Genomic DNA, 57172 nt, shown 5'->3' with positions numbered 1-57172 from the left:
GTCGGTAATGGGGTCATTGCCGAGGAACATGGTTTTATCCGCCTTCACCGACAGATAGATCGGCTTTTCCGGACGCGGCTGCGGCTGGCTGGAGGAAGCAGGCAGATTCACCTTCACGTCGACGGTAGCCAGCGGCGCCGCCACCATAAAGATGATTAACAGCACCAGCATGACGTCGATAAACGGCGTCACGTTGATGTCGTGCATTTCGCCGTTATCATCGAGGTTTTCGTTAAAATGCATTGCCATAAAGCATTAACCTACGCGTAGTTTCTGGGCGGTACGTACCGGCTTAACGCCGCTGGCGCTCAGGTCCAGGTCGCGGCTTTGCAGCAGCAGAACCTGGGCGGCGACATCGCCAAGGGACGCTTTGTAGCTGGCGATCATGCGGGCAAAAATGTTGTAGATGACCACCGCCGGAATCGCAGCGAACAGGCCAATTGCCGTGGCCAGCAGCGCTTCCGCGATACCCGGTGCAACCACCGCCAGGTTAGTAGTCTGGGTCTGGGCAATCCCGATAAAGCTGTTCATGATGCCCCAGACGGTACCAAACAGACCAACGAACGGAGAAATCGCGCCGATGGTCGCCAGATAACCGTTGCCGCGCCCCATGTAACGACCCACCGCCGCCACGCGACGCTCCAGTCGGAAACCGGTACGTTCTTTAATGCCTTCGTTATCTTCAGAACCTGCGGAAAGCTCCAGCTCGTTCTGCGCTTCGTTAATCAACCGCGAGGTCAGGCTTTTCGCATCGAAACCGTTAGCGATATCGCTGGCCTGGTCGAGAGAGCGTGCTTCAGCAACCAGCAGCTGTTCGCGCTTGAGGCGACGCTTGCTGGCCAGGATCTCTGCGCCTTTGCCGAAAAAGATAGCCCATGTGACTACCGACGCCAGAATCAGGCCGATCATCACTACCTTAACGACAATATCGGCATGATGATACATACCCCAAACGGAGAGATCCGCCTGCATCAAATTATTACCCACACTGTATCTCCAGGACGTAAATCACAAAATCTGCGCACAATAATATCAAAACGACATCGAATTGATAGTGGTTCTCATTAGTATTTACACTGTGCAGCAAATCACGTTTATTTTCCTTGCGCTTACGCAGTAAAAAAGTTGCTGACCGCGCCGTTGATAAAATTTTTACCTGTATCCGCCGCGACCCGGTACATCAACGGGTATTCATGTTAGTTTAGACGTCCAGACGTATAAAAACAGGTTATCTGAACATGGCTGATAAACATCTTGATACTGCGCTGGTTCACGCCGGGCGCAGCAAAAAATACACCCTGGGCTCGGTAAACAGCGTCATTCAGCGCGCCTCATCGCTGGTTTTCGACACCGTCGAAGCGAAAAAGCACGCGACGCGCAACCGCGCCAAAGGCGAGCTGTTCTACGGGCGTCGCGGGACGCTAACCCATTTCTCCCTGCAGGAAGCGATGTGCGAGCTGGAAGGCGGCGCCGGCTGCGCCCTCTTCCCCTGCGGCGCGGCGGCGGTCGCGAATACCATTCTGGCGTTCGTCGAGCAGGGCGACCATATTCTGGTGACCAACACCGCCTATGAGCCTACCCAGGATTTCTGTACGAAAATTCTCGCCAAACTCGGCGTTACCACCGGCTGGTTCGACCCGCTCATCGGCGGCGATATCGCCCGTCTGGTGCAGCCGAACACCCGCGTGGTGTTCCTCGAATCCCCCGGCTCCATCACCATGGAAGTCCATGATGTTCCGGCGATCGTCGCGGCGGTACGTCGCGTCGCTCCCGAAGCCATCATTATGATCGACAACACCTGGGCGGCGGGCGTGCTGTTTAAAGCGCTGGAGTTTGGTATCGATATCTCCATTCAGGCCGGCACCAAATATCTGATCGGCCATTCCGACGCGATGGTGGGTACCGCCGTGTCCAATGAGCGCTGCTGGGCGCAGCTGCGCGAAAACGCCTATCTGATGGGGCAAATGGTGGATGCCGATACCGCCTATATGACCAGCCGCGGCCTGCGCACCTTAGCGGTACGCCTGCGTCAGCACCATGAAAGCAGCCTGCAGATTGCCGAATGGCTGGCGCAGCATCCGCAGGTGGCGCGCGTGAATCATCCCGCCCTGCCCGGCAGCAAAGGCCATGAGTACTGGAAGCGCGACTTCACCGGCAGCAGCGGTCTGTTCTCTTTCGTGCTCAATAAACGCCTGACCGACGCCGAACTGTCCGCTTATCTGGACCACTTCAGCTTGTTCAGCATGGCCTACTCCTGGGGCGGCTTTGAATCGCTGATTTTAGCCAACCAGCCGGAACACATTGCCGCAATCCGTCCTGATGCTGAAGTTGATTTCAGCGGCACGCTGATCCGCCTTCATATCGGGTTAGAAAATGTTACCGATCTGCTGGATGATTTAGCGGCGGGCTTCGCGCGTATCGTGTAAAGTGACAGTCAGTGGCAACAATAGCGGACGTTTTTTAGAAAAACGGCCGCTTTAGTTGCGCCCGGGATCAAGGTGCCCGAGCCTCTTCAGGAGTACACTAGACAAAAAACACGGTACCACTTAGGAAAGTCCATGGTTGTCATTCAAGAAATTGTCGCCGCGCTGTGGCAGCATGATTTTGCCGCGTTGGCAAACCCCCACGTTGTGGGCGTTGTATATCTGGTCATGTTCGCAACCCTGTTTCTGGAAAACGGTCTGCTGCCCGCCTCATTTTTACCGGGCGATAGCCTGCTGCTGCTCGCCGGGGCGCTCATCGCCAAAGGCGTAATGGACTTTGTACCTACGGTCGCCATTTTAACCGCCGCTGCCAGCCTCGGCTGCTGGCTGAGCTATATCCAGGGGCGCTGGCTGGGTAACACCGTTACGGTTAAGCGCTGGCTTGGGCATCTGCCGCATAAGTACCATCAGCGGGCAACCTGCATGTTTGACAAACACGGCCTGCTGGCGCTGCTGGCCGGGCGTTTCCTGGCGTTTGTTCGCACCCTGCTGCCCACCATGGCGGGCATTTCCGGGCTGCCAAACCGCCGCTTCCAGTTCTTCAACTGGCTGAGCGCGCTGCTGTGGGTTGGCGTAGTCACCGGTCTGGGCTATGCGCTGAGCATGATTCCCTTCGTTAAGCGCCATGAAGATCAGGTTATGACCTGCCTGATGATTCTACCTATCGCGCTGCTGATCGCCGGGCTGCTCGGTACGGTTATCGTGGTGATTAAAAAGAAATACTGTAACGCCTGATCGTTTACCGGGGCGGCGCGGATTCGCCGCCCTTACATCGTTCGTCACATCCCCTGAATCGTTCTGATACGCGCCGCATCCTCCCCCGGCGTCATGCCGAAATAACGCTTAAACTCGCGGCTGAACTGCGACGCGCTTTCATACCCCACCCGCATCGCCGCCGCGCTGGCCTTCATACCATCGTGGATCATCAGCATGCGCGCTTTATGCAGGCGATAGGTTTTCAGGTACTGCAGCGGGGAGGTGCTGGTGACTGATTTAAAGTTATGGTGGAACGCCGAGACGCTCATATTCGCTTCTGCCGCCAGCTGATCGACGCTGAGGTTCTCTGTGTACTGGCTTTCAATACGCTTCAATACGCGGCTAATCAGGCTGAAGTGGGTCTGACGACTGACCAGCGCCAGCAGCGCACCCCCGCACGGCCCGGTCAGCACGTGATAGAGAATTTCGCGGATAATCTGTTTGCCAAGAATGCGCGCGTCCAGCGGGCGCTCCATGACATCCAGCAGGCGCTCCGCCGCGCACAATATCTCTTCGGACAGTACCGCAGAGTTGATTCCGCTCGACGCCATGGACGGCTGAAACTGCTCATCTTCCCCGATATCCATCAGCAGTTCTTGCAACTGAAGAATATCGACGTTCAGCCGAATCCCCGCCAGCGGGACTTCCGGAGTGGCGAAGGTTTCGCATTCAAACGGCAGCGGTACCGTCAGCAGCAGATACTCATTGGTGTCATAGCGAAAGGTGCGCTCGTTAATGTAGCCAATTTTATGCCCGGAAAAGAGAAAAACGATCCCCGGCTGATACATAACCGGCGTGCGCGTCCCCGGCTGGGTACCGTACAGCAGGCGAATATCCGGCAGCAGAGCATTAAGCATTTCTTCTTTATCTTTCAGCTGATTAACCTTATGCGTTAATAGCTGGCATATCTCAGCGCGGTTCATTTATCGTGCTTCTCCGAACGTTTTTATACCTTCGCATTGTGCGCACTTCCGGCGAATTTCTCCAGCCCCAAGGAGAAATGGGCAAGACAACGGCAGGAATGTGCATTGAGGGGAACGGCCCGCGGGAACACAATGTCCGTCATCTGGCAGAGGTATTGTCTCTGTTGGCGGTTTTATCTATTTGAGGGCACCAGCCATGAATAATTTCGACCTACATACCCCAACCCGCATTCTGTTCGGTAAAGGCGCGATTGAAAATCTGCGCGATCAAATCCCGGCGGATGCACGCGTGCTTGTCACCTACGGCGGCGGTAGCGTGAAGAAAACCGGCGTGCTTGATCAGGTTCTGAGCGCGCTGAACGACATTGACGTTCGGGAATTTGGCGGCATCGAGCCAAACCCGTCCTACGAAACGCTGATGAACGCGGTGAAAATCGCGCGTGATGAAAAGATCACTTTCCTGTTGGCGGTGGGCGGCGGCTCCGTTCTCGACGGCACCAAATTCATCGCCGCGGCGGCCCACTACGATGCCAGTATCGATCCGTGGGAAATTCTCGAAACCTACGGCAGCAAAGTGGCCAGCGCTATCCCGATGGGCTCCGTGCTGACGCTGCCGGCGACCGGTTCCGAATCCAATAAAGGCGCGGTGATCTCGCGTAAAACCACCGGCGACAAACGCGCGTTTATGTCCACCCACGTCCAGCCGGTGTTCGCTATTCTGGATCCGGTTTACACCTACACCCTGCCGCCGCGCCAGGTGGCTAACGGCGTCGTTGACGCATTCGTCCATACCGTTGAGCAGTACGTCACCTATCCGGTCGACGGCAAAATCCAGGACCGCTTTGCCGAAGGTATTCTGCTGACCCTGGTGGAAGACGGCCCGAAAGCGCTGAAAGAGCCGGAAAACTACGACGTTCGCGCCAATATTATGTGGGCGGCCACCCAGGCGCTGAACGGCCTGATTGGCGCAGGCGTGCCGCAGGACTGGGCGACCCATATGCTCGGCCACGAGCTGACCGCCATGCACGGTCTCGATCACGCCCAGACGCTGGCTATCGTTCTGCCGGCCCTGTGGAATGAAAAACGCGATGCTAAACGCGCCAAGCTGCTGCAGTACGGCGCCCGCGTCTGGAACATCACCGAAGGTTCCGAGGAAGAGCGCATTGACGCCGCCATCGCCGCAACGCGTGATTTCTTCGAACAGATGGGCGTCCCGACGCGCCTTTCCGCCTACGGTCTGGATGGCAGCTCCATCCCGGCGCTGCTGGCGAAACTGGAAGAGCACGGCATGACCCAGCTCGGTGAAAATCAGGATATTACGCTGGACGTCAGCCGCCGTATTTACGAGGCTGCGCGCTAATCAACGCCCTCTCCGACGCGTAAACTCGCGCAAAGGAGAGGAGTTTAACTACCGTTTTTAGCTATTTCGTCCAGACTTAATGCTACCCCTCGGCGGAATTTATTCCGCTGAGTTCATTAACAGGAGGAAGGCATGACACATCCAACCGTTATAAAACTACACGACGGCAACCTGATGCCGCAGCTGGGGCTCGGCGTGTGGAAAGCAGGCAACGAGGAAGTCGTCTCCGCCATTCATAAGGCGCTGGAAGTCGGTTATCGCTCGTTTGACACCGCCGCCGTGTACCAGAATGAAACCGGCGTCGGCAATGCGTTAAGCAGCGCAGGCGTCGCCCGCGATGAGCTGTTCGTCACCACGAAACTGTGGAATGACGATCAAAAGCAGCCCAAAGAAGCGCTGCAGGAAAGCCTTAAAAAACTGAAGCTCGACTACGTCGACTTATACCTCATTCACTGGCCGGTTCCGGCAACTAACCATTACGTCGACGCCTGGAAAAGCTTAATTGAGCTGCAGCGGCAGGGGCTGGTAAAAAGCATCGGCGTCTGTAATTTCCAGGTTCATCATCTGCAAAAAATCATCGATGAAACCGGCGTCGCTCCGGTGATAAACCAGATTGAACTTCACCCGCTGATGCAGCAGCGCCAGCTTCACGCCTGGAATGCGACGCATAAGATCCAGACCGAGTCCTGGAGCCCGCTTGCGCAGGGCGGCGAAGGGGTATTCGATCAGAAAATTATTCGTCAACTGGCGGATAAATACGGTAAAACCCCGGCGCAGATCGTTATCCGCTGGCATCTCGACAGCGGCCTGGTGGTGATCCCGAAATCGGTGACGCCATCGCGCATTGCCGAGAATTTTAACGTCTGGGACTTCCGTCTTGATAAAGATGAATTGAGTGAAATCACTAAACTGGACCAGAACAAACGCCTGGGGCCAGACCCGGATCAGTTCGGCGGTTAACCTTTCCCGCTCCGTCGGCTTCCGGCGGAGCATCGCTTTGCTATCTGGCTAAAACCACGTACATTCAGAGTTTATTGCAATCAAATGGATGCGTGCTGATGAGCTGTATTTTCTGCCAAATTGTTGAGGGGAAAGCCCCCTGCCATAAGGTGTGGGAAGATGAACACCACCTCGCCTTTCTCTCTATTTTCCCTAATACCGACGGTTTTACGGTCGTGATCCCGAAGAAGCACTACCCCAGCTATGCGTTTGATATGCCGCCGCAGGCATTGGCCGATCTGGTGCTGGCGACGCAGAAGGTGGCGAAGCTTTTGGATAAAGCCTTTGATGACGTGGGCCGTACGGGGATGTTTTTTGAAGGCTATGGCGTTGATCATGTCCACAGCAAACTCAGCCCGATGCACGGCACCGGGGATATGACCCAATGGCGGCCTATCGAGTCGCGTCAGTCTAAGTTTTTTGCGCAATATGAAGGCTATCTCTCCTCCCACGATCATGAGCGGGCGGATGATGAAAAGCTGGCGGCGCTGGCGGCCAGAATCAGAGAGGCATAGCCATAGAATTTGCTTTGCCGTTTGGCAAGCGGCTGCCCGGGCCCGAAATTATCAGGCCCGGTCAGCGAAGCGCCAGCGGGCAATGCAGTCAAATTAACGACCGGCGACCTTACCGCGTTTTACGGGCTTCTTCGCCGTTTCCCCGCCGTTCGAGCGCTGGTGCACAATCGGCGTATGCTTGGTCAGCGCCGGACGGGTATGGCGGTTCTGGCGACGCGCTTCGCGCATTTCGTCGATCGTCGGCGCCGGTACCAGGCAATCGCGACGGCTGCCGATCAGGTGCTTTTTACCCATGGTTTCCAGCGCCTGGCGGATCAGCGGCCAGTTGGCCGGATCGTGATAGCGCAGCAGCGCCTTGTGCAGGCGGCGCTGTTTGTCACCCTTCGGCACCACCACATCCTCACTCTTATAGCCAATCTTACCCAGCGGGTTCTTGCCGGTGTAATACATGGTGGTCGAGTTCGCCAGCGGCGACGGATAGAAGTTTTGCACCTGATCCAGGCGGAAACGATGCTGTTTAAGCCACAGCGCCAGATTCACCATATCTTCATCCCGCGTGCCGGGGTGGGCGGAAATAAAGTATGGGATCAGATACTGCTCTTTACCGGCCTGCTTCGAATAGGTATCAAACAGCTGCTTAAAGCGATCGTAGCTGCCCATACCCGGCTTCATCATTTTCGACAGCGGTCCCTCTTCCGTATGCTCCGGGGCAATCTTCAGATAGCCGCCAACGTGGTGGGTAGCCAGCTCTTTGATATAGCGCGGGTCTTCAACGGCGATGTCGTAACGTACGCCGGAAGCGATGAGGATCTTTTTGATGCCTTTCAGGTCACGGGCGCGGCGATAGAGATTAATCGTCGGCTCGTGGTTGGTGTCCATATGCGGGCAGATATCCGGATAAACGCATGACAGGCGGCGGCAGGTCTGCTCGGCGCGCGGCGACTTGCAGCGCAGCATATACATGTTGGCCGTCGGGCCGCCAAGATCGGAAATAATGCCGGTAAAGCCGGGAACCGTGTCGCGAATCGCTTCGATTTCATTGATGATCGAATCTTCGGAACGGCTCTGAATAATACGCCCCTCATGCTCGGTAATTGAGCAGAAGGAACAGCCGCCAAAACAGCCGCGCATAATGTTAATCGAGAAGCGGATCATCTCGTAGGCCGGAATGCGGGCATCGCCGTATGAGGGATGCGGAACGCGCTTATACGGCAGGGCAAACACGCTATCCATCTCTTCGGTGGAGAGCGGGATGGCGGGCGGGTTAACCCAGATATAGCGCTCGCCGTGCTTCTGCATCAGCGCGCGGGCGCAGCCGGGGTTGGTTTCATGGTGCAGAATACGCGACGCGTGCGCGTAGAGAACCTTGTCGCCTTTCACCTTCTCAAAGGAAGGCAGCAGGACGTAGGTCTTCTCCCACGGCTTCGGACGCGGGGGCTGCACGGTAACGCGCTTCGCTTCCTGTTTTGGCGGTGCGACGGTTTTGTTATCCGCGCACGGCAAATCTTCACCGTACGGATGCGGAATCGGGTCGATTTTCCCCGGCGTATCCAGACGCGTGGAATCCACTCCGCTCCAGCCCGGCAGCGCCTCTTTCACCATGATGGCGGTGTTGCGTACGTCACGAATTTGCCCGATGGGCTCGCCGGCGGCCAGACGGTGCGCCACTTCCACCAGAGGACGCTCGCCGTTGCCGAACATCAGCATATCGGCTTTGGAGTCCACCAGAACCGAGCGACGCACGGTATCAGACCAGTAGTCGTAGTGCGCGGTACGGCGCAGGCTGGCTTCGATACCGCCGAGGATCACCGGGACATCTTTCCACGCCTCTTTACAGCGCTGGGTATAGACCAGCGTGGCGCGATCCGGGCGTTTACCGGCAACGTTACCCGCCGTATAGGCATCGTCATGACGCAGCTTGCGGTCGGCGGTGTAGCGGTTGATCATCGAATCCATGTTGCCGGCGGTGACGCCGAAGAACAGATTCGGTTTACCCAGGCGCATAAAATCGTTTTTATTATTCCAGTCCGGCTGGGAAATAATCCCCACGCGAAATCCCTGCGCTTCCAGCATGCGTCCGCAAATCGCCATGCCGAAGCTCGGGTGATCGACATAGGCATCGCCGGTAACCAGAATGATGTCGCAGCTATCCCAGCCAAGTTGATCCATCTCTTCTCGCGACATCGGCAAGAACGGCGCGGGGCCAAAGCAGGCGGCCCAGTACTGCGGCCAGGAGAAAAGGTCACGATCCGGTTGGATCAGGGATATTGCGCTCATATTGCTTCCGGGGAAATGATAAAAAAATAATCAAAAAGGGCGGCGATTATAAGCCGGAACGATGGAAGAAATGAAGGAGGTTTTTCCGATCCCGGCCGGCAGGGGCCGGGACAGAATACATTACGGCGCCGGATTCACCAGAATCTGGCCAATGGAGCCCCGGTCGGCAAGCTCCAGCGTCTGGCTTAAATACTGGAACGGGAAGTGCGGCCAGGAGGGCTGATTGTAATAGACCAACAGCTCAACCTGGCCGTCGATCCAAACGGTATCCTTCCAGCCACGATCTTCCGGGAACGGCGCGGAGCCGTTGACGTTACGCACCTGGAACATGACGCCTTCAATATGGAACGACTGCGGCCGGTCGGCGCGCACAATCCAGCGCTCCCAGGTGCCCTGCTGCGCCGTAATATCGATACGCTGCGGATCCCACAGCTGACCGTTGATCCCCGGATCGTCGCCAAGGGTGATCTCACGGCTGCGAATCGCCGCGCCGGCCAGAATTTCCGTCGGCAGCAAACGCACGGGCAGACTATCGGTCACCAGCGGCAGCAGGCCCGTCGGGCGCAATGTCAGAATCAGCGTGGAGATCAGAATGCTCGACGGCTCGAAGAAGCCGCGAATACGATCGACGATGCTTGCCGCTTCCCCGCAGGTGATAGACACTTCATCGCCGTTGGTCATATCGACCAGAATTTCTCGACGCTCGCCCGGCGCCAGCGACAGCTGTTTCAGCGAAACCGGCGCGGGCAGGAGCCCCTGGTCACCGGAAATCACGTGCAGCAATCGGCCATCGCTCATCTGCAGCTGATAGCGACGGGAGTTGGACGCATTCAGCAGGCGCAGGCGCACCCAGCCGCGCGACACCTCAACGAAAGGCCCCTGTACGCCGTTCACCAGCAGCGTATCGCCCACGAAACCACCGCTACCGGGCTCGCTGTATTCAGGCGTACCGAAGTTATCCAGACGCTTGTCCTGAATAATCACCGGAAAATCATCCACGCCGTAGTGATTGGGGATCGGCAGATTCTTACTGACATCATCTTCCACCAGCCACATTCCCGCCAGGCCGTTATAGACCTGTTTTGCCATATGGTTTGGGGTGTTAGCCTGATACCACAGGGTCGCCGCGCTTTGGCGGATTGGCAGTACCGGCGCCCAGTCGGCGTTAGCGGACATCATGCGCGCGGCGCCGCCGATCAGCGGACCGGGGACCTGCAGACCACGGATGGTCATCGCCACGTTTTCCGTCAGGCGGTTGCTGTAGATCAGCTTGACATCGTCGCCGTTCCAGACGCGAATGGTTGGCCCCATATAGCGACCGTTAATCCCCCACACCGAGGCGCGGGTACCGGGCGTAAACGACCAGTGCGCGCGCTGTAGCGTCAAGAATAGCGGCTGCCCGCGGCGGGACTCCAGCAGAGGGGGGATCGGCAGCGCAGGCTGCTGGCCAGCGGCCTGTGCCTTCAGCGGCGCGGCGCCCGCGCACAGCGCTACGCCTGAAGCCTTAATGAACTGACGCCGACTGAGTGACATATTAACTCCATGAAATACTGACTAATTAATAAGGGAATTCGTTTCCCGCCAGCAATCCGCGCGCTGTTTGCGGCGTTTCCTGTGTTATTTCTTTGCGGCCGCTTCGCGTTCGGCAACTTCTTTATCCAGCTCAGCGATTTTCGCGGACATCAGCTCGCGGCAGTGCGTGGCCAGCGCGCGAACGCCCTCTTTTCCATACTGGCTGGTATCTACCGGCGGCAGCATTTCTACAATCACCAGACCGTTATTCAGGCGATTGAGATTAATTTTATTCGATGTATTAGACACGCACACCGGAATAATGGGCACGCCAGCCGCGACAGCAGCATGAAAAGCGCCGGTTTTAAAAGGCAGCAAACCGCGGCCGCGGCTGCGAGTCCCTTCCGGAAACATCCAAAAAGAGATATTGCGCTTTTTAAATGCGTTCACGACTTCGGCAATAGTGCCATGCGCCTTTGCCCGGTTATTGCGATCGATCAGCAGGTTCCCCGTGAGCCAGTAGAGCTGGCCGAAAAAGGGGATCCACGCCAGGCTCTTTTTACCCACGGTCACGGTCGGCGGCTGCACGATATTTGATGCCGTCACCATATCATAGTTATTCTGGTGGTTAGCGATATAGATAGCGTTGCCGTAGCTTTCCGCGTCGGCTGGCTTGCGCAGCTCGACTTTCAGGCCGAAGACCGGCGACAGTTTGCCAAACAGGTGGCCGAAGGTGGCGACGTGCTTAGGGTTACGCGGGCTGAACAGACAATAAATACAGCCGAAGATGCAGACCAGAATACAATAGATGACAACGATAATTAGTCGAAAAATAAATAGCATAGCTACCTCTGAAACCCAAACCGCTTAGAATTATACTCGCTGTTTCGCAGATTGCAGGCATCGGGCATCATTGCAAAGCGCGTTGCGCATCTCGAATGACGCTGGCGGATATTGTTCATCGCAATGCCTGAATAAACAACGATTTTGCGGTAAATATTAACCTCCCCCGCCAAACCGCGGGGGAGGATGCTCCTACTCTTCGCTATCGCCCGCGGAGGCGCGACGCGGTGAATCAATCTCCACCCGGTCAATTTTCTGTAATCCGCGCATCAGAGAGCCGCGGCGGCCGCGCTCGCCGGTGACTTTTTGCAGCTCTTCCGGGCGTAGTTTGATTTTCCGTTTGCCGACGTGAATCGTCAGCGTACTTTGCGGCGGCAGAACGAACAGGTGCGCCAGGCCATCCTGGCCCGCAGCCGCTTCCGCCGACGGAATACTGATGATCTTGTTGCCTTTGCCTTTCGACAGCTGCGGCAGGTCGCTCACCGGGAACATCAGCATGCGGCCGGCTGCGGTAATGGCCAGCAGCATATCGGACTCATCCTCAATCACCAGCGGCGGCATTACGTGCGCGTTATCCGGAAGGCTAATCAACGTCTTACCGGCACGATTGCGCGCGACCAGATCGTTGAAAGTACAAATAAACCCGTATCCTGCGTCGGAAGCCAGCAGCAGTTTTTGGTCATCGGCCTCCATCAGCATATGTTCTACCGTCGCCCCCGGCGGCAGCGTCAGCTTACCGGTGAGCGGCTCGCCCTGTCCGCGTGCGGACGGCAGGGTGATTGGGTCAATCGCGTAGCTACGCCCGGTGGTGTCAATAAAGACCACCGGCTGATTGCTCTTCCCTTTTACTGCGGCTTTAAAACTGTCGCCCGCTTTATAGTTCAGCCCCGGCGCGTCGATATCGTGGCCTTTGGCGCTGCGCACCCAGCCGCTCTGCGACAGAACGATGGTGACCGGCTCGGACGGCAGCATATCGTGCTCGCTCATCGCTTTCGCTTCTTCACGCTCGCGCAGCGGCGAACGGCGATCGTCGCCAAAGGCGTCGGCGTCGGCCTGCAGCTCTTTCTTCAGCAGGTTATTCATTTTGCGTTCAGACGCCAGAATGGCCTGCAGATGGTCTCGCTCTTTTTCCAGCTCGTTCTGCTCACCGCGAATCTTCATCTCTTCCAGCCGGGCGAGATGGCGCAGTTTTAACTCCAGAATCGCTTCCGCCTGGGTTTCGCTGATGCCAAAGCGCGACATCAGGGCCGGCTTAGGCTCATCTTCGTGACGGATAATTTCGATAACTTCATCGATATTCAGAAACGCCACCAGCAAACCTTCCAGGATATGCAGGCGCTTAAGGACTTTTTCCAGACGGTAGCTGAGACGACGGCGCACGGTATCGCGGCGGAAAGTCAGCCATTCCGAGAGGATTTCCAGCAGGTTTTTTACCGCCGGACGGTTATCGAGCCCGATCATATTCAGGTTGATACGATAGCTCTTTTCCAGATCGGTCGTCGCGAACAGGTGGTTCATCACCTGCTCCATATCCACGCGGTTAGAGCGCGGGACGATCACCAGGCGAGTCGGGTTTTCGTGATCCGATTCGTCGCGCAGGTCATCCACCATCGGCAGCTTTTTGTTGCGCATCTGGGCGGCGATCTGCTCGAGCACGCGGGCGCCGGAAACCTGATGCGGCAGCGCGCTGATCACCACCGCGCCGTCTTCTTTCGCCCACACCGCGCGCATCCGCACCGAACCGCGGCCATTCTGGTAGATTTTGCGGATCTCGGCGCGGGGGGTGATGATTTCCGCTTCGGTCGGGTAATCCGGCCCCTGTACGATATCCAGCAGATCGTCCAGCGAGGTCTGCGGTTTTTCAATCAGGGTAATGGCCGCCTGAGCGACTTCACGCAGGTTGTGCGGCGGAATATCCGTCGCCATGCCGACGGCAATGCCGGTAGTGCCGTTGAGCAGAATATTAGGCAAGCGCGCAGGCAGCATCTTCGGCTCCTGCAAAGTGCCGTCGAAGTTTGGTACCCAGTCAACGGTGCCCTGCCCCAGTTCGCTCAGCAGCAGTTCAGCATACTTCGACAAACGGGATTCGGTATAACGCATCGCGGCGAAGGATTTAGGATCGTCCGGTGCCCCCCAGTTCCCCTGACCGTCAACCAGCGGATAGCGGTAAGAGAAGGGTTGCGCCATCAGCACCATGGCTTCATAGCAGGCGCTATCGCCGTGCGGATGGTATTTACCCAGCACGTCGCCGACGGTGCGGGCGGACTTTTTGAACTTGGCGCTGGCGTTGAGACCCAGCTCAGACATCGCATAGACGATGCGACGCTGGACCGGCTTCAGGCCATCGCCAATAAACGGCAGCGCCCTGTCCATGATGACGTACATGGAGTAGTTCAGGTAGGCGTTTTCCGTAAATTCATGCAGCGCAAGGCGCTCTGCCATATCGCTCATTAATCGTGAATCCTCAATCTGCGTACCGGCCGTTCGGACGGCAAAACTACCGGCGATAATACCCTATCTGACGCCCTGAGTCACAGGGCGTTAGGCTGGTTGAGGAATTCAGTGGACATCCTTCATTTCAGCGGAAGATAAACGTCCGTCTGCAGCTCATGTTCACCGACTTCATGCACGAAAGTGAGGTAGCGAAAGAAAACAGGGAAATCGCGCAGCGACTCTCCCGATGCGGGCAGCCAGTCGCGATAAAGAAACCAGATGCTCTGCGCGAGCGTGTCCAGAGAGCCGTGATGACGCACCACTGCGCAACGTCCGCCGGGGATCTCGCCATTCACCACGCCGAAGCTGTTTTCCGGCACCGGCTGGCTGACCGTACCGCCAATATCGAAACGAAAATCGTCAGCCGGCGTGGCCGCGGGGTCGTCCCAGGAGATTCCCCAGGTTGCGCAGCTGGCGACCGGGGACAGACCGCTCACCTTGCGCCAGGCGATAAACTTCGCGGCGGTCTCATTGACTAAATCAGGGTTGCCGCGATGCCGCAGCCTCGCGATCTGAGTGGTAGGTAGCTGGATTATTTTAACATCCATCGGGTGTTGCTCCTGTAGCGTATGTTTCGGCACGCGTCGATGCCATTCCAGCCAGTCCGGCTGTTGACGGAACTGGCTGGGGCTTTGCGCGAAAGCGCTGCGGAAGGCACGACTGAACGACTCAGGATTCTGGAACCCCGCATCAAGGGCAATATCGATAATCTTTTCCTGTGGATTAAACGCCAGTCGCCAGCAGGCGCGACGCAGACGTAGCCACTGGATATAGCGATAGAGCGGTACCCCGCTATAGGCGCTGAATTGCCGGTGAAAATGATACGGCGAGCTGTGGGCTATCGCACTAAGCGTCTCCAGCGACAGCGGCGTGTCCAGATGGCGTTCAATGTACAAGCACACTTGCTGAAAACGCCCGGCAAAGGCCGGGCTTACCTGAGTATCGTTCATCGCATCCTCCCGGAAACATACTCTGACAGAGCGAGGAGTGCGGTTCCTGACCGATCTTGCTTAAGATGATAAGAAAATTATGGCGCGATTTTACGAATCTGCTTTACGTCGATTTCCACTGAGTTCCAGTCTTTATCCACTTCACCCTGAATCTCTACCGTATCCTGCGGGGTTACGGTCACGCCGTTCCAGCGCTTGTGATCGATATCGACGTTCACGGTGCCGGAGCTGTCCTGGAATTTATACAGGTCGTCGGAAATACGCTCCACGATTTTACCGCGCAGGGTCACCCAGGTATCGTCACGCAGGCTTTTCGCATTCGCAACCGTCGTTACGCTCCCGTTCGGGCCAATGAACCCGCCGTTTTGCGTGGTCGTCTGGCTGGTTTGCGTCGAGCCGGGTCCGGAAAATCCGCCCTGCCCGGCGGCCAGTACCGGCATGGAAACTAAGGCGATGATAGCGGTCATTGCGGCGATTTTCTTCATGATGTGTTCTCCCTTTGTGTTTATATCGTCACTATTACACCGGGCAAAACTTAACGACTTCTTAAGCGGAAAAAATAAATTTCATTCCTGTACAGCGCGCGCCGCAACGCGCTTTACTGCGGGAATATCCGAGGGACACAGGAGCAGAAAATGCGCATTTTACTGGTGGAAGACGACAAACTGATCGGCGACGGCCTTAAAACCGGACTGACCAAGCTGGGCTTCAGCGTCGACTGGTTTACCCGCGGCGAAGAGGGCAAAGCCGCGCTGTACCACGCCCCTTACGACGCCATTATTCTGGACCTGACCCTGCCCGGCATCGATGGGCTGGATATTCTGCGCGAATGGCGCGACAAAGGCCGCCACGAACCGGTACTGATCCTCACCGCCCGCGACGCGCTCAGCCAGCGCGTTGAAGGGTTACGTCTCGGCGCCGATGACTACCTCTGCAAACCTTTCGCACTGGTTGAAGTCGCCGCGCGTCTGGAAGCGCTGATGCGTCGCGCCCACGGCCACAGCAGCAGCGAGCTGCGGCACGGCAATGTTGTTCTCGATCCGGGCCGACTCACGACCACGCTAAACGGCGAGAGCCTGCCGCTCAAGCCAAAGGAGTTTGCTCTGCTGGAACTCCTGATGCGCAACGCCGGACGCGTGCTGCCGCGTAAGCTGATTGAGGAAAAGCTCTATAGCTGGGATGACGATGTCTCCAGCAACGCGGTAGAAGTACACGTTCATCATCTGCGCCGTAAGCTCGGCAGCGGCTTCATTCGCACCGTGCACGGCATCGGCTATACCCTGGGGGACGCATGAAACGACTGGGTAGACTAAGCCTGCGCGTCCGCCTGACGCTGCTTTTCCTGCTGCTGACCAGCGCCGCCTGGGGCATTGCCAGCCTTGTGGCCTGGCAACAAACCGCCGACAAACTGGATAAGCTGTTCGATACCCAGCAGCTGCTGTTCGCCCGCCGCCTGAGCGCGATGAATGTTGACGAACTCCATACCCTCGCTCCGCAGGTACGGGAGCAGAAAAAGGTCAAACATGGCCATCTCGATGACGATGCGCTGGCTTTCGCTATCTTTACCGCCGACGGCAAAATGGTGCTTAACGATGGCGAAAATGGCCAGGATATCCAGTGGGGTAACCATCGGGAGGGGTTCAGCGATGGCTACCTGCGCGGCGACGATGACGAGTGGCGCTTCCTGTGGCTTACCACCCGCGATGGTCGCCATCGTATCGCCGTCGGTCAGGAGTGGGATTACCGCCGCGAGATGGCGCTGGATATCGTCACCTCCCAGCTTACGCCCTGGCTGGTTGCGCTGCCGCTGATGTTTTTGCTGCTCATCGTGCTGTTGAGCCGGGAGCTGGCGCCGCTGAAAAAGCTGGCCACCACGCTGCGCGCCCGGGCGCCGGACTCCGCCGAAACGCTAAATAGCGAGAACGTACCCAGCGAAGTTCGCCCGCTGGTCGACGCGCTAAATCAGCTCTTTACCCGGACGCATGACACCATGATCCGCGAGCGTCGCTTCACGTCCGATGCCGCCCACGAGCTGCGCAGCCCGCTGGCGGCGCTGAAGGTGCAGACCGAAGTGGCCCAGCTCTCAACGGACGATCCGCAAGGGCTGGATAAAGCGCTGGCGCAGCTTCACCAGGGGATCGATCGCGCCACTCGCCTGGTCGACCAGCTGCTCACCCTGTCGCGTCTGGATTCGCTGGCGCAGCTGGACGATCTCCAGACTATCGCCCTTGATGAACTGCTGCAGTCGGCGGTCATGGAGATGTACCACCCCGCCCAGCAGGCCGGCGTTGAGCTACGCCTGCACCTGAACGCGAAAAACATCATGCGCACCGGCCAGCCGCTGCTGCTGAGCCTGCTGGTGCGCAATCTTCTGGATAACGCCGTGCGCTATAGTGCCGCCGGACGCCAGGTCGACATCATCCTTGAGGCGGGTGAATTTCGCGTACGCGACAACGGCCCGGGCATCAGCGCCGAGGCCCTGACGCGCATCGGCGAGCGCTTTTATCGCCCTCCCGGCCAGGAGCAGCCCGGCAGCGGCCTTGGGCTCTCCATCGTCAAACGCATCGCCGCGCTGCACGGGATGACGGCCAGCTTCGACAACGCCCGGGACGACGGATTCGAGGCGCGCATTCGCTGGTAGCGGCATTATTGCGAAAAAAGCAAAAGACTTTGCACATTTTGCTCATTTTACCGCTCTGCCCTGCGGGGTAAAATTAGCCTCAAAATTGAAAAGTTGAGGATAAAAAATGAGCAACATCCTGATTATTAACGGTGCGAAAAAATTCGCCCACTCTAACGGCCAGCTGAACGACACCCTGACCGAGGTCGCGGATGGCTATCTGCGCGACGCCGGGCATGATGTTAAGGTCGTCCGCGCCGAGAGCGACTACGACATCAAAGAAGAAGTGCAGAATTTTCTCTGGGCAGACGTGGTTATCTGGCAGATGCCGGGCTGGTGGATGGGCGCACCGTGGACGGTGAAAAAATACATTGATGATGTCTTTACCGAAGGTCACGGCGCGCTGTATGCCAGCGATGGCCGCACCCGCTCCGACGCCAGTAAGAAATATGGTTCCGGCGGCCTGATTCAGGGGAAAAAATATATGCTGTCCCTGACCTGGAACGCGCCGATGGAAGCGTTCACCGAGAAAGATCAGTTCTTCCACGGCGTTGGCGTCGACGGCGTGTACCTGCCATTTCATAAGGCCAACCAGTTCCTTGGGATGAGCGCCCTGCCCACCTTCATCGCCAACGATGTGATCAAAATGCCCGATGTTCCGCGTTATACGGCAGAATATCGCAAGCATCTGGCGGAAATTTTTGGTTAACTGTAGTGAGTTATGAAAAGACGACAAGCGCGGCTCATTTTAGCGGCGGCTTGAAGTATGATGAGAATATACAGAAGGAGTTGAGTTAACCATGTTGACAGTGATCGCTGAAATTCGCACTCGTCCGGGCCAACACCATCGTCAGGCGGTGCTGGATCAGTTCGCAAAAATTACCCCGACCGTTCTCCAGGAAGAAGGCTGCCACGGCTATGCGCCGCTGGTGGATCACGCCGCTGGCGTCAGTTTTCAGACTACTTCACCGGATTCTATCGTGATGGTCGAGCAGTGGGAAAGCGTCGCGCATCTTGAAGCGCACCTGCAGACGCCGCACATGAAAGCCTACGGCGAAGCCGTGAAAGGCGACGTACTGGAAATGAATATTCGTATTCTTGAAGCGGGTATTTAAGCAAGCAAACGACATCGGCCGGTTTCCCGGCCGATTTTTTATTATCCGTCCAGCTCCGCCAGATCGCCCTTCTCCTGCAGCCAGTTACGCCGATCTTCAGAACGCTTCTTCGCTAACAGCATATCCATCATGGCGGTCGTCTGCTGCTCGTCTTCATCGTTGATAATCAGCTGTACCAGACGGCGGGTATTCGGATCCAGCGTGGTCTCGCGCAGCTGCATCGGGTTCATCTCGCCCAGCCCTTTAAAGCGCTGCACGTTCGGCTTGCCTTTCTTGCGCTTAAGCTGCTCCAGCACGCCGGTTTTCTCTTCTTCTGTAAGCGCGTAATACACCTCTTTGCCGAGGTCGATACGGTACAGGGGCGGCAGCGCCACGTAGACGTGACCTTGTTTAACCAGCGTGCGGAAGTGCCTGACGAACAGCGCGCAAAGCAGCGTCGCGATGTGCAGGCCATCGGAGTCGGCATCCGCCAGAATACAAATCTTGCCGTAGCGCAGCTGGCTCAGGTCGTCGCTATCCGGATCGATACCGATGGCGACGGAAATATCATGCACTTCCTGGGAAGCCAGCACCTCATCGGAAGAGACTTCCCAGGTGTTCAGGATTTTACCTTTCAGCGGCATGATCGCCTGATACTCGCGATCGCGCGCCTGCTTGGCCGATCCGCCCGCCGAATCCCCTTCCACAAGGAACAGTTCGGTTCGGTTCAAATCCTGGGCGGTACAGTCCGCCAGCTTACCGGGCAGCGCCGGACCGCTGGTCAGCTTTTTACGCACCACTTTCTTCGCCGCGCGCAGGCGACGCTGGGCGCTGGAGATCGCCATTTCCGCCAGCAGCTCTGCCGACTGAACGTTCTGGTTCAGCCACAGGCTGAAGGCATCTTTGACCACCCCGGAAACAAACGCGGCGCACTGACGGGAAGAGAGGCGCTCTTTCGTTTGCCCGGCAAACTGCGGGTCCTGCATCTTCACGGACAGGACGTAGGCGCAGCGCTCCCAGATATCTTCCGCCGACAGCTTCACGCCGCGCGGCAGAATATTGCGGTATTCGCAGAACTCGCGCATGGCGTCCAGCAGCCCCTGGCGCAGGCCGTTAACGTGGGTACCGCCCTGCATCGTCGGGATCAGGTTGACGTAGCTTTCGGTCAGCAGTTCACCGCCTTCCGGCAGCCACAGCAGCGCCCAGTCAACCGCTTCGGTATCGCCGGAGAAGGTGCCGACGAACGGTTTTTCCGGCAGCAGCGGCAGGCCGTTAACCGCTTCGCTAAGATAGTCGGTCAGACCATCGGCGTAGCACCAGCGCTGTTCGCTGTCGTTAACCAGATCGCGGAAAACAATCTCTACGCCCGGGCAGAGAACGGCCTTGGCCTTTAATAAATGAGAAAGGCGCGAGACGGAAAAACGCGGGCTATCGAAAAAGCTTTCGTCCGGCCAGAAGTGCACGCTGGTACCGGTATTGCGCTTACCGCAGGTACCGGTCACGTGGAGATCTTCTACTTTATCGCCGTTTTCGAACGCGATGCTGTAGACCTGGCCGTCGCGGCGCACGTTCACCTCAACGCGTTTCGATAAGGCGTTGACCACCGAAATCCCTACGCCGTGCAGGCCGCCGGAGAACTGGTAGTTCTTATTGGAGAATTTCCCCCCGGCGTGCAGGCGGCAAAGAATCAGTTCAACTGCCGGAACCCCCTCTTCAGGGTGGATATCCACCGGCATTCCGCGTCCATCGTCAATGACTTCCAGCGACTGATCGGCATGGAGAATCACCTCCACGCGTTTCGCGTGACCGGCCAGGGCCTCATCCACGCTGTTATCAATAACTTCCTGACCAAGATGGTTTGGACGTGTGGTATCAGTGTACATTCCCGGACGGCGGCGAACCGGCTCTAGCCCGGTGAGTACCTCAATGGCATCAGCGTTATATGAAGATTGCGTCATGGTGTGTATTCGTAGGTCGTTCCGAACCGCTCAGCGCAGGCCCAGAAAATCGATAATCTGAGTGAAATGATCTTCAAAGCCAACAAATGCGTGATTACCGCCCTCCTCTACCGTTTGTCGGCAGGAGGCGAAATAATCCACGGCCTGGCGGTAATCAAGCACTTCATCACCCGTTTGCTGCAATAACCAGATTAAATCCGGCGCTTCCAGCGGGTCAATTTGCATGACCTTGAGATCGTAAATATGGCGAGACTCTAGCACATATTGCTGCCCCGTGTATGGATTCTCATTGGGGCCAAGGAAATTGTTCAACAGCTCAAACGGGCGCACCGCGGGGTTCACTACCACGGCGGGCAGCATAAAGCACTGCGATAGCCAGGTCGCGTAATATCCCCCCAGCGACGACCCGACAACGCCCAGCGGTTCACCGCCATGCTCCAGCACGATAGACTCCAGATGCTCAGCCGCCTGCGCGGGATAAACCGGGAGCTCCGGTATCACCATCGAGATGTCAGGATAGGTCTGCGCCAGCCACGCTTTCAGCGCAGTCGCTTTTGCCGACCGAGGCGAGCTGTTAAAACCATGCAGATAGAGAAGCGTAGACATCAGTATCCTTCTGAAGCGATATCCGGGTGAAATTTCACGCCTTCGAGGCGGCAAACTTCAGTGGTCAATGTGCCGTCAGGATGCAGTTCCAGCCAGCGCCAGCCTGGGGAGACGGTATCGAGCGTGAAGTTCGCGCAGTGCGGCTTAAACTGCACGCAGGTGGATGGCGTGGCCATCATGCGCCGTCCGTTCCAGTCAAGGTCCAGCTCCTGGTGAATATGGCCGCAGAGCAGATGCTTAACGCGAGGAAAAGCGGCCAGCGCGCAATCAAGCGCCCCGGCATTGCGCAGGCTATGCTGATCCAGCCAGCTACAGCCTGACGGCAGGGGATGATGGTGCAACAGCAGCAGCGTATACCGCTGCGGAACTTCGGTCAGCTTCTGCTCAAGCCATTCCAGCTGGAAATCGCTCAGCTCGCCGTGCGGCACACCGAACACCTGGCTATCCATCAGCAATACTTGCCAGTGTTCGCCCAGCAATACGCGTTTAGCGGGAGAGATGCCGGATTCCTGCAGCGTACTGTACATTGCCGGTTGAAAATCATGATTACCCGGTAGCCAGACGCAGGGTGCAGTAAAACTCGCGATGCCTTCAGCAAAATGCTGGTAGGCCGCGGCAGAGTGATCTTGCGCCAAATCGCCTGTAGCAACGATCAGGTCGCACTCTCGCTGTGAGGCGTGGATCGCATCCAGTACGGCCTGATAGCTTTCCCAGGTATTGATACCTAACAGCGTTTCATGTTTTTCAGCAAACAGGTGAGTATCGGTAATTTGTAATATCCTGACTCTGGCCTCACCAGCCAAAGGTAGGTTTAACAGGCTTTCCAAATGGTGTCCTTAGGTTTCACGACGCTAACAAACCGGAATCGCCATCGCTCCATGTGCAAAACAGTATCGCAGCCAATCGGCCAGAAACTGATTAATTTGATGCTTTTCGTCGCGTTGATGCAACTTTTTATTAGGATAATCATACCGCGCTTTGAAGCGAAAGATCTGCTGACTTGAACACACTTCAGCGACCATTGCATCGTGATAGAGCCGTACCGTCATTGACGGCAGACTCCAGTAGCTCACCGCAGGCAGAGTCTGTTCAATCGCCACTAACGTAGTGTAGCGGGTCGATTCGATGATGGTTAATCGGTATTGCGCGTTGCCCACCTGGTAACTCACCTTTTCTCCCGCTGCATCCGTTCGCGGCAACAGGCGGCGCAGCTGGGCAAAGTTGGTTTCACACAGGCGCATCATTTCAGGAAAGTCAGGCGTATAACGCTTCATTTTGTCCACTCGTTTCGTAAATTGTGATAATGCAGTTGCAGCCATTGCAGCGCGATGACAGAGGCTGCGTTGTCGATTTTCCCCTCTTCCACCCATCTGTAAGCCTGTTCCCGGCTCACCACATGAACGCGAATATCTTCGTTTTCGTCGGCCAGTCCATGAATTCCTTTTGCCGTCGTTGCATCGACTTCACCCACCATAATAGACAGCCTTTCGCTGGTGCCGCCGGGGCTGGCCAGGTAACTCAGCACCGGTTTCACCCGGCCAACAATAAGCCCGGCCTCTTCCACCGCTTCACGACGGGCGACATCTTCAGGAGACTCACCTTCTTCTATCATACCGGCGACCATTTCGAGCAGCCACGGGCTCGCGCTGGTATCATACGCCGCAATACGGATCTGCTCGACGAGCACAACTTCATCACGTACCGGGTCAAAGGGTAGCAAGACTGCGGCGTGGCCGCGCTCAAAAATTTCGCGGGTCACTTCGCCGCTCATCCCACCGTTGAACAGGCGATGGCGAAAACGATATAAATCGAGCGAAAAAAAACCGCGATAAAGCGTTTCGCGTGCAATAATTTCTACATCGTTTTTAGAGAAGGTAATCCCCTGCTGATTGACGTCGCTCATTTCGATATCCTGTAGAACATGAAGTTATGAATTTATAGGCGGTGTGGCTACCGTTTTACGGCTCGTATGCTAGATTGGTGCAAATTACCGCCCCATGGCACATAACGCCAACTTTTTACGGTAACAGACTCTATACAATCAGTGATTATTTTTAGAATTTGAGTAGCGCTAAATGCTTCACAACAAGGAATGCAAATGAAGAAACTCTTTCCCATCCTTATCGGCCTGGGCCTGACTGGCTTCAGCGCCATGAGCCAGGCTGAAAACCTGCTGCAGGTTTATCAGCAGGCGCGTGTCAGCAACCCTGATCTGCGTAAATCAGCAGCCGATCGTGATGCCGCATTCGAGAAGATCAACGAAGCGCGTAGCCCGTTATTGCCACAGCTCGGTCTGGGTGCAGATTATACCTATACCAGCGGCTTCCGTGATGCTAAAGACCAGAATTCCGACGTCACCAGCGGATCGCTGCAGCTCACGCAGGTTCTGTTTGATATGTCGAAATGGCGTGCGCTGACGCTGCAGGAAAAGAACGCCGGCATTCAGGACGTCACCTATCAGACGGATCAGCAAACGCTGATTCTGAACACCGCGACGGCCTATTTTAAAGTGCTGGCCGCGATCGATACGCTCTCCTATACCGAAGCGCAGAAACAGGCTATTTACCGCCAGTTAGATCAGACCACCCAGCGCTTTAACGTTGGCCTGGTGGCGATTACTGACGTACAGAACGCCCGTTCGCAGTACGATGCCGTGCTGGCGAATGAAGTCACCGCGCGCAACGACCTCGATAACGCCGTAGAAGGGCTGCGTCAGGTGACCGGCAACTACTATCCGGAGCTGGCCTCGCTGAACGTTGATGGTTTTAAAACCACTAAACCGTCGGCGGTGAACGCGCTGCTGAAAGAAGCGGAAAACCGTAACCTGTCGCTGCTGCAGGCCCGGCTCAGCCAGGACCTGGCGCGCGAGCAAATTCGCCAGGCGCAGGATGGGCATCTGCCGACCCTGAATTTAAACGCGTCCAGTAGCGTATCTAATAACAGCTACAGTGGCTCTAAAAACACCACGCAGGACAGAGATATCGGGCAGAACCAAATCGGCCTGAACTTCTCCCTGCCGCTGTATCAGGGCGGGATGGTGAACTCCCAGGTTAAACAGGCGCAGTACAACTTTGTCGGCGCCAGCGAGCAGCTGGAAAGCGCACATCGTAGCGTGGTGCAAACCGTTCGTTCCTCTTTTAACAACGTGAACGCGTCCATCAGCAGCATCAATGCCTACAAACAGGCCGTGGTGTCTGCCCAAAGTTCACTGGATGCCATGGAAGCCGGTTATTCAGTGGGTACGCGTACCATCGTCGATGTCCTGGATGCGACCACCACGCTGTATAACGCAAAACAGCAGCTGTCCAACGCGCGTTATAACTACCTGATTAACGAGCTGAACATCAAATCCGCGCTCGGTACGCTGAACGAGCAGGACCTGGTTGCGCTGAACAATACGCTGGGCAAGTCTATTCCGACTTCACCGGATAGCGTTGCGCCGGAGAACCCGCAGCAGGATGCCAGCGCTGACGGCTACAGCAACACCGCCGCGGCAAAACCGGCATCAGCCCGCAGCACCAGCGGCAGCAATCCGTTCCGCCAGTAATCAAGCTTGCGCAGTCCGCGCTTCGCTTACCCGCCGGGTAAGCGAAGCGTTAAACGTAAGGCAACGTAAAGATCCCCCGCTTTCCGCCCCTATTCGCTTCATTTTCCACCACTCATCCTCTATCCTGAGCGTTAACAAAACGCATACCACTGGGTCCAGGAAGACAAACATGAAACGGACAAAAAATATTAAACACGCCTCCTTCCGCAAAAGCTGGAGCGCCCGTCATTTAACTCCCGTTGCGCTCGCCGTGACGGCGGTATTTATGCTCGCCGGTTGTGAACAAAGCGATGAAACGGTTTCTCTGTATCAAAACGCCGATGACTGCTCTGCCGCTAACCCGAGTAAATCCGCAGAGTGCACCACCGCTTACAACAACGCGCTCAAAGAAGCGGAGCGTACCGCGCCAAAATACGCCTCCCGTGAAGACTGTGTCGCCGAATTCGGTGAGGGTCAGTGCCAGCAGGCGCCGGCTCAGGCAGGCATGGCTCCGGAAAACCAGGCCCAGGCGCAAAGCAGCGGCAGCTTCTGGATGCCGCTGATGGCTGGCTACATGATGGGCCGGATGATGGGCGGCGGAATGGGCGCTCAGCAGCCGCTGTTCAGCTCAAAAAACCCGGCCAGCCCGGCCTATGGTAAATACACCGACGCGGGCGGTAAGAGCTACGGCGCAGCGCAGCCGGGCCGTACCATGACCGTGCCGAAAACCGCGATGGCGCCAAAACCAGCCACCACCAGCACCGTGACGCGCGGCGGGTTTGGCGACTCGGTCGCTAAGCAATCAACCATGCAGCGTAGCTCAGCAAGCTCCTCTTCTTCACGCTCGATGGGCGGCTAAGCGACATGGAAAGAATCAGCATTAACGAGCGCCCGGACTGGCGCGAAAAGGCGACAGAGTATGGCTTTAACTTTCACACCATGTACGGCGAGCCGTACTGGAGCGAAGAAGCCTATTACAAACTGACGCTGGCGCAGGTTGAGAAACTTGAAGACGTCACCGCTGAGCTGCATCAGATGTGTCTGCAGGCGGTGGAAAAAGTCATCGCCAGCGATGAGTTAATGGCCAAATTTCGCATCCCCAAACACACCTGGGGCTTCGTACGCCAGTCGTGGAAAACCCATCAGCCCTCGCTGTATTCGCGTCTCGATCTCGCGTGGGACGGCGTGGGTGAGCCGAAGCTGCTGGAGAACAACGCCGATACGCCGACGTCTCTCTATGAAGCGGCATTCTTCCAGTGGATCTGGATGGAAGATCAGCTGAACGCCGGTCAGCTGCCGGCGGGCAGCGATCAGTTCAACAGCCTGCAGGAGAAGCTGATCGATCGCTTTGGCGAGCTGCGCGAGCAGTTCGGCTTCCAGCTGCTGCATATGGCCTGCTGTCGCGATACCGTTGAAGACCGCGGTACCGTGCAATATTTGCAGGACTGCGCCGCAGAAGCGGGCGTGGTAACCGAGTTCCTCTACATCGAAGATATTGGTCTCGGAGAAAAAGGCCAGTTTACCGATCTGCAGGATCAGGTGATTGGTAATCTGTTCAAGCTCTATCCGTGGGAGTACATGCTGCGCGAGGTGTTCTCCACCAAGCTGGAAGATGCCGGCGTGCGCTGGCTGGAGCCGGCGTGGAAGAGCATTATCTCCAACAAAGCGCTGCTGCCGCTGCTGTGGGAGATGTTCCCCAACCATCCGAACCTGCTGGCCGCTTATTTCAGCGAAGATGCGCATCCGGAGCTGGAGAAGTACGTTATCAAGCCGATCTTCTCCCGCGAGGGCGCTAACGTCTCTATCGTGGAAAATGGCAAAGTGCTGGAGGCGGTAGAAGGGCCGTACGGCGAAGAGGGCACCATCGTGCAGGCGTTCTATCCGTTGCCGAAGTTTGGCGACAGCTACACGCTCATCGGCAGCTGGCTGATTAACGACCAGCCGGCGGGTATTGGCATTCGCGAAGACCGGGCGCTGATCACTCAGGATCTGTCGCGCTTTTATCCGCACATTTTCGTCGAGTAACATCGAACCCCGGCGGCATCGTTTACTGCCGGGGTTTATCTATTTTCAGGCGCCAATGACCACTGACAGCATGCTCAGGGAGCCCATTTCCATTCCTTCAACCGGGATCGTAATCGGCTCTTCACCGTCCCAGGCGCCCAGCACGTACAGCAGCGGCAGAAAGTGATCGGCCGTCGGGTTCGATAACGATCCGCCTTCATGCGCCAGGTAATTCACCAGCGGATGTTCCGCTACGGGACCTTTCCAGTCCAGATTCGCCTTCACGTAGTCATTAAACGACGCCGCCCAGGGATAAGGTGTATTTTCGCCGTGCCAGCGTGCGGTACGCAGGTTATGCACCACGTTGCCGCTTGCCACCAGCATAATGCCCTCATCGCGCAGCTGGGCCAGCTTACGCCCCATTTCGAAATGCCATGCCGCGGGCTTCGTACTATCAATACTCAGCTGTACCATCGGAATATCGGCATCGGGATACATTTTAATCAACACGCCCCAGGAACCATGGTCAAAGCCCCAGGCTTCTTTATCCAGCGTCACCGGCACCGGCGCCAGCAGCTCAACCAGACGCTGGGCCAGTTCAGGCGAACCCGGCGCCGGATAATGCGTATCGTAGAGCGCCTGGGGAAAACCGCCAAAATCATGAATCGTTTTCGGCGCCTCCATCGCGGTCACTCCTGTACCGCGAGTGAACCAGTGCGCGGAGATCACCACAATGGCTTTAGGCCGCGCCAGCGTCTCGCCCAGATGCCGCCAGGCGCGAGTATAGATGTTATCTTCCAGCACGTTCATCGGGCTACCGTGACCTAAAAACAGCGCGGGCATGCGGGTACGGGACATAGTGATATCCTTTATTAAGAAAGTTGATGTATTTACATTACGCTCTTTCTATGGAGGATAAACTCAGATAAGCATGATGATGATCGTCAGAAAATTTGAATGTAAGCGGCGGTAAAGAGTGAATCCGCGCGCTCGCGATCGTCAATGGAACACGATACTCTTAATAAGAATTATTTTCATAAGGAGGTGAATGTTGTCCTCACCCGTCATTCTGACCCTGCTGGCAGGGAGCGCTACCTTTATTGGCGCCATTTTCGGCGTTATCGGGCAGAAACCCTCGAATCGCTTACTGGGATTCTCGCTGGGATTCGCCGCCGGGATCATGCTGCTGATTTCGTTGATGGAGATGCTGCCCGCCGCGCTGGCTACCGAAGGCATGTCTCCCCTGCTAGGCTACGGCATGTTTATTATCGGCCTTCTTGGCTACTTTGCGCTTGACCGCATGCTGCCTCACGCCCACCCGCAGGATCTGATGTCTCCCGGCATTTCCCGCCCGCGTAACCTGCGCCGTACGACGATTTTACTGACCTTAGGCATCAGCCTGCATAACTTCCCCGAGGGCATTGCGACCTTCGTGACGGCCAGCAATAATCTCGAGCTGGGCATGGGGGTCGCGTTAGCCGTTGCGCTACATAACATCCCGGAAGGACTGGCGGTAGCCGGACCGGTATATGCCGCTACGGGCTCCAGAAGTAAAGCGGTGTTCTGGGCGGGTCTTTCCGGCATGGCGGAAATCTTCGGCGGCGTGCTGGCCTGGCTGGTGCTGGGCAGCGCGATATCCCCGGTGATGATGGGCGCCGTTATGGCCGCGGTTGCCGGTATCATGATTGCGCTGTCGGTTGATGAGCTTATGCCGCTGGCGAAAGAGCTCGATCCGCAAAGCAACCCGAGCTACGGCGTGCTGTGCGGGATGTCAGTGATGGGATTAAGCCTGGTGGTTTTGCAAACGGTGGGCATTGGCTGAGCCAATGCGCCAATTATTTGCAGCGCTATATTTCACTTGTCAATTTATCACATAAATTCATCACAATGATGGATTGAGAATAGATATTTGATTTAACTTTTAGTCAATTAAAACCCTACATAAATAGCGTTTTTACAGCGCCCCTCCATTTATTTGGCATTAACTTAACGTAATTTTTCGGGTATCACACGAAAATTCATTCACACAAACAATAAACATACGTAAAACCACCGTTAAAAGAGAGTGTGTGTTGAGAAAAACCCTAAAAAAAGCGCATTGAAATACATGTATTAAGGAAAACTGCGAGTTACCTTTAATTACAATTAACATGCGTAACAGTGAGCAGCATGATACTTTTTACGCGTTGAATTAATATTAATTCAAGCAAAACCAATCCCATACCAGTTGTCGTATACCTCATATTTAATATTGATCATCTATAAAGGACTATATTCCATGTTTAAAAAAACGCTGCTTGCTGTTGCCACCACCGCTGTTTTTTCTGCGACGGTTTTTAATGCCAGCGCAGAAGATCAGGGCCACGGTATTGTCACCTTCTCCGGTACCGTTATTACCTCCCCTTGCTCTGTGACACCGGAAAGCGCTCAGATTGATGTCGATCTCGGGCAGGTTGCCGATAGCGTACTGAACGGCGGCCAGTACTCTCAGCCTGCAGATTTCTCTATCAAACTGCGCGATTGTATTCTGAGCACAACGGATGATAAAGGCGTTAAAACGACAACGGATAAAGTGAGCGTCACCTTCACTTCTGCCAACGTCGACAGCAGCGACGCCAGCCTGATGGTGAATACCAAAGAAAGCAACTACGGTGGCGCTACCGGCGTTGGCGTACGTATCATGGACGCAGGTTACAACACCGTAACCCTGGGCTCCGCAGTACCGGTAGTGTTTACCGATACCAACCCGACGCAGAATCTGGACTTCCACGCCCGCATGGAATCTAAAGGTAAAAATGCGACCGAGGGTGATGTTTACGCTCAGGCAAACTACGTCCTGGCTTATAAATAATTATCGCTTTCGCTTAATTTTTATTGATTCAGGCCGGTGAGGGATTCACCGGCTTTCCCGGTCTATTTTATTAAAAGAAACGGATTTTATGCGTACTATCATTCATAGCGGTTTAACGCCAGGAAAGCTATCCCTTTTAATAAAGCATACCCTATACTCAGTAGCTATTATCGCATCGCTATCAATGCCGCTTTCTGCACTAGAATTCAATACCGATATGATTGATGCAGAGGACAGGGAAAATATCGATCTCTCACAATTTGAAAAAAAAGGTTATATCCCTGTCGGCACCTATTTGGTGCGCATACAGATCAACAAAAACACCTTACCAAAAGCCTATCACCTGGAGTGGGTACAAGCCGATAACGAAAGCGGTTCTCAGCTTTGCCTGACTAAAGAGCGCCTGGCAGAGTTCGGCTTTGCCGACGCGTTTATTGAGCCACTACACGTGTGGGCTCAAAAAGGCTGTCTCGATCTCAGCCATCAGCCAGAACTGATTATTCGTCTGGATAAAGCGAACATGGTGCTGACGTTAACCGTACCTCAGGCATGGATGAAATATCAGGCTAAAAACTGGACGCCACCGGAGTACTGGGACGACGGTATCGCGGGTCTTATGCTGGATTATAACCTGTACGCCAGCCAGTACACGCCGAGCCACGGCGACAGCAACCAGAGCGTCAACTCATATGGCACCCTGGGTTTCAATCTCGGCGCATGGCGCTTACGTAGCGATTATCAATACGATCAATCGTTTATTGAGCGTAAATCAACGGGAACCAGCAGTAGCCTGCCGCGTACCTATTTATTCCGCCCGATTCCGTCCCTGGCGTCAAAATTCACAATGGGCCAGTACGACCTGAGCTCAGGCCTCTACGATACTTTCCACTTTACCGGCGCCTCTCTGGAAAGTGATGAACAAATGCTTCCGCCGGATTTACGCGGCTATGCGCCGCAAATAAGCGGCATTGCACAGACCAACGCTAAGGTCACCATTACGCAAAACAGCCGCACGCTCTATCAAACGACCGTCTCCCCCGGGCCATTCACCATCGCCGATCTGGGCACGACCTTGCAGGGGCAACTGGATGTTACGATCGAGGAAGAAGACGGACGCAAAAGTACGTTTCAGGTTGGTTCCGCCTCTATCCCTTACCTGACGCGTAAAGGGCAGGTACGTTATAAAAGTTCACTGGGTAAACCCACATCAACGACTCACAACGATGTGAATAACCCCCTTTTCTGGACCGGGGAGGCTTCCTGGGGCTGGTTGAGTGATATCTCTCTCTACGGCGGCGCTATCGTCACCGCCGATGACTATCAGGCGGCAACCGGTGGGGTTGGCTTTAACCTTAACCGTTTTGGCTCATTCTCCCTTGATATTACCCGCGCCGAGGCCAATCTACGTAATGACGATCAAGGTAAACAGCGCGGCTTTAGCTATCGCGCTAACTATGCCAAACGTTTTGAAGAAACAAACAGTCAGGTAACCTTCGCGGGTTACCGATTCTCAGATAAAGAATACGTCACGATGAGCGAATATATCAGCTCGCGCGATGGTTCCGACTCCAGTTCCAATGAGAAAGAGAGCTATGTGCTCTCCTTTAACCAGTACGTTGCGCCGCTGGAGCTAAATACCTATCTGAGTATCACACGTAATACCTACTGGAACAGTCAAACCAATACGAACTACTCGTTTTCTCTGAGCCGTAGCTTTGATATTGCCGCGTTTAAAAATATTTCAGCTTCATTGGCGATGAGCCGTGTGAGCTGGAATAATAATCAAGAAAATCAATATTACCTTTCACTCTCTCTGCCGCTAGAAAATAATCGCAATATTATGTACAGCCTGCAGCGCTATGGCGACGACGCAACGACGCAAACGGCAACCTGGTACGATGGTTCAGATCGTAATAACCCGTGGAATATGTCCGTTTCAGGCACAGATAAAGAGTTTGGCGATGGCGAAGCGGCCATGCGCGGGTACTATCAGCACTATTCACCCTATGGCCGGTTGAATGTAAACGGTAGCGTGAAGCCGAGCAGCTATCGCTCGTTCAGCGCTGGCTGGAACGGCTCATTTACGGCAACCCGTTACGGTGCGGCCTTGCATGACTACAACACAGGCAACAGTTCTCGCGTAATGGTGGATGCGGATGGAATAGCCGGTGTTGAGGTGAACAATAACCGTAGTATGACCAATATGTTTGGTATTTCCGTGGTTCCGTCAGTGGGTAACTACACAACTGCGACGGTAATGGTGAACAATAACAACCTGCCGGATGGCGTGGATGTTACCAACTCCGTTATCCGCACCACGCTGACCGAAGGTGCTATTGGCTATATGCCCCTGAGCGCGACCAAAGGCTATCAGATCATCGGCGTTATCCGCCTGGAAGACGGACGCTATCCACCGCTGGGCGTGACCGTAACCGACAAAGCAACCGGTCGCGATATAGGTTTAGTCGCTGATGACGGCTTTGTGTATCTGAGCGGAATACAGGAAAACAGCATCCTGACGCTAAAATGGAACGACAACGTGTGTGATATGACGCCGCCTAACCATAGCAACATCAACGGCCAGGCCATTATTTTACCATGTAAACCCGCACATTAATTCAGGATGAATGATGATGAAAATTAACACGTTTGCGAAAGGACTATTATTTCTGTTGGGTACCAGCTTTGCGGTAAATGCCGCCGTGTCGCCCGACAGAACCCGCATTATTCTTAACCAGTCGGATAAGAGCGTCTCCGTGCGCTTGACCAACCAGAGCACAACAATCCCTTTCCTTGCTCAATCATGGATTGAGGACAAGGATAATAAAAAATCCCGAAACTATATTACTGCTGTTCCGCCAATGGTGCGCCTGGAGGCGGGTGAGCAAGTACAGGTACGCCTGATTCCTCAGCCAACGTTGACGCAGCTTCCGGCAGACAGGGAATCGCTGTTTTATTTCAATGTGCGCGAGATTCCGCCTCGCTCGGAACAAAAAAACGTCATGCAAATCGCCATGCAGAGCCGCATTAAAATTTTCTGGCGACCAAAGGCTGTCGAAGTGAAGAACGGACAGGTGAATCTGACCGGTAAATTCGATATTAGCCGAACGGCCAGCGGGTTAACGTTAAAGAATAACTCCCCCTATTTTATCACCGTTGGTTATATCGGCACGAATGGCAAAACGCTGCTGCCAAAAACATCCAGCATGATGGCTGAACCGTTTGGCCAGGCGTCGCAGGAGATTAAAGACCTGCCTGCTAATTTCCAGGTGGGCTTTATTGGCGATTATGGTGGTCTGAATATGTTTAAAATTAGCTGTAATTCGGTACAAATAGTATGTCAGTCTGAACCAGTGAAAAGGGGCTAATAATGAAAAAATTATTCATTTTTTTTATTTTGCTGATTTGCCTTTTTTCATCATCATCCTGGGCAATCGACTGTTATCAAAATAACTACGGTGGAGACCATCTCGTTACCACATCACTGCCGCCATTTACTGTCCCCGCAGACGCACCTGTTGGAAAAAAAATATGGGAAAGCGGCGATATTACTGTAACCGTTTATTGTGATGAAGCCTCACATAACAATAAAGATCCCAAATCGCCTTGGTCAGAAAACGTTTATGCTTATATTCTGGATAGCTTCCATAACACCGATAACCTGGTTACCAATAATTCTTATCTGGCATTTGGTGTAACCTATAATGGTGTGGATTACGACATACCGAACACAAAAATCAATACAGGCGCATGCCTTGATCAAATGAGTGACTTTGACCAGTCATATAAGCATAAGGCATGTAATGGCCATACAATCCAGAAAAACACGACATTTACCGTTCGTTTTCGCTTATACGTTAAGCTAAAATCAATTCCACCTTCACAGATAGAGTATAATTTTCCTGCAGTCACCGTATTAGCCTTTGATGGTTCTGGAGGAATAAACCGGCTGGCGCATGCTAAAAACTTGCACTATGATATTGACGGGCTTTCAAACATTCATTTTTTAGATTGTAGCGTAGATATTAAAATTTATCCCGAATCACAAATTGTCGACTTCGGTCAAATATCTGATAGTGTTATATTGAAAGAACCAGCAAAGAAACCATTTAGCATATCCACTATTAAAAATGAAGCTGCGGGATGTACCGATAAATTTGATGTCAAAACCAGTTTTTATACTAATGATACGCTATACGATAATACTCATCTGGATATGGGAAATGGTCTTCTGATGCGAATTAACGACAAAACAATTAACAGCGATATCGTGTATAACCAATATGCAAATTTTGCAAGCTATATTCCAGGTAGCGCTGCAACGGTAACCCATAACTACATTGCTGAGTTGACGAAGCATCCAACAAAAAGTCTTGTGGAAGGGCCTTTCAGTAAAGATTTAATCATAAAAATAAACTATCAGTAGACCAATTTTACCCACACAACGAACAGTATCCTCCGACTATATTGGAGGATACTGTTTATGAGCGCAACAACTGCAATCAGCTGGCTTTACGCTCGTGTTCGCGACGGTAGGCCACTAAATCTTCAATCGTGACCACTTCCATATTGTGCTGCTGAGCAAACTCAATGCACTGCGGCGCACGCGCCATAGAGCCGTCGTCGTTGGTCAGTTCACACAGTACGCCCGCCGGTTTGAGGCCAGCCAGGGTGACCAGATCGATGGTTGCTTCAGTATGGCCGCCGCGGGTCAGAACCCCGCCCGGCTGCGCGCGCAGCGGGAAAACGTGTCCAGGGCGGTTCAGGTCGGACGGCTTCGCGCCATCGGCAATTGCCGCGCGCACGGTGGTCACGCGGTCAGCGGCGGAAACGCCGGTGGTCACGCCTTCAGCGGCTTCGATGGTCACGGTAAAACCGGTACCGTAGGCGCTGGTGTTGTTCTCAACCATCATTGGCAGGTCGAGCTGTTTACGGCGATCTTCCGTCAGGCACAGGCAGACAATGCCGCTGCCGTGGCGAATGGTCAGCGCCATCTGCTCAACGGTCATGGTTTCAGCGGCGAAAATCATATCGCCTTCGTTTTCACGGTCTTCATCGTCAAGCACCATCACACCGCGGCCTTCGCGCAGTGCATCCAGAGCACGTTCTACACGTTCAAAAGCGGTACCAAAAGAGGAAAGTAGCGTCTGATTCATGGTAAAAAAAACCTCATTAATTGTATGGTTACCAGAATCAGGGCAGTCTTAGGAGCGCCGGTTTAGCGGCAAAAGTCAACGCAAGCGGGTACAAACCCGGCTGAGCCGTTACTCTCTCCCATCCGGACTCTAACCGTCGGCCCCGGAATTACACCGGATCTGCTGACCTTTCTGCATTTGCAGAAAGCGCTCGCGGGCTTTCAACGCTATGGTTGATTTACCGCCGGTGGGGAATTTCGCCCCGCCCTGAGAATAAGCAAAGCAACTATAACGCTATTGACTATCGTCGGCAATGCATAAGCTTCAAACATTTATGGTTTATAGGCGCCGACGATCGCACTACAATGAGCGGATAACCGACCAGAGCAGGAAACCACCATGATTGACCCGAAAAAAATTGAACAAATCGCCCGTCAGGTTCATGAATCAATGCCGAAGGGGCTCCGCGATCTGGGGGAAGACGTGGAGAAAAAAATCCGTCAGGTGCTCCAGTCGCAGTTAACTCGCCTGGACCTGGTAAGCCGCGAAGAGTTCGACGTGCAGACGCAGGTGCTGTTGCGCACGCGTGAAAAGCTGGCGCTTCTGGAGCAGCGTCTTAACGATCTGGAAAACCGTTCGCCGAGCGCGCCGGCAGCGCCGGACGTCGAAGAGAAGCCGTAAAACAAGCAACGGGCCGTCAGGCCCGTTGTCGTATCTGTACTGCGGTAAGTAGATTAGTGCTCCAGCTCCGCTTCTGGCGACATGGTTTTATTCGCCTGGCGGCAGTAAAGTTCATAGCGTTGACAAAACCATTCGCGATGCGCTTCATCCATATTACCAACAATGGCCTGAAGATCGACGGGCTGACCTTGTGCGTTCATTCTGGCGAAGCTCTGGGCCAGAAAATCAAAATTCTTCATTAAATACATATCGTTTTTCTTCATACGCATACTCCTTCAGCCGTTGGTCTTCTGATTGGTCATATGCTTTTTACTGACTTCAGTATTTATCCTTACCTTAGCTTTTTTTGTACGAAAAATGCGCCTCAAATGGCGATTTGTTGAGCCAAATCATTTATGCCGTCATTAAATAAAAAGAGGCCCGCGATTAGGCGATCGCGGGCCTCTTTTGTCCTGTTTTGCAGCGTTATCGCCGGTTACGCCTCGGTTAGCGCGATAATTCCGGACATACCGCCGCTACGGTGCGAAGAGAAAACATTACTGTTTGTTATCTTTCTGGATCTTCTTGATGATGTTGGTCGTCGAGCAGCCATCTTCAAAGTTGAGCACCAGCACCTCGCCGCCGTTTGCCCAGACTTCTTCGCTACCGGCGATCTGTTCCGGCTTATAGTCGCCGCCTTTTACCAGCAGATCCGGCAGAATTCCGGCAATCAGCCGCTGCGGGGTATCCTCTTCAAAAGAGACCACCCAATCGACGGCTTCCAGCGCGCCCAGCACGATCATCCGCTGATCCAGCGGGTTGACCGGGCGAGAGTCGCCTTTCAGACGCCGGGTTGACGCGTCGCTGTTCACCGCAACGATCAGCCGATCGCCCAGCTTGCGGGCGTTAGCCAGGTAGGAAACATGGCCCGCGTGTAAAATGTCGAACACGCCGTTGGTCATCACCACTTTCTCGCCGCGCTTACGCGCCGCGGCAACCGCCAGCTTCAGCTCTTCTTCGCTCATCACGCCAAAACCGGTCTCGGAACGCCCGCGTACCGCGTTCTCCAGTTCGATAGGCGAAACGGTAGAGGTACCGAGTTTGCCCACCACGACGCCCGCCGCCGCGTTGGCAAAGTAGCAGGCCTCTTCCAGAGTGTTGCCGGAGGCCAGCGTCGCCGCCAGCACGCCAATGACCGTGTCGCCCGCGCCGGTAACATCATAGACTTCCTGGGCCTGAGTGGGCATATGCAGCGGCGGTCGCCCCGGCTGCAGCAGCGTCATCCCCTGCTCGGAACGGGTCACCAGCAGCGCCGAGAGGTCAAAATCGGCGATGATTTTCATCCCGCGCTCAACGATCTCTTCTTCATCCTTACATTTACCCGCGACCGCCTCAAACTCTGAGAGATTAGGCGTCAGCAGGGTGGCGCCGCGATAGCGTTCAAAATCCGTGCCCTTCGGGTCGATAAGCACCGGAACGCCCGCGTCGCGAGCCAGCTTAATCATGGTCTGGACGCTGGTCAGAGCGCCTTTGGCGTAATCAGACAGCACCAGCGCGCCAATGGAGCTCAGCGCCTGCTGAATACGCTCGTGCATCGGCTGAGGATCGACGCCGGAGAAACCCTCTTCAAAATCGAGACGAATCAGCTGCTGGTTGCGCGACAGCACGCGCAGTTTGGTAATCGTCGGATGGGTCGGGACGGACACAAAGTCGCACTTCACGTTGACGTCGGCCAGCGCCTTGCTTAACGCGCGGGCGGCATCGTCAATCCCGGTCAGGCCAACCAGACGAGAGGTCGCGCCGAGCGACGCAATATTCATCGCCACGTTTGCCGCGCCGCCAGGACGTTCTTCGATATTTTCCACCTTCACCACCGGCACCGGCGCTTCCGGCGAAATACGGCTGGTGGGACCATACCAGTAGCGGTCCAGCATCACATCGCCAACCACCAACACTCCTGCACGTTCAAACTCTGGCAGCGTTACTTTCATTCCTCTCTCCTGCGAGACGCAAACTTTGCGCGCGATAATAGCACACCCGGTTTTTTAGTTAAGCCATCAACCACTTCTGCCAGCTGGCGCTGACCTGTTCACGCTCCTGGCTAAACGCTTCTGGCGCCACGTTCCCCGGCTGCTCCTGCAGCGCCAGGTGATGGAGCGCATCGCGCAGCGTGGTGTAAGCGTGAGTTAACGCCCTCGCCTCTGCCTCGTCCATAATGTCGTTCTGCGCCAGCAGTTCCAGAATACGGACGTTATCGGACCAGCGCGTGAGCTTCGGTTTATCACTGGCATAGCGTAGGACCAGATACTGGGTAATAAATTCAATATCCGTGATACCCCCGGCATCGGCTTTAATATCAAAGCGATCGTGATGCTTATTCCCCAGGTGAGCGCGCATTTTTTCACGCATTTCCCGCACTTCGGTCTGCAGTTTTTCGCCTTCTCGCGGGGTAGTAAGAATATCCCGACGAATGGCGTCAAAGCGCGCCTGTAGCTCAGGATCGCCATACACTACGCGGGCGCGAACCAGCGCCTGATGCTCCCAGGTCCATGCCTCATTTTGTTGATAATCAGCAAAGGCATCGGCGGTGGTCACCAGCATGCCCGCCGCGCCAGAAGGACGTAAGCGAGCGTCCACTTCGTACAGAATGCCCGACGAGGTGCGAGTGCTGAAAAGATGCATGATGCGCTGCGCCAGCCGCAGATAAAACTGACGACCGTCGATTTCGCGCTCGCCGTCGGTCATCACCTCCATCGGACAATCGTGGAGGAACACCAGATCGAGATCGGAACTGTAGCCCAGCTCCCAGCCCCCCAGCTTACCGTAGCCAACCACCGCAAAACCGCGCCCCTGGCGATCGTGCAGGTGCGTCGGCTGCCCGTAGCGGGCCACCATCTGCAGCCAGGCCTGCTGGACCACCGCGTCAATCATCGCCTCCGCCAGCCAGGTTAAGTGATCGCTCACTTTCATCACCGGCAGGGTTCCGGCGATATCGGCCGCGGCGATATGCAGCAGCTGCGCCTGCTTAAACTGGCGTAGCGCCTCCAGCTGCTGCTCTTCATCATCTTCCGGTACGCGCAGCAGATACTGGCGCAGCTCATCGCGATAGGCATCGGTGGCCGTCGGCTGATAAAGCGTATTCGGGTCCAGCAGCTCGTCCAGCAGCAGCGGATGGCGAGCCAGCTGGCTGGCGACCATCGGCGACGCCGCGCACAGGCTAATCAGGTGCTTTAACGCGCCGGGGAATTCGCTCAGCAGCTCCAGATAGGTTGTGCGGGTGACAATCCCGGTGAGCAGCGGCGTAATGCGCGCCAGCGGCACCGGGGCATCCGCGCGCGAGCAGATTTCGCTGAGCAGATGCGGCATGAGCTGGTCGAGCACCTGACGGCCGCGCGGGCCAATCGTGCGCCGGTCCAGCTCTTTACGAAAATCGGCGATCAGCGCCAGCACGCTGCGGCGATCGCTGTCGGCGAGATGCGCCAGCGCCGGGCTGGTATCATCCTCCTGCAGCGCGTCCTGCCACAGTTCGCGCCAGTACTCTTCAAGCTGTTCATCCGGCGACTGGGTTTCATCGTCGCCGATCAATTCATTAAACACGCGCCGCACGTTGGCCATCTGCTCCGCCAGCCGCGCGCTGAGCGTATCCCAGTCGGCAGCCCCCATCCCCCAGGCCAGCCGGGCGCGATTAAGTTCATCCTGCGGCAGGGTTTGCGTCTGCTCGTCGTTGATGCTTTGCAGCAGGTTTTCCAGGCGACGCAAAAACAGATAGGCTTCGCGCAGCCTCTGCGCATCCCCTTCCGGCAGCAGGTGCAGCTCTTCGATGGCGGCCAGCGTCGGCAGCAAAGCCCGCTGTTGCAGCATCGGTTCGCGTCCGCCGCGAATCAGCTGGAAGACCTGGACGATAAACTCCACTTCGCGGATGCCGCCCGCGCCGAGCTTGATATTGTCCTTCAGTCCCCGACGGCGCACCTCACGGGCGATCATTCCCTTCATGTTGCGCAGAGACTGAATCACGCTGAAATCAATATAGCGGCGGAAGACAAACGGCCGCAGCATGGCGCGCAGTTCGCTGGCGTAAACGCCATCGTTATCGCCCATGATTCGCGCTTTCACCATCGCGTAGCGCTCCCAGTCGCGCCCCTGCTCCTGGTAATAATCCTCCAGCGCGGCAAAGCTCAGCACCAGCGGGCCGCTGTCGCCAAACGGGCGCAGGCGCATATCCACGCGGTAGACAAAGCCATCCTGGGTGGGCTGATCCAGCACCTTAATCAGGCGCTGCCCGAGGCGGGTAAAAAACTGGGCGTTGTCCAGCTCGCGACGGCCGCCGCGCGTGGCGCCATGCTCCGGCCAGGCGAAAATCAGATCGATGTCGGAGGAGAAATTCAGCTCGCCGCCGCCGAGCTTGCCCATCCCGAGGATCAGCAGCGGCTGCGGCGTACCTTCAGCATTACACGGAGTGCCCCATTCACGGCAGCAGGCGGCGTATAGCCAGTCGCGCGCAGCGACGATTAAGGTCTCCGCCAGCGCGCTTAGCTGCTGCAGGCTGCTCTCTTCGCTGACCAGCGATAGCGCCTGGGCCCAGGCGATACGCACCATGATCCGACGGCGAAACTGGCGTAGCTCGCGCATCAGCGCGGCTTCATCATTGACCTCGGCCAGGCGAACCTGCAGCCAGTCGGCATAGTGATGCCACTCCTGCGCCTCGGGAGGCGCACTTTCAAGCTCCGCCAGCCACTGCGGCTGCGCGATCAGACTCTGTTCGACGAAATCGCTAAAGGCCATGACCGATTGCGCCCGATCGCTCAACGTCGATACGGGAAAATCCGCTGGTAGCCGGCCTGCGACCGTCTGCCAGTGCTGCTGTAATTGCGAAGAAAGCGGCATCTTAGGGGCTCCCTGGCCTGAAATTATCGTTTTCCACTATGCAGCCAGAACGGCTCCGCGGCCAGCGCCTGGCGACGAAAATATTCGATAACGCTGCTGTCGTTATGCGCAATCGCCCGGCGGGTTTCTTGCCAGTTTTCCAGCCACGGCGCGGCAGCGTCGATATAAGCGCCGGATAGCAGCTGAACGGTGTCAATTTCACGGGTCAGGCGCGGAAGCTGATCGACATAACCGTCAGCGGACGGCTGGCGGAAGGCGTTTTTCAGCTCCGCCGCCGCTCTGGAGAGCTGAATATCCGCGAAGCGTTTAAACGAACCGGCAATTTTCTGCTCTCCGGCTGCGTTCAGGAAGGGACGCCAGCCGCGGTTTATCAGCAGATCGGTGAGCGTCAGCTTGGCTCTGACGGTCGCCACGCTGAAAAGCGCCGCCTGGGCGGTTTCGGCCTCCGCCAGCGCCGCCTCAGCTTCGCTCAGACGCTCACGCAGCAGCGTGGTGGCCTTGCGCGGGACAATACCGCCAAACAGCACCAGCGCGTGCCGCACGCGGGCAATAGCGTGCAAAATCTCTGCTTTCGCTTTTGCATTGCCGCGATTGAGGAGTTCATCATGATACAGCCAGTGCGCCAGCGCGCTTTCCAGCGCCGCTTCCAGACCCTGCTCGACGCTGGCCTTCGGCGCGACGCGAAGGATCGTTAACGCGGTCAGCGGACGTTCTTCATTGCCCTGCGCCAGATGATAACCGCGCGCCGCCTTGCTCAGGCTGCCCTGACGCAGTACGCCGGTATCCAGCAGGCGACGGGCAAGGGTCAGAATGTCCTGGGTAGTACCGGACAGCAGTTCCAGCTCCAGTTCACAAATCGGTTCCTGATGCTCGCCGGCTTTAACTTCGCCGCGGTCAAGCGCAATTTCAATTTCGCTGTCGCCTTCTTTGACCACCCATCTTTCACGCTCAAAATCGGTGCTGAAAAGCGGCTGTACGTTCTGTGCGAGCGCCGCCGGCAGTTCCCCCTGCGGCCAGACCTCAGCCGGCAGTTTCTCCAGCGCCAGCTCCGGCGTGTCCAGAGGAATGTTGTATTCCGGACGCTGATGCAGGCCGCCGACGACGCGCCCGGCAATTTTCAGCGTCATTTCATAGCGCCCCTGGTCGCCGCGAATGCGCAGCCCCATGTCGTGGCGGCGCAGCCAGTTATCCGCCGTTTCATAGTAAATATTCAGCAATTGACCCGCTGGCGTATGCTTTGCCTCCAGCGCGTTGAGGTGCTGACGCAGCGCGTCAACGCCATCCTGAGCGACGATAAACTTTAATTCGATTTCTTGAGCCATGACTGAATTCTTCCGCTTATATGCTGTGCCGGGAAATTGCGGCGAACTAACAACGATATTTCTTGTCAGTAAATAGTATTTTGCGGCGAATCGCCATGCAATGCGCATTTTGCCGGGCCACCTCCTGGATGATTCCGATTGTGGCGGAAAACTTTGCGTCGCTTCGGCGATGCCACTACTATCGTTCAACTTTTTATGACCAAACGATGACCTGATGCCAAAATTACGCCTTATTACATTGACTTTGCTGGCGCTGAGCGCCGCCACGGCGGTTCACGCGGAAGAAAAACGTTACGTTTCAGATGAACTGAATACCTGGGTGCGCAGCGGTCCGGGCGATAACTATCGTCTCGTGGGCACCATCAACGCCGGTGAAGAAGTCGCGGTGCTGCAAACCAACGACAGCACGAACTATGCTCAGGTACGCGACAACAGCGGCCGTACCGCCTGGATCCCCTTGAAAGAGCTGAGCAACGAGCCCAGCCTGCGCACCCGCGTGCCGGATCTGGAAAACCAGGTCAAAACCCTGACCGACAAACTCAACAACATCGACACCACCTGGAATCAGCGCACGGCGGACATGCAGAAGAAAGTCGCCGGTAGCGACGCCGTGATAAACGGTCTGAAAGAAGAGAACCAAAAGCTGAAAAATGAGCTGGTTGTCGCGCAGAAAAAGGTAAACGCCGCAAATCTGCAGCTTGATGACAAACAGCGCACCATTATCATGCAGTGGTTTATGTACGGCGGCGGCGTGCTGGGCGTCGGCCTGATCCTCGGACTGGTGTTGCCGCACCTGGTACCGAGCCGCAAACGCAAAGACCGCTGGATGAACTAATTCGTCTTCTCTGCCAGACTTACGTATCATCGTAAGAAAATAAAGACGGGAGAGTGAGGCGTGAAGGTTTATCTGGTCGGTGGTGCAGTACGAGATGCGTTATTAAGGCTACCGGTTAAAGACAAAGATTGGGTCGTGGTTGGCGCCACGCCTCAGCAACTTCTCGACGCGGGCTACCAGCAGGTAGGCCGTGATTTTCCCGTGTTCCTGCATCCGCAAAGCCGCGAAGAGTATGCGCTGGCGCGCACCGAGCGCAAGTCCGGCTCCGGCTACACCGGCTTTACCTGCTATGCCGCCGCTGACGTCACCCTTGAGCAAGACCTGCTGCGCCGCGATCTGACGATCAACGCGCTGGCCCAGGACGCCGACGGCCAGATTATCGATCCCTACGGCGGCCAGGCTGATTTACGCCAGCGCCTGCTGCGCCACGTCTCGCCCGCCTTTAGCGAGGACCCGCTACGCGTCCTGCGCGTGGCGCGTTTTGCCGCCCGCTACGCGCATCTGGGGTTCCGCATCGCCGATGAAACCATGGCGCTGATGCGGGCGATGGCCGATGCTGGCGAGCTGGCGCACCTCACGCCCGAGCGGGTGTGGAAAGAGACGGAAAGCGCCCTCTCTACCCGCAATCCGCAGGTCTTCTTCCAGACATTACGCGACTGCCGCGCGCTCAAGGTGCTGTTCCCGGAAGTCGACGCTCTTTATGGCGTACCGGCCCCGGCTAAATGGCACCCGGAAATCGACACTGGCCTGCATACGCTGATGACCGTCACCATGGCGGCGATGCTCTCGCCCGAAGTGGATGTCCGTTTTGCCACCCTATGCCACGACCTCGGGAAAGGGCTAACGCCGAAAGCGCTCTGGCCGCGCCATCATGGTCACGGTCCGGCTGGCGTTAAGCTGGTCGAGCAGCTCTGCGCCCGTTTGCGGGTGCCAAACGAGCTGCGCGACTTGGCAAAACTGGTCGCCGAATTTCACGATCTGATTCATACCCTGCCCATCCTGCAGCCGAAAACGCTGGTCAAGCTGTTCGATAATATCGACGCCTGGCGCAAGCCGCATCGTGTCAGGCAAATCGCGTTAACCAGCGAGGCCGACGTGCGCGGGCGCACCGGCTTTGAAGCCTGCGATTATCCGCAGGGTCGCCTGCTGCTGGAAGCCTGGGACGTTGCCCGGTCGGTTTCAACAAAAGAGGTGGTGGCGGAAGGTTTTCAGGGCGTTGAAATTCGTGAAGAGCTGACGCGTCGGCGGATTCAGGCCGTCGCCCGCTGGAAAGAAAAGCGTTGCCCTCAGCCGCGGGACTGAGGGCGGACGCTTAGAAGAAGACCACGTAGACCGCTGCCGCAACGATAAAACGGTAGATGGCGAACGGGATAAACGAAATACGTTTAATCAGCTGCAGGAAGGTTTTAATCGCAATCAGCGCGACGATAAACGCCGTGATAAAACCGACGGCAAACATCGGAATATCACCGGCGTTCAGGAAGCCAATGCTCTTGTACATATCCAGTACGGTTGCGCCCATCATCATCGGCACCGCCAGCAGGAACGAGAACTCAGAGGCCGCATAGCGGCTGACGCCCATCAGCATCCCGCCGGAAATCGTCGCCCCGGAACGCGAGAAGCCCGGCCACAGCGCCAGACACTGGAAGCAGCCGATGACGAACGCCTGACGATAGGTCATATCATCAATGCCCACCGCGCGGGGCTGTTTTGGCTTCAGCACCTCCGCCGCGATCAGCAGCACGCCGCCGACAATCAGCGCGTACATCACGTTTATCGGGTTAAACAGCGATTTGATGGTATCGTGGAAAATCAGCCCCAGCACCACCGCCGGGATCATCCCCAAAAGAATATGGATAAGCGACAGGCGACCGCTGCCCTGGCCTTCATGCTCGGGCTTTTTGCCAAAATGAATGCCGATAAGACCAAACAGGCGGCGCCAGAACATCACCACAACGGCCAGAATGGAACCAAGCTGAATGACGACTTCAAACGTATTCGCAGTATCGCCTTCAAAACCCAGCAGATGACCGACAATAATCATATGACCAGTACTGGAGACAGGTAAAAATTCTGTCAACCCCTCAACCACACCCAATATTGCCGCTATCAGCAGCGAGTGTATATCGCTCATCCAATTAAACCCTTTAAAAAGTAAAATGAAAAAAACCAGGAACGAAGAACCGAGCTATCAGGCGTGCTTATTTGGCCACAGACAGCGCGCAGAAAAGTGAGCGTACAGGTTGTACGTAAGGATTTCGAGCGCTGTCACAGGGCAAAACGGCAAAGAAAATAGCCTGATGGCCGGATTCTATGACCGGTATAAACGCAATTTGTTTAACGAGTATGACCTGAAAAGTTTTGTTTCAGATTAAGGCCACGTTCAATAATGACGCCGACGTTAGCCGCCCGGGCTACCGCCCCAGGTTTGCTGACTTTAATACGTACCCATGGAGATTGAAACTTTTCCAGCAGCAGGTCGGCAATTTCTTCCGCCACGCGTTCCACCAGCGCAAAACGCCCGCCTTCGACGTGGCTGATTACCAGTTCGCTGATATCAGCATAGCTGAGACAATCGCTGACATCATCGCTGGCCGCCGCTTTGCGGTTATCCCACGCCATTTCGATATCGAACACCAGCTTCTGTTCGATGGTCTGTTCCCAGTCGTAAACACCAATTGTGGTGATTACCGAAAGTTGCTCTATAAATACAATATCCATCACGACCTGCCTGCTTTTTGGCTAAACCGGATACCACTTCCGGCCAATTATGCGTATTATCCACAGATGCAAAGACATCCCCTAAATAATTTGCGTTGCAGGAAGACAGTGACGCGGCAAGGCTCCAGGAGCATAGCGTCGCTATGGGTCCCGGCGAGCCAATGCGCGGACAACGCGCAGTGCGCAGGGGATAAAACGACACTTTCAAAATGGAACAGCTGATGAGTGCAATCGCGCCTGGACTGGTTATCCTCGCCTACCTCTGCGGCTCAATCTCCAGCGCCATTCTCGTTTGCCGCCTCGCTGGCCTTCCCGACCCTCGCGACAGCGGCTCCGGCAATCCAGGGGCGACGAACGTCCTGCGAATTGGCGGCAAGGGCGCAGCCGTAGCGGTGCTTATTTTTGACGTCCTGAAAGGGATGCTGCCGGTCTGGGGCGCGTGGGCGTTAGGCCTGACGCCGTTCTGGCTCGGCCTGGTGGCGATCGCCGCCTGCGTGGGCCATATCTGGCCGGTATTTTTTAACTTTCGCGGCGGTAAAGGCGTGGCCACCGCTTTCGGCGCCATTGCTCCTATCGGCTGGGATCTCACCGGCGTGATGGCCGGAACCTGGCTGCTGACGATTCTGCTCAGCGGCTACTCCTCGCTGGGGGCTATCGTGAGCGCGCTGATTGCGCCGTTCTATGTCTGGTGGTTCAAACCGCAGTACACTTTCCCGGTTTCGATGCTGTCATGCCTGATTCTGCTGCGCCATCACGACAACATACAGCGTCTGTGGCGTCGTCAGGAAACCCGCATCTGGACCCGGCTCAAAAAGAAGAAAAAAACGCCGGAGCAGAAATAACCTTTGCTGCGCCGCAACTCGCGGCAAGTGAGTCCCAGGTGATTAAGGTGAACCAACGCGGCTGCGGCTCGAAGTATGACGGGCATAAGCTTTTCATATGACCGGGATGATTGGCCCCCGATCAATACTCTTCGCTGCTGTTTTATCTTGATTTTGCAGGGGCGCGACATTGCACGGCACCGTGTTACCACAGAATAAAAAAGGCTGGCAGGCCTCGCTGGACCTCCAGTTTCAATTTCTCGGCGGGAAAACCACGCTCGCCTCCCGTCGTCATGTCGGTCCCCTCACCGTTCAGCGCCCGTTTTATCCCGAAGAAGAGACCTGCCACCTCTATCTGCTTCATCCGCCCGGCGGTATCGTCGGCGGCGATGAGCTCACCATTAGCGCGACGTTGGATCCCGGGTGCCACACGCTGATCACCATGCCCGGCGCCAGCAAGTTCTATCGCAGCAGCGGCGCGCAGGCGCGTCTTCAGCAAACCCTGACGCTGGCCGAAAACTCAACGCTCGAGTGGCTGCCGCAGGACGCCATCTTCTTTCCCGGCGCCAACGCCGCTTTGTCTACCGTCTTTCATCTCTCCGCCTCCAGCACGCTGCTGGCGTGGGACCTGCTGTGCCTTGGCCGGCCGGTCATCGGCGAAGCCTTTAGCCACGGCGCGCTCGCCAATCGCCTGGAGGTGTGGGTCGACGGCTCTCCGCTGCTGATTGAGCGCCTGAGCCTGGCCGATGGACAGCTGGCCTGCGTCGCGCAGCAGCCGTGGGTGGGAACGATGCTGTTCTACCCGGCGAACGAAACGCTGCTCGAAGGCGTACGCGAAAAACTTACGCCGCTGGCAAACTACGCCGGCGCGACGCTCACCGACGGCCTGCTGACGGTACGCTTTCTAAGTGACGATAATCTGCTTTGCCAGCGGGCGATGCGCGATATCTGGCAATTTATGCGCCCGCACCTGACCGGCAAATCTCCGGTACTCCCCCGAATCTGGCTGACTTAAGAGAACGCTATGGAACTGACACCCAGAGAAAAAGACAAGCTGTTGCTGTTTACCGCCGCGCTGGTGGCGGAGCGTCGCCTGGCCCGCGGTCTGAAGCTCAATTATCCCGAATCCGTGGCCCTGATTAGCGCCTTTATTATGGAGGGCGCGCGCGATGGCAGAAGCGTCGCCGAGCTGATGGAAGAGGGACGCCACGTCCTGAGCCGCGACCAGGTCATGGAAGGCGTGCCGGAAATGATCCCCGATATCCAGGTCGAAGCCACCTTCCCGGACGGCTCGAAGCTGGTTACCGTCCATAACCCGATAATCTGAGGTAGCGCGATGATCCCAGGAGAATATCAGGTAAAACCCGGCCAGATAGCGATTAACGTCGGCCGCGCCACCTGCTGCATTATCGTTGAAAATCACGGCGACCGGCCGATTCAGGTCGGCTCGCATTACCACTTCGCCGAGGTCAACCCGGCGCTGAAGTTCGATCGCCAGCAGGCGACCGGCTATCGCCTGAATATCGCCGCCGGCACCGCAGTGCGCTTCGAACCGGGCCAAAAGCGCGAGGTGGAGCTGGTGGCGCTGGCCGGAACCCGCGCGGTGTACGGTTTCCGCGGAGACGTTATGGGCGCGCTGGAGGCAAACGATGAGTGACATTTCACGTCAGGCCTATGCCGACATGTTCGGCCCCACCACCGGCGATAAAGTTCGCCTGGCGGACACCGAGCTGTGGATCGAGGTCGAAGATGATTTGACCACCTACGGCGAAGAGGTCAAATTCGGCGGTGGCAAAGTGATCCGCGACGGTATGGGCCAGGGACAGATGCTTTCCGCCGGGTGCGTGGATCTGGTGCTGACCAATGCCCTGATCGTCGATTACTGGGGGATCGTCAAAGCCGATATCGGCGTCAAAGACGGGCGGATCTTCGCGATCGGCAAAGCCGGCAACCCGGATATTCAGCCAAACGTCACGATCGCGATCGGCGCGGCCACGGAAATTATTGCGGCGGAAGGCAAGATCGTCACCGCCGGCGGCGTCGATACGCATATTCACTGGATCTGTCCGCAGCAGGCGGAAGAGGCGCTGGTCTCCGGCGTCACCACCATGATCGGCGGCGGGACCGGCCCGGCGGCGGGCACCAACGCCACGACCTGCACGCCCGGGCCGTGGTACATCTCGCGGATGCTGCAGGCCGCGGACAGCCTGCCGGTCAATATTGGCCTGCTGGGTAAAGGCAATGGTTCGAATCCGGATGCGCTGCGTGAGCAGGTCGCGGCCGGGGTTATCGGCCTGAAAATTCACGAAGACTGGGGCGCGACCCCGGCGGCAATCGACTGCGCGCTGACGGTGGCCGACGAAATGGACGTACAGGTCGCTCTGCACAGCGACACCCTCAATGAGTCCGGATTCGTTGAGGATACCCTGGCGGCCATCGGCGGGCGCACTATCCATACTTTCCATACCGAAGGGGCGGGCGGCGGCCATGCGCCGGATATTATTACCGCCTGCGCGCACCCCAATATTCTGCCCTCGTCGACCAACCCGACGCTGCCCTATACCGTCAACACCATTGACGAACATCTGGATATGCTGATGGTTTGCCATCATCTCGACCCGGATATCGCCGAGGACGTGGCGTTTGCCGAATCGCGCATTCGGCGGGAAACCATTGCCGCGGAAGACGTCCTGCACGATCTGGGCGCCTTCTCCCTCACCTCGTCTGATTCGCAGGCGATGGGCCGCGTCGGCGAAGTGGTGTTGCGCACCTGGCAGGTGGCGCACCGGATGAAGGTCCAGCGCGGCCCGCTGGCGGAAGAGAGCGGCGATAACGACAACTTCCGTGTGAAGCGCTATATCGCCAAATACACCATTAATCCGGCGTTAACCCACGGTATCGCCCATGAAGTCGGTTCGATTGAAGTGGGGAAACTGGCGGATCTGGTGCTGTGGTCCCCGGCGTTCTTCGGCGTGAAGCCGGCGACGATCGTCAAAGGCGGCATGATCGCGATGGCGCCGATGGGCGACATCAACGCCTCTATCCCGACGCCGCAGCCGGTGCACTATCGCCCGATGTTCGGCGCGCTGGGCAGCGCTCGCCACCGCTGCCGTTTGACCTTTCTGTCGCAGGCGGCGGCGGAAAACGGCGTCGCTGAACGGCTGAACCTGCACAGCGCGACGGCGGTGGTTAAAGGCTGCCGCACGGTACAAAAAGGCGATATGCACCACAACGGCCTGCTGCCCACTATTACCGTGGATTCGCAAACCTACGAGGTGCGCATCGACGGCGAACTGATAACCAGCGAACCGGCGGACGTGTTACCGATGGCGCAACGTTATTTCCTGTTTTAAGGAGCGCAAATGCTTTATTTGACCCAACGGGTGGAGACCCCGGCGCAGGCCACGGCCAGCGTTACCCTGCCGATTGACGTGCGGGTAAAAAGCCGCATTAAAGTCACGCTTAACGATGGCCGTCAGGCGGGCCTGCTGCTGCCGCGCGGTCTGCTGCTGCGCGGCGGCGACATTCTCAGTAACGAAAACGGTAGCGAATTCATTGAAGTGATCGCCGCTGATGAAGCCGTTTCGGTCGTACGCTGCGCCGATCCTTTTATGCTGGCGAAGGCCTGCTATCACCTTGGCAATCGCCACGTGCCGCTACAGATTATGCCCGGCGAGCTGCGCTATCATCACGATCACGTCCTGGACGATATGCTGCGCCAGTTTGGCCTGGCCGTGGATTTCGCGCATCTGCCGTTTGAACCGGAAGCCGGCGCCTACGCCAGCGAATCGCACGGCCATCACCACCACCATCACGATCGTGAGCACAGCCACTAAATGCCGACGCCGGAAAAACGTCTGCGCTTGATGCAGCTTGCCAGCAGCAGCCTCCCGGTTGGCGGCTACAGCTGGTCCCAGGGGCTGGAGTGGGCGGTGGAAGCGGGCTGGGTAGCGGATACCGCCGCCTTTGAGCGCTGGCAGCTGCGCCAAATGGAGCAGAGCTTTTTTACCGTCGACCTGCCGCTGTTTGCCCGCCTCTACCGGGCCTGCGAAGCGGGCGATCTGGCCTGCGCCCGGCGCTGGACCGCTTATCTGCTCGCCTGCCGGGAAACTCGCGAGCTGCGCGATGAAGAGCGCAACCGCGGCGCGGCCTTCACCCGGCTGCTGGCCGACTGGCAGCCGGACTGCCCGCCCGAGTGGCGCAAGCTGTGCCAGCAAAGTCAGCTAACCGGCATGGCGTGGCTCGGCGTACGCTGGCAAATCGCCATTCCTGACCTGGCCCTGAGCCTTGGCTATAGCTGGATTGAAAGCGCGGTGATGGCGGGCGTCAAGCTGGTGCCCTTTGGCCAGCAGGCGGCCCAGCAGTTGATTCTTCGCCTGTGCGACCGCTACGCGGCGGACATGGACAGCGCCCTGGCGACCCCGGACGACGCCATCGGTTCGGCGACGCCGCTTGCGGCTATCGCTTCCGCCCGGCACGAAACCCAGTATTCCCGATTATTCCGTTCTTAGGAGAAGGTATGAACATGATTAAGCAACCGCTGCGCGTCGGCGTCGGCGGCCCGGTCGGCTCCGGAAAAACCGCGCTGCTGGAAGCCCTCTGCAAAGCCATGCGCGACACCTGGCAGCTGGCGGTGGTGACCAACGATATCTACACCAAAGAAGATCAGCGCATTCTCACCGAGGCTGGCGCCCTGGAGCCTGAACGCATTGTCGGCGTCGAAACCGGCGGCTGCCCGCATACCGCTATTCGGGAAGATGCGTCGATGAACCTTGCCGCGGTGGAAGCGCTGAGCGAGAAATTCGGCAATCTCGATCTCATATTTGTGGAAAGCGGCGGCGATAACCTGAGCGCCACCTTCAGCCCGGAGCTGGCGGATCTCACCATCTACGTCATCGACGTGGCGGAAGGGGAAAAGATCCCGCGCAAAGGCGGACCGGGGATCACCAAATCCGACTTCCTGGTGATCAACAAAACCGATCTTGCACCGTACGTGGGCGCGTCTCTGGAAGTGATGGAGCGCGATACCCTGCGCATGCGCGGCGAACGCCCGTGGAGCTTCACCAACCTGAAAAGCGGCGACGGCCTGCAAAATATCATCGCCTTTATCGAAGACAAAGGCATGCTCGGCAAGTAACCCCTGCACCATCCCGGCGCAGAGGTGTCGGGATGGTGCATACCCTGCCCTCTCTTTAGCCATCCCCTTCATGAAGCCCTGATAGCGCCTGCCCTGCGATGTGGCATAAGGTTTGCTAATTCCAGTCATGCCTAACCATTAAGGAATGACTATGTCATCACTGGATATAAAAACTGATTTACCTGCGCAAACCAGTGCCTCCGGCTCCAAAGAAACGCTGGAAGATTATACCCTTCGCTATGCTCCGCTGAGCTTTCGCCGCTGGGGACCGGGGGTTGTCGCGGTGACCGCATTGGGCGGCATCGCCTATCTGGCTGACTTTTCTATCGGCGCCAGCATCGGCATGGCCTGGGGCACCACCAATGCGATTTACGCGATCCTGCTGGCGGCGCTGGTTATTTTTCTTACCGGTATTCCGCTGGCGATTACCGCCGCGCGCTATAACATCGACCTCGACCTGATCACCCGCAGCGCCGGTTTCGGCTACTTTGGTTCGGTGATCACCAGCATTATCTTCGCCGGATTTACCTTTATCTTCTTCGCGCTTGAAGGCTCGATCATGGCGCAGGGGCTGCTGGTGGGCCTGGGGATCCCGCTGTGGATGGGCTACCTCATCGCCACGCTGATGGTCTTGCCGCTGGTGGTCTACGGCATGAAGGCGCTGACTCGCCTTCAGGTCTGGACGACGCCGCTGTGGCTGGTCCTGATGGTGGTTCCGGTGGTCTGGCTTATCGCCAAAGACCCGGATCTGGTGGACGGCTTTATGAACTTCGCCGGTAAAAACAACGCCTCAACGGTAGATTTAACCGCCATTATGCTCGGCGCGGGGGTGTGCCTGTCGCTGATCATGCAGATTGGCGAGCAGATCGACTACCTGCGCTTTATGCCGCCGAAGACCGCGGAAAACAGCAAAAGCTGGTGGCTGGCGGTGTTCTCCGCCGGCCCGGGCTGGGTCGTATTAGGCGCGATTAAACAGATTATCGGCGCTTTCCTCGGCTTCTATCTGCTGACCCGCTTCCCGGCGGTGCACAACACCGAACCGGTGCAACAGTTCGTCAGCGTCTTCGATAACCTGGTCCCCGGCTGGCTGGCGCTCACCCTCGCGGTGGTGCTGGTGGTTATCTCGCAGATTAAAATTAACGTCACCAACGCCTATTCCGGCTCGCTGGCGTGGACCAGCGCCTGGACGCGCACCACCAAACGTTATCCGGGGCGGATTATTTTCGTCATCGTCAACCTGACGATTGCCCTTGCCCTGATGGAAGGCGATATGTTTAGCGCTCTGGCGTGGATCCTCGGCTTCTATTCTAACTTTGCCATCGCCTGGGTGGTGGTGGTCGCCACCGACATCACCGTCAACAAAGGGGTGCTGAAGCTGGCGCCGGCGCAGCCGGAGTATCGCCGCGGGATGATCTACAACGTCAACCCGGTAGGCGTAGTCTCTTTTGCCCTAGCGGCAGGCCTTTCGATTAGCGCCTTCTTCGGCCTGCTGGGCGAAACGCTGGCGCCGTTCTCGCCGCTGATTGCGCTGGCGGTGGCTTTCGTGATGACGCCGGTCATGGGGATCGCCACCCGCGGGCGCTATTACATTAAACAGCACGATGATGGTATTGCCGAGCCGCGCTACGATGCGCAGGGTAACGCGTCGATCACCGTTTACCGCTGCCTGAGCTGCCGGGAAGAGTACGAACGTCCTGACGTGATGCATTCGCACAAGCACCAGGGGGCGATTTGCTCGCTGTGTAAGAGTATGGAATAAGTCGCGAAGGCAGGCCGACAGGACGTCGGCCTGTGAAATATCAGACGTTATGCCGCCGGAAGCTCAGCCAGCGGCCAGCGCGGACGAACGGTGACACCGAGCTCCGCTTTAGCGCCGGAGCGCAGACGGACCATCCCCGCATAGGCAATCATCGCGCCGTTATCGGTACAGAATTCAGGACGAGCGTAGAAGACTTCACCACCGCGCTTTTTCATCATTTCCGCCAGCTTCGCGCGCAGCGTACGGTTAGCGCTGACGCCCCCCGCCATCACCAGCCGTTTAAAGCCGGTTTGATCCAGCGCGCGGCGGCACTTAATCATCAGCGTATCCACGACCGCATCTTCGAAAGCGCGGGCGATATCGGCGCGGGTTTGATCGTCATCGCCGTTGCTGCGAATGGTGTTCGCGGCAAAGGTCTTGAGGCCAGAAAAGCTGAAATCCAGCCCGGGGCGGTCGGTCATCGGGCGCGGGAAGACAAAGCGCCCTTCGGTGCCCTGGGAGGCCATCTTCGACAGCATCGGGCCGCCGGGATAATCCAGCCCCAGCAGTTTCGCTGTCTTATCGAAGGCTTCGCCCGCCGCGTCGTCAATCGATTCGCCCAGCAGTTCATACTGGCCAATGCCGGTGACGCCGATCAGCTGGGTATGGCCGCCGGAAACCAGCAGCGCGACAAAAGGATACTGCGGCGGATTATCTTCCAGCATCGGCGCCAGCAGATGCCCTTCCATATGGTGTACCGGGATCGCCGGCACGTTCCAGGCGAACGCCAGCGAACGGCCAACCGTTGCGCCGACCAGCAGCGCGCCCACCAGGCCGGGGCCCGCCGTATACGCAACGGCATCGATATCCTTTGCCGTCAGCCCGGCTTCCTTGAGCGCCGCCTGAATCAGGGGGACGGTTTTACGTACGTGGTCGCGCGAGGCCAGCTCGGGCACCACGCCGCCGTAGTCAGCGTGCAATTTCACCTGACTATACAGCTGGTTGGCTAACAGACCTTTTTCGTCGTCATAAATGGCGATGCCGGTTTCATCGCAGGATGTTTCAATTCCCAGTACACGCATGGCTAGTTTTACCTCGTTTCAATACCGCGCAGTGTAGGACCAATGCGGGTTGATGTATACCCTAAGAATTTCAGGTCGCGGGAAGGCGGCGACGCAGCGCATCCCCCGGAGCGTACGGAAAGTACGTGACTGGGGTAAGCGAGAAAAGCCAACGCTCCTGCGGGCTGAAAGACGACGGGTATAAAACTTTCCTCACCCCTGGCGTTCACTTCGTGTATACTCCCTGTCCTTATAAAAGTCCCTTTCAAAAATCGCGTCGGTGCTTTACAAAGCAGCAGCAATTGCAGTAAAATTCCGCACCATTTTGAAATATGCTGGCGCTGATGCCAGCGGCAAACCGAATTTATCAAAGGTGAGAGTTACATGCCGGTAATTAAAGTACGTGAAAACGAGCCGTTCGACGTAGCGCTGCGTCGCTTCAAACGTTCATGCGAAAAAGCAGGTGTTCTGGCGGAAGTTCGTCGTCGTGAGTTCTATGAAAAACCGACTACCGAACGTAAACGCGCTAAAGCTTCCGCAGTGAAACGTCACGCGAAGAAACTGGCTCGCGAAAACGCACGCCGCACTCGTCTGTACTAATCTGTTGGGAGCCACGCTCTCAATTCAGACCGAGTTGTAGTTGTAAGGCCGTGCTTCCGAAAGGAATGCGCGGCTTATTTTCGTTTATGCATTAGCATATACACCCAATCATTCAAGATGCATCAAGGCGGCAAGGGAGTGAGTCCCCGGAGCTTACCGAAGTAAGTGACAGGGGTGAACGAGCGAAGCCAGCGCAGAGGCAGCTTGAAGGGTAACGTGTATAAAACGGGGCATATGGCTGGACGAATTCCACGAGTATTTATCAATGACCTGCTGGCGCGCACCGATATCGTCGATCTGATCGATGCCCGGGTAAAGCTGAAAAAGCAGGGCAAAAATTTTCACGCGTGCTGTCCGTTCCATAACGAAAAAACCCCCTCTTTCACCGTCAACGGTGAAAAACAGTTTTACCACTGCTTCGGCTGCGGTGCGCACGGCAACGCTATCGACTTCCTGATGAACTACGACAAGCTCGAGTTCGTGGAAACCGTTGAAGAGCTGGCTGCCATGCATAATCTAGACGTGCCGTATGAAGCAGGTAGCGGACCCAGCCAGATTGAGCGCCATCAGCGGCAAAATCTCTATCAGCTGATGGATGGTCTGAACACGTTTTATCAACAGTCTCTGATGCAACCCGCCGCCGGCCCCGCGCGCCAGTATCTGGAAAAACGCGGCTTAAGCAGCGAGGTGATTACGCGCTTCGCGATTGGCTACGCCCCTCCCGGTTGGGACAACGTTTTAAAACGTTTTGGCGGTAATCAAGAAAACCGCCAGTCGCTGATTGATGCGGGCATGCTGGTCACTAACGATCAGGGGCGCAGTTACGACCGCTTCCGCGAACGGGTGATGTTCCCCATCCGCGATAAGCGAGGCCGGGTGATTGGTTTTGGTGGTCGCGTGCTGGGTGACGCCATGCCGAAGTACCTGAACTCCCCGGAGACCGATATTTTCCATAAAGGCCGCCAGCTGTACGGTCTTTATGAAGCGCAGCAGGATAACGCTGAACCGCCCCGCCTGCTGGTGGTCGAAGGTTATATGGACGTGGTGGCTCTGGCGCAGTTCGGCATTAACTATGCCGTTGCATCGCTGGGGACGTCGACGACCGCTGACCATATTCAGCTGTTGTTCCGGGTCACCAATCAGGTGGTTTGCTGCTACGACGGAGACCGGGCCGGCCGCGATGCCGCCTGGCGCGCGCTGGAAACGGCGCTGCCGTATATGACCGACGGGCGCCAGCTGCGCTTTATGTTTCTGCCGGATGGCGAAGACCCGGATACGCTGGTGCGCAAAGAAGGGAAAGCCGCATTTGAAGCGCGGATGGAGCAGGCTCAGCCGCTCTCCACGTTTTTGTTCAACAGCCTGCTACCGCAGGTGGATTTGAGCACCCCGGACGGCCGCGCGCAGCTGAGTACCTTAGCGCTGCCGCTGATAACCCAGGTGCCGGGTGAAACGCTGCGCATTTACCTGCGCCAGGAGTTAGGCAATAAGCTGGGGATTTTAGATGATGCGCAGCTTGAACGTTTAATGCCAAAACAGTCTGAAAATGGCATCCAGCGCCCTGCTCCGCAGCTAAAACGCACGACCATGCGTATACTGATAGGGTTACTGGTACAAAACCCGGATCTGGCGCCGCTGGTACCGCCCCTGGAAGGGCTGGACCCGCGTAAAATGCCGGGGCTTGGGCTGTTCAACGAACTGGTTAAAACCTGTTTGGCACAGCCGGGCCTGACCACCGGGCTGCTGTTAGAGCAGTATCGCGGCACAAATGAGGCCGCAACCCTTGAAAAACTGTCGATGTGGGACGATATAGCAGATAAGGATATTGCTGAAAAAACCTTCACCGACTCGCTCAACCATATGTTTGATTCACTGCTGGAGCTGCGGCAAGAAGAGTTGATAGCTCGCGACCGCACGCACGGCTTAAGCAGTGAAGAGCGCCGGGAACTCTGGACCATCAGCCAGGAACTGGCCAAAAAATAAACGAAAGACGAACTCATTCAAGTTGTATCAAAGCAGCAAGAGAACGAATCCCCGGGAGTGCGCACAAGCACATGACCAGGATGAGAGAACGTAGCTAACGCAGAGACAACTTGAAAGATAACGCATTGAACGGCTTAAGTGCCGAATATCGTTCGGGAAGACCCCGACAGCCGCTCGAGGCGCAGCGGCAATAATATAAGTACGCCCTCGCTTTAAATGTTGGCAGTTCGCCTGCTTNGCCGACCAGGCCTGGACCCGCCGTATAGGCGACGGCGTCGATATCTTTCGCCGTCAGACCGGCTTCTTTCAGCGCCGCCTGGATCAGCGGCACCGTTTTGCGCACGTGGTCGCGCGATGCCAGCTCCGGCACCACGCCGCCGTAATCCGCATGCAGTTTCACCTGACTATACAATTGGTTGGCTAACAGACCTTGCTGGTCGTCATAAATCGCGATGCCGGTTTCATCGCAGGATGTTTCAATGCCCAGTACACGCATGAGTTGTTTTAC

The 57172-nt window shown here is 56.5% G+C and carries 53 protein-coding genes, 3 pseudogenes and 1 riboswitch (1 of these 57 cut by a window edge); of the genes and pseudogenes, 31 read left to right on the top strand and 25 right to left on the bottom strand.

Annotated features, from left to right (window positions below; all coding sequences use genetic code 11):
• Both exbD and exbB read right to left on the bottom strand, forming a co-directional pair.
• On the bottom strand, window positions 1-249 hold the 5' portion of the coding sequence (gene exbD, locus FQK12_RS11435; protein WP_014226862.1) for a TonB system transport protein ExbD. It extends 177 nt beyond the left edge of the window; 249 of the gene's 426 nt are visible here — the first part of the coding sequence; its start codon is at window positions 247-249; its stop codon lies beyond the left edge, outside the window.
• A gap of 6 nt (window positions 250-255) precedes the next feature.
• Window positions 256-987: a tol-pal system-associated acyl-CoA thioesterase gene (exbB, locus tag FQK12_RS11430; protein ID WP_004854209.1), complete on the bottom strand. Its 732-nt coding sequence runs from the start codon at window positions 985-987 to the stop codon at window positions 256-258.
• Window positions 988-1238: 251 nt separating this feature from the next.
• On the opposite strand from exbB, the gene metC reads away from it, so the two are divergent.
• A complete protein-coding gene (metC, locus tag FQK12_RS11425) occupies window positions 1239-2426 on the top strand; it encodes a cystathionine beta-lyase (protein ID WP_004854212.1) in 1188 nt (395 codons plus the stop codon).
• A 132-nt stretch (window positions 2427-2558) separates the two neighbouring features.
• On the top strand, window positions 2559-3218 hold the full coding sequence (yghB, locus tag FQK12_RS11420; RefSeq protein WP_004125241.1) for a DedA family general envelope maintenance protein YghB: 660 nt from the start codon (window positions 2559-2561) through the stop codon (window positions 3216-3218).
• A gap of 44 nt (window positions 3219-3262) precedes the next feature.
• On the opposite strand, the gene FQK12_RS11415 is transcribed toward yghB, so the two are convergent.
• A complete protein-coding gene (locus tag FQK12_RS11415) occupies window positions 3263-4162 on the bottom strand; it encodes an AraC family transcriptional regulator (protein WP_014226863.1) in 900 nt (299 codons plus the stop codon).
• Window positions 4163-4358: 196 nt separating this feature from the next.
• Here FQK12_RS11415 and yqhD point away from each other — a divergent pair, with 196 nt between their 5' ends.
• From yqhD to FQK12_RS11400, 3 genes are all read left to right on the top strand, one after another.
• Complete coding sequence (gene yqhD, locus FQK12_RS11410) at window positions 4359-5522, top strand: alcohol dehydrogenase (RefSeq protein ID WP_014226864.1); 1164 nt, start codon at window positions 4359-4361, stop codon at window positions 5520-5522.
• Between the two features lie 132 nt (window positions 5523-5654).
• Complete coding sequence (dkgA, locus tag FQK12_RS11405; RefSeq protein WP_014226865.1) at window positions 5655-6482, top strand: 2,5-didehydrogluconate reductase DkgA; 828 nt, start codon at window positions 5655-5657, stop codon at window positions 6480-6482.
• Between the two features lie 98 nt (window positions 6483-6580).
• Complete coding sequence (locus tag FQK12_RS11400; RefSeq protein ID WP_014226866.1) at window positions 6581-7036, top strand: HIT family protein; 456 nt, start codon at window positions 6581-6583, stop codon at window positions 7034-7036.
• A gap of 126 nt (window positions 7037-7162) precedes the next feature.
• Here FQK12_RS11400 and FQK12_RS11395 read toward each other — a convergent pair.
• The 6 genes and pseudogenes from FQK12_RS11395 to FQK12_RS11370 form a co-directional block, all read right to left on the bottom strand.
• Window positions 7163-9403 (bottom strand): annotated as a pseudogene (locus tag FQK12_RS11395) (YgiQ family radical SAM protein); the annotation flags it as partial.
• 30 nt (window positions 9404-9433) lie between these two features.
• Window positions 9434-10846 carry a cell division protein FtsP gene (gene ftsP / locus FQK12_RS11390; protein WP_004854230.1) on the bottom strand — a complete coding sequence of 471 codons (1413 nt, stop codon included), beginning with the start codon at window positions 10844-10846 and terminating at the stop codon, window positions 9434-9436.
• An 84-nt stretch (window positions 10847-10930) separates the two neighbouring features.
• A complete protein-coding gene (gene plsC / locus FQK12_RS11385) occupies window positions 10931-11668 on the bottom strand; it encodes a 1-acylglycerol-3-phosphate O-acyltransferase (protein ID WP_004125254.1) in 738 nt (245 codons plus the stop codon).
• A gap of 192 nt (window positions 11669-11860) precedes the next feature.
• Entirely contained in the window at window positions 11861-14119 is a 2259-nt protein-coding gene (gene parC / locus FQK12_RS11380) for a DNA topoisomerase IV subunit A (RefSeq protein ID WP_014226868.1), read from the bottom strand.
• Between the two features lie 122 nt (window positions 14120-14241).
• Entirely contained in the window at window positions 14242-15111 is an 870-nt protein-coding gene (locus FQK12_RS11375) for a GyrI-like domain-containing protein (protein WP_009651841.1), read from the bottom strand.
• Between the two features lie 77 nt (window positions 15112-15188).
• The gene (locus tag FQK12_RS11370; protein ID WP_014226869.1) at window positions 15189-15596 is read right to left on the bottom strand and encodes a YgiW/YdeI family stress tolerance OB fold protein; all 408 of its coding nucleotides are present in this window, start codon (window positions 15594-15596) and stop codon (window positions 15189-15191) included.
• A gap of 150 nt (window positions 15597-15746) precedes the next feature.
• Between FQK12_RS11370 and qseB the strand changes: the two genes are divergently transcribed.
• The 4 genes from qseB (at window position 15747) to FQK12_RS11350 (ending at window position 18846) form a co-directional block, all read left to right on the top strand.
• A complete protein-coding gene (gene qseB / locus FQK12_RS11365) occupies window positions 15747-16406 on the top strand; it encodes a quorum sensing response regulator transcription factor QseB (protein ID WP_014226870.1) in 660 nt (219 codons plus the stop codon).
• Window positions 16403-17752: a quorum sensing histidine kinase QseC gene (gene qseC / locus FQK12_RS11360; RefSeq protein ID WP_014226871.1), complete on the top strand. Its 1350-nt coding sequence runs from the start codon at window positions 16403-16405 to the stop codon at window positions 17750-17752. The genes qseB and qseC overlap by 4 nt, the downstream gene beginning before the upstream one ends.
• Before the next feature lie 106 nt (window positions 17753-17858).
• The gene (locus tag FQK12_RS11355) at window positions 17859-18440 is read left to right on the top strand and encodes an NAD(P)H-dependent oxidoreductase (protein ID WP_014226872.1); all 582 of its coding nucleotides are present in this window, start codon (window positions 17859-17861) and stop codon (window positions 18438-18440) included.
• 91 nt (window positions 18441-18531) lie between these two features.
• Entirely contained in the window at window positions 18532-18846 is a 315-nt protein-coding gene (locus FQK12_RS11350) for a putative quinol monooxygenase (RefSeq protein ID WP_004125281.1), read from the top strand.
• 41 nt (window positions 18847-18887) lie between these two features.
• Here the strand turns inward: FQK12_RS11350 and parE are convergent, their stop codons facing one another.
• From parE to nudF, 5 genes are read right to left on the bottom strand one after another with little or no spacing between them, the layout of a single operon-like run.
• A complete protein-coding gene (parE, locus tag FQK12_RS11345) occupies window positions 18888-20783 on the bottom strand; it encodes a DNA topoisomerase IV subunit B (RefSeq protein ID WP_004854242.1) in 1896 nt (631 codons plus the stop codon).
• A gap of 30 nt (window positions 20784-20813) precedes the next feature.
• The gene (gene yqiA / locus FQK12_RS11340) at window positions 20814-21389 is read right to left on the bottom strand and encodes an esterase YqiA (protein ID WP_004854243.1); all 576 of its coding nucleotides are present in this window, start codon (window positions 21387-21389) and stop codon (window positions 20814-20816) included.
• Window positions 21389-22216: a 3',5'-cyclic-AMP phosphodiesterase gene (gene cpdA / locus FQK12_RS11335; protein ID WP_014226873.1), complete on the bottom strand. Its 828-nt coding sequence runs from the start codon at window positions 22214-22216 to the stop codon at window positions 21389-21391. The genes yqiA and cpdA overlap by 1 nt, the downstream gene beginning before the upstream one ends.
• A 24-nt stretch (window positions 22217-22240) precedes the next feature.
• The gene (locus FQK12_RS11330) at window positions 22241-22663 is read right to left on the bottom strand and encodes a DUF1249 family protein (protein WP_014226874.1); all 423 of its coding nucleotides are present in this window, start codon (window positions 22661-22663) and stop codon (window positions 22241-22243) included.
• Window positions 22660-23292, bottom strand: a complete 633-nt coding sequence (gene nudF, locus FQK12_RS11325) for an ADP-ribose diphosphatase (protein WP_004854249.1) — start codon at window positions 23290-23292, stop codon at window positions 22660-22662. The genes FQK12_RS11330 and nudF overlap by 4 nt, the downstream gene beginning before the upstream one ends.
• A 195-nt stretch (window positions 23293-23487) precedes the next feature.
• Here nudF and tolC point away from each other — a divergent pair, with 195 nt between their 5' ends.
• The 3 genes from tolC (at window position 23488) to FQK12_RS11310 (ending at window position 26940) form a co-directional block, all read left to right on the top strand.
• The gene (tolC, locus tag FQK12_RS11320; RefSeq protein ID WP_014226875.1) at window positions 23488-24936 is read left to right on the top strand and encodes an outer membrane channel protein TolC; all 1449 of its coding nucleotides are present in this window, start codon (window positions 23488-23490) and stop codon (window positions 24934-24936) included.
• Window positions 24937-25105: 169 nt separating this feature from the next.
• Window positions 25106-25774: a DUF1190 family protein gene (locus FQK12_RS11315; protein ID WP_004125303.1), complete on the top strand. Its 669-nt coding sequence runs from the start codon at window positions 25106-25108 to the stop codon at window positions 25772-25774.
• A gap of 5 nt (window positions 25775-25779) precedes the next feature.
• A complete protein-coding gene (locus tag FQK12_RS11310) occupies window positions 25780-26940 on the top strand; it encodes a glutathionylspermidine synthase family protein (protein WP_014226876.1) in 1161 nt (386 codons plus the stop codon).
• 45 nt (window positions 26941-26985) lie between these two features.
• Here FQK12_RS11310 and ygiD read toward each other — a convergent pair whose 3' ends face one another.
• Window positions 26986-27777: a 4,5-DOPA dioxygenase extradiol gene (gene ygiD / locus FQK12_RS11305; RefSeq protein ID WP_014226877.1), complete on the bottom strand. Its 792-nt coding sequence runs from the start codon at window positions 27775-27777 to the stop codon at window positions 26986-26988.
• A gap of 193 nt (window positions 27778-27970) precedes the next feature.
• Between ygiD and zupT the strand changes: the two genes are divergently transcribed.
• From zupT to FQK12_RS11280, 5 genes are all read left to right on the top strand, one after another.
• Window positions 27971-28741 (top strand): zinc transporter ZupT, encoded by a 771-nt coding sequence (zupT, locus tag FQK12_RS11300; protein ID WP_014226878.1) that lies wholly within the window; start codon window positions 27971-27973, stop codon window positions 28739-28741.
• A gap of 456 nt (window positions 28742-29197) precedes the next feature.
• Window positions 29198-29770 (top strand): fimbrial-like protein, encoded by a 573-nt coding sequence (locus FQK12_RS11295; protein ID WP_014226879.1) that lies wholly within the window; start codon window positions 29198-29200, stop codon window positions 29768-29770.
• Between the two features lie 88 nt (window positions 29771-29858).
• Window positions 29859-32387: a fimbria/pilus outer membrane usher protein gene (locus tag FQK12_RS11290; RefSeq protein WP_041165256.1), complete on the top strand. Its 2529-nt coding sequence runs from the start codon at window positions 29859-29861 to the stop codon at window positions 32385-32387.
• 13 nt (window positions 32388-32400) lie between these two features.
• Window positions 32401-33138 (top strand): molecular chaperone, encoded by a 738-nt coding sequence (locus tag FQK12_RS11285; protein WP_014226881.1) that lies wholly within the window; start codon window positions 32401-32403, stop codon window positions 33136-33138.
• Window positions 33139-33140: 2 nt separating this feature from the next.
• On the top strand, window positions 33141-34196 hold the full coding sequence (locus tag FQK12_RS11280; protein ID WP_014226882.1) for a pilus protein: 1056 nt from the start codon (window positions 33141-33143) through the stop codon (window positions 34194-34196).
• A gap of 76 nt (window positions 34197-34272) precedes the next feature.
• On the opposite strand, the gene ribB is transcribed toward FQK12_RS11280, so the two are convergent.
• A complete protein-coding gene (gene ribB / locus FQK12_RS11275) occupies window positions 34273-34926 on the bottom strand; it encodes a 3,4-dihydroxy-2-butanone-4-phosphate synthase (protein ID WP_004854262.1) in 654 nt (217 codons plus the stop codon).
• Window positions 34927-35032: 106 nt separating this feature from the next.
• Window positions 35033-35184: riboswitch (FMN riboswitch) on the bottom strand.
• Between the two features lie 120 nt (window positions 35185-35304).
• Between ribB and ubiK the strand changes: the two genes are divergently transcribed.
• Complete coding sequence (gene ubiK / locus FQK12_RS11270; protein ID WP_004854265.1) at window positions 35305-35586, top strand: ubiquinone biosynthesis accessory factor UbiK; 282 nt, start codon at window positions 35305-35307, stop codon at window positions 35584-35586.
• A 53-nt stretch (window positions 35587-35639) separates the two neighbouring features.
• Here ubiK and glgS read toward each other — a convergent pair whose 3' ends face one another.
• The 4 genes from glgS to FQK12_RS11250 all read right to left on the bottom strand — a co-directional run bounded on the left by glgS (window position 35640) and on the right by FQK12_RS11250 (window position 41771).
• Entirely contained in the window at window positions 35640-35849 is a 210-nt protein-coding gene (gene glgS, locus FQK12_RS11265) for a cell surface composition regulator GlgS (protein WP_014226883.1), read from the bottom strand.
• 273 nt (window positions 35850-36122) lie between these two features.
• Window positions 36123-37556 (bottom strand): bifunctional D-glycero-beta-D-manno-heptose-7-phosphate kinase/D-glycero-beta-D-manno-heptose 1-phosphate adenylyltransferase HldE, encoded by a 1434-nt coding sequence (hldE, locus tag FQK12_RS11260; RefSeq protein WP_014226884.1) that lies wholly within the window; start codon window positions 37554-37556, stop codon window positions 36123-36125.
• A gap of 58 nt (window positions 37557-37614) precedes the next feature.
• Window positions 37615-40449 (bottom strand): bifunctional [glutamate--ammonia ligase]-adenylyl-L-tyrosine phosphorylase/[glutamate--ammonia-ligase] adenylyltransferase, encoded by a 2835-nt coding sequence (gene glnE, locus FQK12_RS11255; protein ID WP_004854270.1) that lies wholly within the window; start codon window positions 40447-40449, stop codon window positions 37615-37617.
• Between the two features lie 23 nt (window positions 40450-40472).
• On the bottom strand, window positions 40473-41771 hold the full coding sequence (locus tag FQK12_RS11250; RefSeq protein WP_014226885.1) for an inorganic triphosphatase: 1299 nt from the start codon (window positions 41769-41771) through the stop codon (window positions 40473-40475).
• 214 nt (window positions 41772-41985) lie between these two features.
• Between FQK12_RS11250 and FQK12_RS11245 the strand changes: the two genes are divergently transcribed.
• Window positions 41986-42606 carry a TIGR04211 family SH3 domain-containing protein gene (locus tag FQK12_RS11245; RefSeq protein WP_014226886.1) on the top strand — a complete coding sequence of 207 codons (621 nt, stop codon included), beginning with the start codon at window positions 41986-41988 and terminating at the stop codon, window positions 42604-42606.
• A gap of 60 nt (window positions 42607-42666) precedes the next feature.
• Window positions 42667-43908, top strand: coding sequence for a multifunctional CCA addition/repair protein (locus FQK12_RS11240; protein ID WP_014226887.1), 1242 nt, complete (start codon window positions 42667-42669; stop codon window positions 43906-43908).
• 10 nt (window positions 43909-43918) lie between these two features.
• On the opposite strand, the gene bacA is transcribed toward FQK12_RS11240, so the two are convergent.
• A complete protein-coding gene (gene bacA, locus FQK12_RS11235; RefSeq protein ID WP_004854277.1) occupies window positions 43919-44740 on the bottom strand; it encodes an undecaprenyl-diphosphate phosphatase in 822 nt (273 codons plus the stop codon).
• 203 nt (window positions 44741-44943) lie between these two features.
• Window positions 44944-45327: a bifunctional dihydroneopterin aldolase/7,8-dihydroneopterin epimerase gene (gene folB, locus FQK12_RS11230; RefSeq protein ID WP_014226889.1), complete on the bottom strand. Its 384-nt coding sequence runs from the start codon at window positions 45325-45327 to the stop codon at window positions 44944-44946.
• 221 nt (window positions 45328-45548) lie between these two features.
• On the opposite strand from folB, the gene plsY reads away from it, so the two are divergent.
• Window positions 45549-46169, top strand: a complete 621-nt coding sequence (gene plsY, locus FQK12_RS11225; RefSeq protein WP_004854283.1) for a glycerol-3-phosphate 1-O-acyltransferase PlsY — start codon at window positions 45549-45551, stop codon at window positions 46167-46169.
• 96 nt (window positions 46170-46265) lie between these two features.
• On the opposite strand, the pseudogene FQK12_RS27635 reads toward plsY, so the two are convergent.
• A pseudogene (locus tag FQK12_RS27635) lies at window positions 46266-46349 on the bottom strand (short-chain dehydrogenase); the annotation flags it as partial.
• Between FQK12_RS27635 and FQK12_RS11220 the strand changes: the two are divergent.
• The 8 genes from FQK12_RS11220 (at window position 46339) to FQK12_RS11185 (ending at window position 53044) form a co-directional block, all read left to right on the top strand.
• A complete protein-coding gene (locus tag FQK12_RS11220; protein WP_014226890.1) occupies window positions 46339-47163 on the top strand; it encodes an urease accessory protein UreD in 825 nt (274 codons plus the stop codon). The pseudogene FQK12_RS27635 and the gene FQK12_RS11220 overlap by 11 nt on opposite strands.
• 9 nt (window positions 47164-47172) lie before the next feature.
• Entirely contained in the window at window positions 47173-47475 is a 303-nt protein-coding gene (locus FQK12_RS11215; RefSeq protein WP_014226891.1) for an urease subunit gamma, read from the top strand.
• A gap of 9 nt (window positions 47476-47484) precedes the next feature.
• On the top strand, window positions 47485-47805 hold the full coding sequence (locus FQK12_RS11210) for an urease subunit beta (RefSeq protein WP_014226892.1): 321 nt from the start codon (window positions 47485-47487) through the stop codon (window positions 47803-47805).
• Window positions 47798-49501 (top strand): urease subunit alpha, encoded by a 1704-nt coding sequence (gene ureC, locus FQK12_RS11205; protein WP_014226893.1) that lies wholly within the window; start codon window positions 47798-47800, stop codon window positions 49499-49501. Before FQK12_RS11210 ends, ureC begins: the two co-directional genes overlap by 8 nt.
• 9 nt (window positions 49502-49510) lie before the next feature.
• Window positions 49511-49984 carry an urease accessory protein UreE gene (ureE, locus tag FQK12_RS11200; protein ID WP_014226894.1) on the top strand — a complete coding sequence of 158 codons (474 nt, stop codon included), beginning with the start codon at window positions 49511-49513 and terminating at the stop codon, window positions 49982-49984.
• Entirely contained in the window at window positions 49985-50659 is a 675-nt protein-coding gene (locus FQK12_RS11195) for an urease accessory protein UreF (protein ID WP_014226895.1), read from the top strand.
• 8 nt (window positions 50660-50667) lie between these two features.
• On the top strand, window positions 50668-51285 hold the full coding sequence (gene ureG, locus FQK12_RS11190) for an urease accessory protein UreG (protein ID WP_004105899.1): 618 nt from the start codon (window positions 50668-50670) through the stop codon (window positions 51283-51285).
• 151 nt (window positions 51286-51436) lie between these two features.
• Window positions 51437-53044 (top strand): purine-cytosine permease family protein, encoded by a 1608-nt coding sequence (locus FQK12_RS11185; protein WP_014226896.1) that lies wholly within the window; start codon window positions 51437-51439, stop codon window positions 53042-53044.
• Window positions 53045-53091: 47 nt separating this feature from the next.
• Here FQK12_RS11185 and tsaD read toward each other — a convergent pair whose 3' ends face one another.
• Window positions 53092-54105 (bottom strand): tRNA (adenosine(37)-N6)-threonylcarbamoyltransferase complex transferase subunit TsaD, encoded by a 1014-nt coding sequence (gene tsaD, locus FQK12_RS11180; protein WP_014226897.1) that lies wholly within the window; start codon window positions 54103-54105, stop codon window positions 53092-53094.
• Between the two features lie 363 nt (window positions 54106-54468).
• Here tsaD and rpsU point away from each other — a divergent pair, with 363 nt between their 5' ends.
• Complete coding sequence (gene rpsU / locus FQK12_RS11175) at window positions 54469-54684, top strand: 30S ribosomal protein S21 (RefSeq protein ID WP_001144069.1); 216 nt, start codon at window positions 54469-54471, stop codon at window positions 54682-54684.
• Window positions 54685-54918: 234 nt separating this feature from the next.
• Window positions 54919-56664 (top strand): DNA primase, encoded by a 1746-nt coding sequence (gene dnaG / locus FQK12_RS11170; protein ID WP_014226898.1) that lies wholly within the window; start codon window positions 54919-54921, stop codon window positions 56662-56664.
• Between the two features lie 238 nt (window positions 56665-56902).
• On the opposite strand, the pseudogene FQK12_RS11165 reads toward dnaG, so the two are convergent.
• Window positions 56903-57160: pseudogene (locus FQK12_RS11165) on the bottom strand (tRNA (adenosine(37)-N6)-threonylcarbamoyltransferase complex transferase subunit TsaD); the annotation flags it as partial.
• Window positions 57161-57172 lie beyond the last annotated feature (12 nt).

The sequence above is a fragment of the Klebsiella sp. ME-303 genome, from assembly GCF_007910085.1.
GTDB classification, from domain to species: Bacteria; Pseudomonadota; Gammaproteobacteria; order Enterobacterales; family Enterobacteriaceae; genus Klebsiella; species Klebsiella michiganensis.
The sequence above is the reverse complement of the archived record's forward strand: the minus strand, read 5'-3'. Positions and strand labels throughout refer to the sequence as shown.

Excerpts from the sequence above, each read along its gene's own strand:
- metC (WP_004854212.1), top strand. The coding sequence starts at position 1,239 with ATGGCTGATAAACATCTTGATACTGCGCTGGTTCACGCCGGGCGCAGC.
- yghB (WP_004125241.1), top strand. The coding sequence starts at position 2,559 with ATGGTTGTCATTCAAGAAATTGTCGCCGCGCTGTGGCAGCATGATTTT.
- FQK12_RS11415 (WP_014226863.1), bottom strand. The coding sequence starts at position 4,162 with ATGAACCGCGCTGAGATATGCCAGCTATTAACGCATAAGGTTAATCAG.
- yqhD (WP_014226864.1), top strand. The coding sequence starts at position 4,359 with ATGAATAATTTCGACCTACATACCCCAACCCGCATTCTGTTCGGTAAA.
- dkgA (WP_014226865.1), top strand. The coding sequence starts at position 5,655 with ATGACACATCCAACCGTTATAAAACTACACGACGGCAACCTGATGCCG.
- FQK12_RS11400 (WP_014226866.1), top strand. The coding sequence starts at position 6,581 with ATGAGCTGTATTTTCTGCCAAATTGTTGAGGGGAAAGCCCCCTGCCAT.
- ftsP (WP_004854230.1), bottom strand. The coding sequence starts at position 10,846 with ATGTCACTCAGTCGGCGTCAGTTCATTAAGGCTTCAGGCGTAGCGCTG.
- plsC (WP_004125254.1), bottom strand. The coding sequence starts at position 11,668 with ATGCTATTTATTTTTCGACTAATTATCGTTGTCATCTATTGTATTCTG.
- parC (WP_014226868.1), bottom strand. The coding sequence starts at position 14,119 with ATGAGCGATATGGCAGAGCGCCTTGCGCTGCATGAATTTACGGAAAAC.
- FQK12_RS11375 (WP_009651841.1), bottom strand. The coding sequence starts at position 15,111 with ATGAACGATACTCAGGTAAGCCCGGCCTTTGCCGGGCGTTTTCAGCAA.
- FQK12_RS11370 (WP_014226869.1), bottom strand. The coding sequence starts at position 15,596 with ATGAAGAAAATCGCCGCAATGACCGCTATCATCGCCTTAGTTTCCATG.
- qseB (WP_014226870.1), top strand. The coding sequence starts at position 15,747 with ATGCGCATTTTACTGGTGGAAGACGACAAACTGATCGGCGACGGCCTT.
- qseC (WP_014226871.1), top strand. The coding sequence starts at position 16,403 with ATGAAACGACTGGGTAGACTAAGCCTGCGCGTCCGCCTGACGCTGCTT.
- FQK12_RS11355 (WP_014226872.1), top strand. The coding sequence starts at position 17,859 with ATGAGCAACATCCTGATTATTAACGGTGCGAAAAAATTCGCCCACTCT.
- FQK12_RS11350 (WP_004125281.1), top strand. The coding sequence starts at position 18,532 with ATGTTGACAGTGATCGCTGAAATTCGCACTCGTCCGGGCCAACACCAT.
- parE (WP_004854242.1), bottom strand. The coding sequence starts at position 20,783 with ATGACGCAATCTTCATATAACGCTGATGCCATTGAGGTACTCACCGGG.
- yqiA (WP_004854243.1), bottom strand. The coding sequence starts at position 21,389 with ATGTCTACGCTTCTCTATCTGCATGGTTTTAACAGCTCGCCTCGGTCG.
- FQK12_RS11330 (WP_014226874.1), bottom strand. The coding sequence starts at position 22,663 with ATGAAGCGTTATACGCCTGACTTTCCTGAAATGATGCGCCTGTGTGAA.
- nudF (WP_004854249.1), bottom strand. The coding sequence starts at position 23,292 with ATGAGCGACGTCAATCAGCAGGGGATTACCTTCTCTAAAAACGATGTA.
- tolC (WP_014226875.1), top strand. The coding sequence starts at position 23,488 with ATGAAGAAACTCTTTCCCATCCTTATCGGCCTGGGCCTGACTGGCTTC.
- FQK12_RS11315 (WP_004125303.1), top strand. The coding sequence starts at position 25,106 with ATGAAACGGACAAAAAATATTAAACACGCCTCCTTCCGCAAAAGCTGG.
- FQK12_RS11310 (WP_014226876.1), top strand. The coding sequence starts at position 25,780 with ATGGAAAGAATCAGCATTAACGAGCGCCCGGACTGGCGCGAAAAGGCG.
- ygiD (WP_014226877.1), bottom strand. The coding sequence starts at position 27,777 with ATGTCCCGTACCCGCATGCCCGCGCTGTTTTTAGGTCACGGTAGCCCG.
- FQK12_RS11295 (WP_014226879.1), top strand. The coding sequence starts at position 29,198 with ATGTTTAAAAAAACGCTGCTTGCTGTTGCCACCACCGCTGTTTTTTCT.
- FQK12_RS11290 (WP_041165256.1), top strand. The coding sequence starts at position 29,859 with ATGCGTACTATCATTCATAGCGGTTTAACGCCAGGAAAGCTATCCCTT.
- FQK12_RS11285 (WP_014226881.1), top strand. The coding sequence starts at position 32,401 with ATGATGAAAATTAACACGTTTGCGAAAGGACTATTATTTCTGTTGGGT.
- FQK12_RS11280 (WP_014226882.1), top strand. The coding sequence starts at position 33,141 with ATGAAAAAATTATTCATTTTTTTTATTTTGCTGATTTGCCTTTTTTCA.
- ribB (WP_004854262.1), bottom strand. The coding sequence starts at position 34,926 with ATGAATCAGACGCTACTTTCCTCTTTTGGTACCGCTTTTGAACGTGTA.
- ubiK (WP_004854265.1), top strand. The coding sequence starts at position 35,305 with ATGATTGACCCGAAAAAAATTGAACAAATCGCCCGTCAGGTTCATGAA.
- glgS (WP_014226883.1), bottom strand. The coding sequence starts at position 35,849 with ATGAAGAAAAACGATATGTATTTAATGAAGAATTTTGATTTTCTGGCC.
- hldE (WP_014226884.1), bottom strand. The coding sequence starts at position 37,556 with ATGAAAGTAACGCTGCCAGAGTTTGAACGTGCAGGAGTGTTGGTGGTT.
- glnE (WP_004854270.1), bottom strand. The coding sequence starts at position 40,449 with ATGCCGCTTTCTTCGCAATTACAGCAGCACTGGCAGACGGTCGCAGGC.
- FQK12_RS11250 (WP_014226885.1), bottom strand. The coding sequence starts at position 41,771 with ATGGCTCAAGAAATCGAATTAAAGTTTATCGTCGCTCAGGATGGCGTT.
- FQK12_RS11245 (WP_014226886.1), top strand. The coding sequence starts at position 41,986 with ATGCCAAAATTACGCCTTATTACATTGACTTTGCTGGCGCTGAGCGCC.
- bacA (WP_004854277.1), bottom strand. The coding sequence starts at position 44,740 with ATGAGCGATATACACTCGCTGCTGATAGCGGCAATATTGGGTGTGGTT.
- folB (WP_014226889.1), bottom strand. The coding sequence starts at position 45,327 with ATGGATATTGTATTTATAGAGCAACTTTCGGTAATCACCACAATTGGT.
- plsY (WP_004854283.1), top strand. The coding sequence starts at position 45,549 with ATGAGTGCAATCGCGCCTGGACTGGTTATCCTCGCCTACCTCTGCGGC.
- FQK12_RS11215 (WP_014226891.1), top strand. The coding sequence starts at position 47,173 with ATGGAACTGACACCCAGAGAAAAAGACAAGCTGTTGCTGTTTACCGCC.
- FQK12_RS11210 (WP_014226892.1), top strand. The coding sequence starts at position 47,485 with ATGATCCCAGGAGAATATCAGGTAAAACCCGGCCAGATAGCGATTAAC.
- ureC (WP_014226893.1), top strand. The coding sequence starts at position 47,798 with ATGAGTGACATTTCACGTCAGGCCTATGCCGACATGTTCGGCCCCACC.
- ureE (WP_014226894.1), top strand. The coding sequence starts at position 49,511 with ATGCTTTATTTGACCCAACGGGTGGAGACCCCGGCGCAGGCCACGGCC.
- FQK12_RS11195 (WP_014226895.1), top strand. The coding sequence starts at position 49,985 with ATGCCGACGCCGGAAAAACGTCTGCGCTTGATGCAGCTTGCCAGCAGC.
- ureG (WP_004105899.1), top strand. The coding sequence starts at position 50,668 with ATGAACATGATTAAGCAACCGCTGCGCGTCGGCGTCGGCGGCCCGGTC.
- FQK12_RS11185 (WP_014226896.1), top strand. The coding sequence starts at position 51,437 with ATGTCATCACTGGATATAAAAACTGATTTACCTGCGCAAACCAGTGCC.
- tsaD (WP_014226897.1), bottom strand. The coding sequence starts at position 54,105 with ATGCGTGTACTGGGAATTGAAACATCCTGCGATGAAACCGGCATCGCC.
- rpsU (WP_001144069.1), top strand. The coding sequence starts at position 54,469 with ATGCCGGTAATTAAAGTACGTGAAAACGAGCCGTTCGACGTAGCGCTG.
- dnaG (WP_014226898.1), top strand. The coding sequence starts at position 54,919 with ATGGCTGGACGAATTCCACGAGTATTTATCAATGACCTGCTGGCGCGC.